The sequence below is a fragment of the Variovorax sp. 01N425 genome, assembly GCF_056399465.1.
In genome coordinates, this window is record NZ_JBFTRJ010000007.1 from 1 (window position 1) to 55813 (window position 55813).

Here is a 55813-nt window from a genome sequence, read left to right on the forward strand (position 1 = left end):
CGTTTCGCGGATCAGGGCTCGCCCTTGTTTGAGCGAAGCGAGTTTGGGCGAGACCCCGCGAAACGCGAGCACCGCAGGTTGCCCGCAGCGAAGCGGAGGGTCGCAGACAGTGGGGTCGCCTTTTCTTTGGCTACTTTCTTTTGGCGAAGCAAAAGAAAGTAGCTCGCCCGCCGGGGCGAGACCCGGCCCCGGAAAACAAGAAAACTCAATGCGCCCTCACCTCCCCCCGAGCCAACGCCAACTCCCCAACAGCCATCCCCAAAGCCCGAATCCCCAAAGGAATCTGCGAGGCAGCAATAGACGACAACCTCAACCGAAAAAACGGACACGGATAAGGCGGCTTCGCAAAGAACACATCCCCCGCCTCGATCAGCACCCCATGGCTGCGCGCCATCAGCGACAGCTCGCCCGCGTCAACCCACGCCGGCGCCCGCACCCAGATCGACGCCCCGCCCTGCGGCAGCGTGAACTCGAACTCGGGCAGGTGCTCGCGCAGCGCCTTGGCCGCAAGCGCGAGCCGCTCCTGCATTGCATGGTTCACGCGCCGCGCATGCGACTCGTGGTGCCCGAGCGACAGGAACAGCGCGTACGCATGCTGCAAAAAGGCGCTCGGATGCCGGACCATCGCATGCCGTATGCCGCGCAGTTCCTTGATCAGCGCGCGCGGCGCCACGATGAAGCCGAGCCGCAGCGCGGGCGAAAGGCTCTTGGACACCGAGCCCACGTAGATCACGCGCCCGGTCTTGTCCAGGCTCTTGAGTGCCGGCATCGGCGTGCCTTCGTACAGGTTCTCGGCCTCGTAGTCGTCCTCGATGATCACGAAGTCCTGCAGCTCGGCCTTGCGCAGCAGCCACTGCCTGCGCTCCAGGCTCAGCGTGGCGGTGGTCGGGCTCTGGTGCGAAGGGGTCACGAAGAGATAGTCGGCCGCGGGCAGCGCATCGACCACCAGGCCCTCCTCGTCCACCGCCACCTCGACCCACTTGGGGTTGCGCATCGAGAAGCTGTTGCGCGCATGCGGATGGCCGGGCTCTTCCAGGCCGACGCGGGTGTGCTCGTCGAACAGCGCATCGGCCAAGAGGTAGTACGCATGCTGCGCGCCGAGCGTCACCAGGATTTCTTCCTTCAGCGCGAACACGCCGCGCTTGGGCAGCAAGCGCGTGCGGATCTGCTCGATCAGGTCGGGCACGTCGTCGGTCTCGAAGTCGGGCGTCCAGTGCGGCAGCTGCGAGCGCGCCAGGCTGCGCGCGCAGCACTCGCGGAAGTCTTCGGTGGGAAACAGCTGCGGGTCGTAGTTGCCGTAGACAAACGGGAACGGATAGTCGCGCCAGCGGTCGGGCTTGGCGAGCGTGGGCTTGCCCTCCAGCGAGCGCAGCACGCGCCCCGACCAGTCGGGCGGCTGGCTGGCCTGGCCGCTGCGGCCCACCAGCGGCTCGGCATGCGCAGCGGACAGCGGCCGCGCGTTGTGCGCCACGAACACGCCGCTGCGCGGACGCGCTTCCAGGAAGCCTTCGTCGATCAATTGCAGGTAGGCCGAAGTGACGGTGTTGCGGCTCAGCCCGAGCAGAGCGGCAAGCTCGCGCGACGAGGGCATCGAGGCACCGGGGCTCAGGTGGTCCTCGAGGATGGCCTGCACCACGGCGGCGCGCAGACGGGCCTGCAGCGGCAAGGCGGGCTGGTCGGGCAGCGCGAAGAGCTGCGCCCATTGAGTGGCTCTGGGGTTGGCCATGGTGCGCCGCAGTTTAGGGCAAGCGCGGCGTTCTGGCTCGGTCGAATCCCCGCATCTGGCCCTATCGCGCGGGCGGCCGGCTGCCTACGCTTGCGCCATTCAATCCCGGAGCCCCGCGTGACCGCACAGCCTTCTTCTTCCTCTTCTTCTACTTCTTCCGTCAGCACCGAAACCCTGGCCGCGTTCAGCGATGCATGGAACCGCCACGACATCGACGCGCTGATGGGCTTCATGACCGAGGACTGCATCTTCCAGACCGCCGCCGGCCCCGACGCCTGCGGCACCCGCCACGTGGGCACCGAGGCGGTGCGAAAGGCCTTCGCGGCGGCATGGCAGGCGGTGCCCGATGCGCAGTGGATCAATGGCCGGCATTTCGTGCACGGCGATTTCGGCACCTCGCAGTGGACCTTTACGGGCACCGCTTCCGACGGCAGCCGCATCGAGGCCGATGGCATCGACGTCTTCACCTTCAGGGGCGGAAAGATCCACCTGAAGAACGTGTTCCGCAAGGCCCGCCCCAACCTGCCGGCGGCCCGCTAGGCCCGCCGTTCCGGGAGCTCCCGCATCATGACCCTGTCCGGCACTGCCTCCTTCTCCGCCCCGCAACCGCAGCCGCAACCCCCGAGCCGGCCCTACGACCCGCGCTACGACCCGCTGGTCGCGCCCGATCCCGGCGCCGGCCGCGCCTATGCGCCCACCTGGTGGGTGGCCAGCGCCGGCACGCCGCCCGAGGACGACGGGCCGCTCGTGCGCGACATCGATGTCGACGTGGCCATCATCGGCTCGGGTGCCACCGGCATGTCGACCGCGCTCTACCTGGCGCAGGAGCACGGCATCCAGGCGACGGTGCTCGAGGCCAACCAGGCGTCGTGGGGCTGCTCCAGCCGCAGCGGCGGCCAGGGGCAGAACGCGAGCGGCCGGCTCAAGCGCTCGCAGTGGATCCAGCGCTGGGGCCTGGACACCGCCCGGCGGCTCGACGCCGAGATCCGCGGCGGCTTCGAGAATTTCAAGCACCTGACCACGCAGATCGACTGCGACGCCTTCGATGGCGGCCATCTCTACCTGGCGCACCGGCCCGAAAAGCTCGCGGTGCTCGACGCTGAGGCCCGCGTGATGCGCGAGCAGTTCGGCTACGCCACGCGCATGCTGACGGCCGAAGAAGTGCGGCGCGACTACTGCGACGAGCGCGAGGCGGCCGGCGCCATGTTCGAGCCCGAAGGCGTGGGCATCCACCCGCTGAAGTTCACCTTCGGCCTGATGCGCAAGGCCCGCGCGCTGGGCGTGAAGGTGCACACCTCGAGCCCCGTGCAGGGCTGGCAGACCATCGACGGCGTGCACCACCTGCAGACGCCCGGCGGCGTGGTGCGCGCGCGCCGCGTGGCGGTGTGCACCGGCGGCTACACCGGGCAGGCGCTGAGCCCGCTCCTGAAGAACCGCATCATGCCGATCCTCTCCAACTCGGTGGTCACGCGCCCGCTCACCGAGGCCGAGCTGCAGGCCACCAACTTCAGGTCGCTGACCTTCCTGACCGACACGCGCACGCTGCGCTTCTACTACCGGCTGCTCAAGGGCAACCGGCTGCAGATCGGCAGCCGCAGTTCGGTGAGCGGCGCCGACGCCGAGCACCCGGTGCACCTGAAGCTGCTCACCGATGCCATCGCGCGCAAGTTCCCGCCGCTCGCGGGCATCCGCATCGACTACTCGTGGTGGGGCTGGGTCGACATGAGCCACGACATGATGCCGCGCATCACGCAGCCCGAGGCGGACCGGAAGATCTGGTATGCGGTGGGCTACGGCGGCAACGGCGTGTCCTTCTCGACCTGGGCCGGCAAGCGGCTGGCCGAGCGCGTGGCCGGCAAGGACACGGGCAAGGAGGTGTTCGAGCTTCCGATCTACAAGTCCGCGCTGCCCTTTCCCAATGTGCTGGGGCTGGTGGAATCGCCCGCCTTCGCGCCGTTTCGCCGCATCGGCCAGCGCATGCTCTACAAGTGGTACTGGCTGCGCGACGAGAAGTAGCGGCACGGCGAGCAGGGCCTCGGGCCTTTTCTTCGCGCGCTGAGCCGCGCCGTGTTGGAATTGCATGTTTTCAACGTGCAAGCTACCGACGCATGACGACCTCTTCGCTCCTGATCCGCCCTCCGGCGCCCGACGACTACGCGGCATGGAAGCCACTGTGGGACGGCTACAACGCCTTCTACAAGCGCGAGGGCCCCACGGCCCTGCCCGACGAGATCACGCAGGTGACGTGGCAGCGCTTCTTCGATGCCTACGAGCCGGTGCACGCGCTGGTGGCCGAGCGCGACGGCCAGCTGGTGGGCCTCACCCACTATCTGTTTCACCGCAGCACCACGCGCATCGAGCCGAACTGCTACCTGCAGGACCTGTTCACGCTGCCCTCGGAGCGCGGCCGCGGCGTGGGGCGGCAGCTGATCGAAGGCGTGTACGCGCATGTGAAGCGCGTGGGCGCGCACCGCGTCTACTGGCAGACGCACACCACCAACATCGCCGGGCGCGCGCTCTACGACAAGGTGGCCACGCACGACGGCTTCATCGTGTACGGCAGCTTCGTCTGAACATCGCCCGGTAAAGCTCAGTACTTGATGGTCACACCGGCCTTCACGCCGTTGTTGGCCTTGCCATCCGTCAGCACGCCGCCCGTGAGCGACACATTGCCGCCCGTGCTCGCGCCCAGCGAATAGGTGGGCCGCGGCGTGGAGGTATCGGTGCCGATATAGCTGCCGCTGCCGTCGGGCCGCTGCACGCCAACGGTCGCGCCCTTGGTGTAGGCCGAGGTTTCGGTGGAATTGATGTTGGGCGCCACGTAGACGGTGCCCTTGTCGTCGCTGTCCAGGGGCAGTTTCACCGGCTCCGCCATTGCGGCGGTGGCGATGGCGCAGCAGCACGCGGCCGCACTCGCCCACGCAAAGATCGATTTGCTCATGCCCTCGATCCTCGCGGCTGGGCCGCATCTTTCCTGTAGGACAAGAGGCAGCCCGGCCGGCAGGCGCTTTGTCATGGTTGGGGCGCGCGCGGTCGGGACGCTTGTCTCCCCGCAGAAGGGACGCACCGCTCATGTGCGCGGGCGCCGCAATTCCTACAGTGATTTCACGGGAAAACGCCTGGGTCCGCCATGGACCGCAGGCGTCGCCAGTTGGCAGATCACTTAGGGGAAACAAGCCGTGAAAAAGGTAAATCCATGAACAAGACCTTCCGAACCCTCTGGAATCCGGCGCTCGGCGCATGGGTGGCCGCGCCGGAAATCGCACGCGGCCATGTGCGCACGACCGGCCTGCATGCCGTTGCCATGGCGGTGCTGTGCCTGGGTGCCGGCCCGACCCTGGCCCAGGGCGGCGCAGGCGGCCAGCCGGTGGACAGCGCGCTGCACGCCGGCACCGGCGGCAGCAACGGCAGCGGCGGCGCGGGCGGACTCAATGACACCTCCGTTGCAGCGCATGGCGGCGACGGCGGATCGTCGACCGACGCCGCGGTCACGGCGGGCTCCGCCGCCGATGTCGGGAGTTTCAGCGGCGCCACCGCGGGCGCGGGCGGTGCGGCGGGCAGCTCCAGCACCGTCGTCTCCCCCGGCGTGCTGCAGGGAGCCAGCGGCGGCGCGGGCCAATCGCAGACCGGCGATTTCAGCAACGGCAATGGATACGGCGGCGGCGGTGGCGGCGGCTACTACGGCCTTTTGCTGGGCTCCAGCACCTTCGCGTCCTCTGGCAGCTACACCGGCGGCAGCGGAGGCGCGGGCGGCAACGGCTACTGGGCGGCCGGCGGCGGCGGTGCCGGCGGTTACGGCTCCGTGCTGATCGGCCCGCTCAGCAATTACAACGCCTTCGGCTCTTCCGTGGGCGGCGCCGGCGGCAACGGTGGCAATGCCTATTCGCAGGGCGGCGGCGGCGGCAGTGGCGGCGGAGGATTCTTCATCAGCGCGGCAACGCCGGGCCTCGGCTTCGGCAACAGCGGCACGCTCGCGGGCGGTGCCGGCGGCGCGGGCGGGTCCGAACTGCTGCCGGCCCGAAGCAATGCCGCGGGCGGCGGCGGCGGCGCGGGCGGCGCCGGTGCCACGCTGGCCGGCAGCACCCTCGACGTGACCAACACCGGCCAGATCACCGGCGGCGCCGGCGGCGCTGGCGGTGCGGGCGGCGGCGGCGCGGGCGGCACCGGTGCGCCCGGCGGCGGCGGCGACGGCGGCGTGGGCCTTCTCTCCACCGGCAGCGGCGCGGCGATTGCCAACAGCGGCACCATCGCCGGCGGCGCGGGCGGCATCGGCGGGGCCAACAGCAACGGCGGCGCAAGCGGCGCGCCTGGCGCCGGCGGCGCCGGCATCGCGGGCGCCAACCTGAACATCAGCAACAGCGGCAGCATTTCAGGCGGCCTTGGCGGCGACGGCGCCACGCGCGCACCGGCCGTGGCGTTCACCGGCGGCAGCAACAGCCTGACCGTGAACACCGGCTCGTCGATGCTGGGCGCCATTGCCATCGGAAGCGGTGCCAGCGCCAGCGTGATCGCCGGCGCCGACGGCCTGAGCCTGGACAACGCACTGCTGCTGGGCGGCACGGGCACCATCGACACCAACGGCCACGGCCTGGGCTGGTCGGGCCCGATCTCGGGCGCCGGCGACCTGGTGAAGGTCGGCGCGGGCACGCTCACCCTGAGCGGCACCAACACGAACACCGGCGCCACCAACGTCGCGGCCGGCACCCTGCGCGCCGGCGCGGCCGACACGCTCAGCAGCGCGAGCGCCTTCACCGTCAACGCGGGCGCCACGCTCGACCTGGCGGGCCATAGCCAGACGATCGCATCGATGGCCAACAGCGGCATCGTCTCGCTGCTGAGCGGCACGCCCGGTGCCACCCTCACGGTGCACGGCCCCTGGGTGGGCAACGACGGCACGCTGCGCCTGGGCACGGCGCTGGGCAACAGCGCCAGCCTGAGCGACCGGCTGATCCTCTGCGGCACCACCGCCATTGCCAGCGGCACCACCAACATACAGATCACCAACCTGGGCGGACTGGGCGCGCTGACCATCGGCAACGGCATCGAAGTGGTGACCGCGATGAACGGCGCCACCACCACGGCGCAGACCACCCGCGATGCCTTCCGCCTGGCAGGCGGCCACGTCGACGCCGGCGCCTACGAGTACCGGCTGCACGCCGCCGACGCGACCGGCGCGGGCGAGAACTGGTACCTGCGCTCCGGCGTCATCGTCGTGCCGCCGCCTCCTCCCCCACCGCCTCCGCCGCCTCCGCCACCTGCACCACCGGCGCCGCCCGCGCCACCGGCACCGCCTGCACCGCCGGCACCACCAGCACCCCCTGCGCCTGCGCCTGCGCCGGGCGACGGCGGCACCCCGCGAAGCAGCGACGGCGGCTTCCCGCCTGGGGGCGTGACGGTGCCCACCTACCGTGCCGAAGTCCCGCTGTATGCGGCGCTGCCCGAGCAGTTCCGCCAGTCCAACCTGGCCATGGTGGGCAACCTCCACCAGCGCGTGGGCGACGACGGCACGGCCGGCCTTGCCACGGCCACGCCCGAGCAGGGCTACCGCCAGGGCTGGGCCCGCATCATCAGCATGGACCGCACCATCGGCCAGGCCGGCACCGTGAGCCCCACCAGCAAGGGGCGCCTCACAGGCTTCCAGGCCGGCAACGACCTGTGGGCCGATCCCAACTGGCGCGTCGGCATCTATGTCGGCCAGCTCGAGGGCGACATGCGCGTGAACGGCTTTGCCCGCGGCGTGCAGGGCTATGGGGTCGGCTCGAGCGACCTGCGCAGCCAGTACCTGGGCGCCTACGCCACCTGGAAGAACGACAGCGGCCTGTACGTGGACGGCGTGCTGCAGGCCGGGCGCCACCGCTACACCGCGGCCACCACGCTGGGTTCGGCCGGCTCGGGCAAGGGCCACAGCCTGCTGGCCTCCATCGAGGTGGGCCAGGGCTTCCACATCTCGCCGGAGTGGATCGTCGAGCCGCAATTGCAGCTGGTGCACCAGCACGTGAGCCTGGACGACGCCGGCATCATCGGCGCGGTGGTGCAGCAGCACAGCCACAGCGGCTGGCTGGTGCGCGCCGGCGTGCGGGTCAAGGGCGAGATGACCACCAGCGCCGGCCCGCTGCAGCCCTATGCGCGGCTGAACCTCTACCGCAGCAGCAGCGGCACGGACGTCACGCGCTTCATCGGCCCCGCGGCCTATACCGACATTGCCACCCGCACCGGCGGCACGAGCACCGAACTGGCGGCCGGCGCCACGCTGCAGCTCACGCAGAGCATGAGCCTGTATGGCGAGGTCGGCAAGTTCTGGGCCTCGGGCGGCGACGCGCGCATGAAGAGCGGCGTGAATGCCAGCGTGGGCCTGAAGATCCGCTGGTGAATGCGAGGCGCCCGGCGGGCGCCTGCGCCGCTACTTTGGCCGCACCGCCACGGCGGCCGGCGCGTCGGGCATCGCGAGCGGATTGCGCCCCGGCCCCTCGACGCGCGTCAGCGTGTTGCGGTCGGTGTGGTGGAAGGGCTCGGCCTGGCCCTGGATCTGCATCACCGTGTCCTGGTCGTAGGACCAGGTGCCGTCGGCGTTGATGGTCACCGTGATGTTCCACGCCAGCGTGGTGAACGCGTGCTCGATGAAGGGGTTGGACACGATGCCGTTCACCAGGCTGCCGCGCTCGGCGCTGAGCGTGAAGCGCGTGTCGTCCGCCTTGGCATGGCCGCTGGCCATGGCCACCTGTCCGCGCGGAATGGCCAGCGTGTGCAGCACCGTGCCGGTGGCCGGCTCCCAGAGCCAGTAGCCCACCTGGTCGTGGTACATCTTGGTGAGGCCGGGCTTGTGGATGTAGGTGTGGTAGCGCAGGCCGTACAGCAACTGGGGGCCGTTGGTCTGCGGATCGATGGGCTGCAGCTCGTAGCGCTCGACATAGACCTGCGTCTTGGGGCCTTCGCGCTTGGGCTTGACGTCCACGCCGCGGCTGCCCTCCCAGATGCCGGCCATGGCGCGCAGCGGCCCGAGGTTGGCGAGCGTGTCGGGGTCGGCGTTGGGCTCGGTGTAGATGTCTTCGGTGGGGTTCATGGTGTGCGGACTTCTTCTGATTTCTGGTGGGGTGAACGGGCTCGGGCCCTAGTCGTCCATCGTCGATGCCGACTTGTCGGCCGTGGCCAGCACCCGGTCGATGCGGCGCCCCTCGAGCGCGGCAATCTCGAAATGCCAGCCCGCGCAGTCGATGACTTCGCCGGTCTTGGGCAGGTGGCCGGAAACGGCCATCAGCAGGCCGGCCACGGTGTTGTAGCGCCCGCGCTCTTCTTCCGGCAGCTCGCGGATACCGAGCCTCGCGCGCAGCTCCGACACCGGCATCAGCCCGTCGAGCTCCCATACGCCGTCGGGCCGCTCGCGCGCCCAGGCGTCGGTCAGCGTGCCGGGCTGCAGTTCGCCGGTGATGGCCTCGAGCATGTCGCGCGGCGTCATGAGGCCCTGCACCACGCCGTATTCGTCGACCACGAACACCAGCCGGCCGCCGCGTTCGCGGAATTGCTCGAGCAGCTCCATGCCGGTGAGCGTCTCGGGCACGAACACGGCCGGCGCCGCTTCCTGGCCCAGCACGCCGACATGGCCGGTGCCAAGGCGCAGCAGGTGCGCCACGCTGATCACGCCGACCACGTCGTCGAGCGAGTTGCGGCACACCGGGTACCAGGAATGCACCAGGTTGAGCGCGCCGGCGTCGGCCACCTTCTGCAGCGCCTCGGCCACCGTGTCGGAGGCGTCGAGCCATTCGATGTCGGCGCGCGGGATCATCAGCGACGACAGCCGGCGGTCGTCCAGGTGGAACACGTTGCGCACCATCTGGTGCTCGTGCTGCTCGATCACGCCGGCGTCCACGCCCTCTTCCAGGCTGGCCGAGATTTCTTCCTCGGTCATGGAGCGCGCGGCATTGGCGTCGATGCGCAGCAGCTTCAGCACGGCGGCCGTGGCGCTCGCGAGCAGCCACACGAACGGCTTGGCGCCCTTGGCAAGACTGCGCATCGGGCGCGACACCCAGCGCGCCACGGGTTCCGGGTAGAGCTGGCCGATCCGCTTGGGCACCAGCTCGCCGAAGATGATGGTGAAGAAGGTGATGCCGGTCACCACCACCGCAGTGGACACCACGCTGGCCGTGCCGCGGCCCATCCCCAGGTTCTCCATCCAGACCGCGAGCGGCGCCGCGAAGGCGGCCTCGCCCACGATACCGCTGAGCATGCCGATGGAAGTGATGCCGATCTGCACGGTCGACAGGAAGTGGGTCGGCTCCTCCATCAGCCGGAGCGCGGCCTCCGCCCCGGTATCGCCCGTCTCGGCCAGTGCTGCCAGACGCGCGCGCCGGCTGGTTGAAAGGGCCATTTCGGACATCGCAAACAACGCATTCAGCGTGGTCAGCAAGGCCAGCAGGAGAACATCCATGAACGGGGGGTGAAAATGAGGACATGGCACTTTACTTGATCGGCGATATCCAGGGCTGCGACGCCGCCCTCCAGAAACTGCTCGACAAGATCGGTTTTTCACCCAGCCGCGACACCATCGTGCTGCTGGGCGACCTGGTCAACCGGGGTCCCGATTCGGCCGCCGTGCTGCGGCGCGTGCAGGGCTACGGCGCCTCGGCGCTGAGTCTGCTGGGCAACCACGACCTGCACCTGCTGGGCGTGGCGCACGGCGCGCGCAAGTCCAGCCGCAAGGACACGCTGGCCGGCCTGCTCGAAGCGCCCGACAGCGAAGCCATGCTCGAATGGGTGCGCCAGCAGCACATGGCGCTGCACATGCAGATCGATGGCGGCGACCTGCTCATGGTGCATGCCGGCGTGCTGCCGCAGTGGACGGTCGGCGACACGCTCGCACTGGCGTCGGAGGTCGAATCGGTGCTGCGTGGCCCGGCGCTGGGCGAATTCCTGCTTGGCATGTACGGCAACGAGCCCGCGCAGTGGAGCGACGCGCTCACAGGCAGCGCACGGCTGCGCGCCATCGTGAACGCGCTCACGCGGCTGCGCTTTTGCACCGCCGAGGGCGTGATGGAATTCGAGAGCAAGGACGGCATGCTGCCCGGCCCCGAAGGCTTCGTGCCCTGGTTCGACGTGCCCGGCCGCAAGACCGCCAATGCCACCATCGCCTTCGGCCACTGGTCCACGCTGGGCTGGCTCTCGCGGCCCGACCTGCTCTCCACCGACACCGGCTGCGTCTGGGGCGGGTGCCTGAGCGCGGTGCGCATCGGCGCTACCCTGGACGAGCGCGAGCTGATCCAGGTGAAGTGCGAGCAGTCGCAAAAGCCCGGCAAGCCGGACTGAGCGGCCTCACTCAGCCGCGCGGCAGCCTGAAGCGGTCGAGCGCCATGCGCTGCCGGCCCTCGGCATCGAAGTTCGCGGGCGCGAGCCAGCGCTCGAAGGCCGTGCGCAGCATGGGCCACTCGCCGTCGGTGATCGAGAACCACGCGGTGTCGCGGCTGCGGCCCTTGTAGACCACCGCCTGCCGAAAGACACCTTCGAACTGGAATCCCAGGCGCGCGGCTGCGCGCTTGGACGGCTCGTTGAAGTTGTCGCACTTCCATTCGTAGCGCCGGTAGCCGAGTTCGTCGAACGCGAGCTTCATCAGCAGGTACTGGGCTTCGGTCGACATCGGCGTGTGCTTGAGCAGCGGCGAGAAGTTGACGCTGCCGACCTCGATCGCGCCGTTCGCGGGGTCGATGCGCATCAGCGCGAGCGTACCTATGGCGCGGCCGCTCTGCGGGTCGACGACCGCGAAGTGCATCGGATCGGCGCTTTGCGCAGCGCGCTCGATGTGGGCACGGGTGCCCGCGAGATCCGCGGGCCGTTCGACGCCCAGGTAGGTCCAGTCGCGGCCGTCGGGTGCCTGCGCGTAGGCGGCATGGAGGTCGTCGGCATGCCTTGCGGCGTCGAGCGGTTCGAGCACGCAGTACCGGCCTTCGATGGCGCGGCGCGGCGGCAGCGGGCGCGCGGTCCAACCGGGCAGCAGCGGGCCGACCGGCTGGCCGTATGCGTTGTGGCGATCTGGCATGGAGAAAAGCTTTCAGCGGAGGAGATGGATGAAGCGGCACGGCCGAGGGAACCGCTAAAGTACCTTTTGCGTGGCGCCACAGGAAGTGCCACCATCCATTCATTTCATGGTGCCACGTGCCCTCTTCGCTCATGAGCCCGCCACCCCGCAATGCCACCGCCACCGCATGGCTCGAATCCCCGCTCGCCAGAGAGCGCGAGGCCGGCCCGATGCAGCGCCAGCTGCACGAGCGCCTGAAGCGCGCCATTCTCGATGGCGGCCTGGCGCCGGGCAGCCGGCTGCCCGGTTCGCGCGCGCTGGCCGAAGCGCTCTCGATTTCCCGCAACACCGTCACCGCCGCCTTCGAGCATCTGGCGGCCGAAGGCTATGTGCAGCCCGACCGGCAAGGCACGCGCGTGACCGAGCTGGCGCCCGCAAAGGTCATGCGTGCCGCCAGATCCGGCGCTGCACCGGCCACGGCACGGCGGCTCGCACGCATCCAGCCCGGCGCGCCGCGCGCCGAGATGGACGCCGCCCTGCGGCCTGGCATGCCCGCGCTCTCGCACTTTCCCGCGGCCGCATGGCGGCGCGCCATCGACCGCGCGATCCGCGGCGCCAGCCCCGCCACGCTCGGCTATGGCGATCCGCTCGGCGAACCGCCGCTGCGCGCAGCCATCGCGCGGCACCTGGCCATTGCGCGCGGCGTGCGCTGCGAGCCGCACCAGGTCGTGATCGCCGAGGGCGCGCAGGAAGCTATTGCGCTGTGCGTGCGGCTGCTGTCGAACCCCGGCGACACCGGCTGGGTCGAAGACCCCGGCTACCGCGGCGCGAAGGCGGCCATGCATGCCGGCGACATGCGCATCGTGCCGATGCGCGTCGATGCCGAAGGCCTGTGCACGAGCGAACGCGACTGGCACAGGCACCCGCCCCGGCTGGTCTACGCCACGCCTTCGCACCAGTACCCGGCCGGTGCGGTGCTGAGCATCGCGCGCCGCCTGGCGCTGATCGCACAGGCGCGCCGCCACGGCGCCTGGATCATCGAGGACGACTACGACAGCGAGTTCCGCCACACCGGCGAACCCATCGGCGCGATGCAGGGGCTGGTGGACGATGCGCCGGTGCTCTATGTGGGCACCTTCAGCAAGACGATGTTTCCATCGCTGCGCCTGGGCTTCGTGGTGCTGCCTGCGCCGCTCATGGCCGCGGTGCAGAAGCCGCTCGAGGAAATGCTGCGCGGCGGGCACCGCCACGAGCAGCTGGCGATGGCCGACTTCATCGAGAGCGGCCAGTTCAGCCGGCACCTGGGCCGCATGCGGCGCCTCTACCGCGAGCGGCAACAGGCGCTGCGGCTGGCGCTCGCACGGCACTTCAAGGTGCCGCACGAGATCGACGGCGGCCACTGCGGACTGCACCTCACGGTGCGGCTGCCGCCGAGCTTCGACGACCGACGCATTGCGGCCGATGCGCTGCGCCACCGGCTCGCGCCCACCGCGCTGTCGAGCTTTGCGATGCGGCCGCGGCCTTCGGACAACGGATTGGTGCTGGGCTATGGCAACACATCGGCGGAGCTCTTCGAGCCGCTGGTCAAAAGACTGTCGCAGCTGGCGCGTGCGGCGGAACGCAATTAAGAGTTCTTTTGTTTGAATAAAAACCGGATCGCGAATTCATTGACTACATACGTCGTATGAGTGCGTTTTTCCGGCAATTCAAATCGCTGCTGCAACTGCAACAAAATCCCCCAAATCGAAAGAGAACTTGCGCCTCGCCGCGCATTGAAATCGCATAATCGCGATCGCTTGAAACGTCTTGTCGCAGCGTACGACAACGACGCATCCAGAGCGGCCACGTCGCTCTCTTAAGCAAAAAGTAATCAACAAAAGCGACTGCAGGGAGTCCGCGTGAAACACGCCATTGCGACATCATCCGTCGCGTCCCCGGCGATCTTGCCGATCGCGTGGAGGCGCCATCCATGAAGCGCCGCGTCACCATCCAGACGCCGCTGGGCGAGGCACTGCAATTCCATCGGCTGGCGGGGCGCGAGGCGCTCAGCCAGGCCTACGCCTTCGACCTGGAATTGCTGGGTAGCAGCAATGCGCTGGACCCCAAGTCCATCCTGGGCAAGCCCGCCACCGTCGTGATGGAGACCGAGAGCGGCGCCCCGCGCCACCTGGCTGGCCTCGTCACCCGCTTCGGCCTGTCGCACGAAGACGACCGCCAAGCCTTCTACAGGATGCGGCTGCGCCCGTGGCTGTGGCTCGCCACGCGCCGAAGCGACTTCCGCATCTTCCAGGACCAGACCGTGCCCGAGATCGTCGCGGCCGTGCTGGGCCGCTACGGCCATCCGATGGAGCAGAAGCTCAGCCGCAGCTACCGCCCGTGGACCTACTGCGTGCAGTACCACGAGGACGACTTTTCCTTCGTGTCCCGCCTATGCGAGCACGAAGGCATCTATTACTACTTCCGCCACGAAGCCGAGCAGCACGTGCTGGTCTTCGCCGATGACATCGCCAGTTCGCACGCCCCGCTGCCCGACGGGGAGACCGTGCGCTACCACCCGCACGAGAAGGCTGGCATGACCGGCGGTATGGAGGCCAGCGAGCGCATCTACGAATGGGCGTCGTCGGATGAAGTGCGCCCTGGCCATTACCTCAACGACGACTACGACTTCGAGAAGCCAAGGGCCGACCTCACGAGCCTGCGGCAGATGCCGCCCGGGCACGACCACGACGACTTCGAAGGCTACGAATGGCCGGGCGGCTTCACCCAGCATGACGATGGCGAGACCTACGCGCGCATCCGCACCGAGGAACAGCTGAGTGAACGCAGCCGGGTCACAGGCCGCGCCAACCGGCGCGATCTGGCCCCGGGCTGCACCTTCACCCTCACCCACCATCCGCGCGAGGACCAGAACAGGGAACACTTGCTGCTCAGCGTGGCGTACGAACTGCAGGAGAACCTGCAGGCCAGCGAAGGCGCGGATGCTTCCGAAGGCTCCGTGCAGCGCTTCGCCTTCGAGGCCCAGCCCACCAGCTACGCCTGGCGTCCTCCGCGCACCACAGCCAAGCCGTGGACCGAGGGTCCGCAGACCGCATTGGTGGTCGGCCCGGCCGGCGAAGAAATCTGGGCAGACCAATATGGCCGCATCAAAGTGCAGTTCTTCTGGGATCGCATTGGCGAGCGCAACGAGAACTCGAGCTGCTGGGTGCGTGTGTCCACCGCCTGGGCCGGCGCCACCTTCGGCGCGGCCGCACTGCCGCGCATCGGCCAGGAAGTCATTGTCGACTTCCTCAACGGCGACCCCGACCACCCGATCGTCACCGGCCGGGTGCACAACGCCGACGAAATGCCCGCGTGGGAACTGCCGCATCAGAAGCACCTGTCAGGCCTGCGCAGCCGCGAGCTCGGTGGTGGCAAAAGCAACCACCTGGCTCTCGATGATTCGAGCGGCAAGGTGCAGGCCCAGCTCAAGAGCGACCACCAGAGCACCAGCCTGAGCCTGGGCCACGTCGGACGCATCGACGATGTCTCCGGCCGCCGGGACGACCGGGGCCAGGGCGCCGAACTGCGCACCGATGGCCACGGCGCCCTGCGGGCCGGCCAGGGCCTGCTGCTGAGCACCGAGGCGCGCCCCAACGCCCAGGCCCACATCACCGACATGCCCGAGACGGTCGCCCGGCTCACAGAGGGGCGCGATCTGCACGAAAGCCTGAGCCAGGCCGCGCAGGCGGCCAAGGCCCACGAGCCCGGCGACCAGGACGAAGTGACCAAGGCGCTGAAGGCGCAGAACGACGCCATCAAGGGCAGCGGCGGAGACAAGGCGCATGGCCTCTTCCCCGAATTCCAGGAGCCGCACCTCACGCTGGCCAGCCCCGTGGGCATCCAGACGACCGCGCAGGGCTCGACCCACATCGTGAGCGGCGAGCACACCGCCATCACCAGCGGCGCGCACACCAGCGTGGCCACCGGCAACAGCTTCCTGGTCAGCGCCAAAAATGCAGTGCGCCTGTCCGCGGCCAACGCCGGCATCCGCGTGACCGCCGCGAAGGACGACATCGACATCACGGCCATGAAAGCCAGCATCAACGCGCTGGCCAAGCTCAACATCAAGCTGGAGGCCAACCGCATCACCATCACGGCCAGGGACGAGGTGCTGATCAACGGCGGCTCCAGCTACACCCGGTGGAATGCGAATGGCATCGAGAGCGGCACCAATGGGCAGTGGCGCGCGCATGCGGCTTCGCATTCGATGGTGGGACCGAAGAGCCTGCCGACCTCCAAGGGCTACGAGGCCAAGTGCGACCTGCAGGACAGCGGCGCCGCGGGCGGCGCATCGGCCTCCCGTTAATGAACAGCGCGCTGCCCGTGCACCCGGATGCCTCGCTTCTGCTGCGCAGTCTGCAAAAGGGCTTTGCCAGGGCGCGGACGCAGGCGTCGCCTGCGCATACCTCCGTCGCCCGACCGTTGTCGGCCTTCCTGGTGCTCGAACGCTGGCGAGACAACCCGCTCGCCGAGCACCTGCAGGAGCACCATCCGCTGCTGGCCGACGAACGTGTCGACGTGCCCGACGAGATCTACCGCGGACGCCCCGAAGCAGCGCCCACCCTCGTGCCGCTGCCCGAAGACTGGGCGGTCGATGCGCCCGGTGCCAGCACCCAGGCTGTCCTGCACACGATGGCGCTCGCGCTGGCCGCGGCACGGCTGCAGAGCGAGCGCCGCCTGGTAGACCAGATGTTTTGCGCCGTCGTCTTCAGTCCGGCAACGCCTGCGAGCATTGCAGCCCACTGGACCCGCCTCGGCTTTCAGACCTCGCCCGCTGATGGGAAAGACAAACTGTTCCGCTACCAGGATGCACGCGTCATGCAGCGCGTGTGGCCACTGCTCGACGACGCGCAGCGTTTGCAGTGGCTCGGGCCGGTGACGGAATGGTGGGCGTTGAGCCAACCCTGGCAGCCTTGGCCATACGCTGAAGCATTCGCCACGGGTGGAGAAGCACCTGCCGGCAGTGGCGAAGATGCGCCCGAATGGTTCATTGCCACCCGGCCGGTCTTGTCCCAGGCTGCGGCTCCAGAACCACGGCACGAAACCATGCGCCATCTTCTGCGCCTCGATCAATGGCATGCGGCACACGGCGCAACGACGGGTACACGGCTGTGGCTGAGCATGGCTTCGCGACGAATCCCCGTTCAACGCCAACCCGATGGAGAGACGATGACCCGGCTCCTTCGCCAAGGGGTTGAATTGGGATTGAGCCAGGAATCGGATCTGTCCGAATTCGTGGACGCGTCATGGCGGGCGCATCACTACGATGACCGACTCATCGTGCGCGACTGGTCGACACCCCGGGACGCGGCCGTGTTGCGGCAGACGCTCGCCCTGATGCATCCGACGCGCGATCGCATGGGCCAGCCGGGCAACAGCCACGTTGCTTCACCTGGCTTTGCCAGCGCGCTGCATGAAGCCGAGCAAGCCCTCTCGATCTCGACCAAACCAAACACTCCGCGGAGAGACTGAAGCCCATGCCTTGCGCCACCCCCTGCCGAAACTGCGATCGCAAGGGCCTGCCGATCCTGTTCACCCGCTATGCCGCCGCCTTCAGCGCGCAGGAGCAGGGGCTCGCTGCGCTCAAGCAGTTGCAGCCCACGGGGAATTTCCAGGCCCAGCCCGGCGGCGTGGCCATGCGCACGGCCCTCTACGGCGTGCGCATGCTGCGGCCAGGCTATCTGTATGTGCGGATTCAGAACGTGTGCAAGGCCCACCCCGAGTGGCTTGCCTACATCGTGCACCCCCACGGCTACCTGGCGCAGTTCGACGTCGGGTTTCCGGAGGCCGCCAAGTCGAACCCCGCCTGTGAAATGGAAGTGCGCGGCGCCAATGCCTCCATGGTGTGGGTGGCGGACGCCAAGAACGTCACCGAGCTGCACTACATGTTCCACCCGGACCCCATCGTGCCCAAGCACCTGTTCGAGCACATCGAGCCCCAGCGCGACACCTACATGCAGAAGTTCGATGTCGCAGGATGGCTGGGCGGCAACACGAGCCAGAAAGACACCTGCCAACCCGGACAGCTCAACAGCCAGGTGATGGAATTTTCGGCACTGAAGGACACCGCCGTACAGACCGTGGGCAGCGAACAGCACTACGGCCTCATGGGCGTACACGGCGCTGAGCGCGAGTGGGGCACCTACGAGGAGGCGCGCACCGGCCGGCATTTCGAAAAGGTGCGCAACGAGACGCGCCGCGCCGACGGCAGCGTGGCCGTCACCGACACGAGCCCTGTCACCGGCATGGCGATTGGCCCCTACATCGCACGCATCACCGGCCCGCTCTACAAGGACGCGCATGGCCCCCGGCTGCGGAAGATGGCCGAGTTCCTGACGCAGCACAATGGTGCCGTCGTTGCATGCGACGACCCCATCGGCATTGCCCAGGAACTCAGCCTGCACCATCTCACCGCGGCCATGCCGTATGTGCAGTGGCTCAAGGAGGTCGATGCCTCGGACCCCGGCAACGCGACCGTGACGAATGCATGGAAGCACGCCGCCAGCGAGAGCATCAAGACCGTGCGCGGAGCCCTCTACAAGAAGGCCATGGGCTTGTACGACGCCGAAACGGACCGCCTGAAGAGCGTGCACGACGTCCTGGGCCAGCGGCGCGCCTACCCCGTGAGCACGACGATGGTTCGGCAAAAAGACGGGACCTATGCCGAGATGTCCGTCGAGGCGATGCGGGCGCAGCGCCGGGAAGCGCTGGAGGGAGAAATTGCCGCGCGTGAATCGGACCGGCGGCTCATCAGCGATGCGGAGTCCAAGGCCGCCCTCGAGACGACGCTTGCGCATGTCGATGAAGCCCGGCTCAACAAGTTCGACGCCGATCACATGGCGCAGATCGAGAAACGCGACAAGTGCATGGACAAGATCAGCGAAGACCTGATCGCCTGGCTCCAATGCGATGCCCTCCTGGTCAAGACACTCGGGCGATACGACCGCAAGCCGAGCGGCATCGAAACCCGCGATGGTGCGCGCTGCGCGGGCCAGTTGTGCGCCATTCTGGAAACCATGGACAGCAGCCCACGCGGGCGCAAGTGGTATGCCGATCTCCAGTTGTTCAAGGACGACCCGAAGAACCTCGTGTGGCGCATGGCGACGCTGAACAACGAGGCGATCTCGCAGGAGTTGACGCGCGTGCTGGACACACTGAAGGACACGCTGCCGCCGGCCACTGAGGTGACGGATGCTGAAACGGCCGAAGAGAGCGCGCGGCAGCAGCGCGCCTGGGCCGCGATGGCGGCAGCGCTGGAGAAGATCCCGAAGACGCTTGAGGGCAGCCAGACGCTGATCAAGGAGGCCAAGAAGCTCGGCGACCGCGGATCGAGCACGCTGGCAAGAGTTCAGTCGCTGCAGAAGATCGCCGAAACGGCGATGAAGAATGTTCACTCGGTATGGGGTATCGCAGTGGTGCAGGCAGCCCGGAATCTGGGGGCCTCGGCGTTGGAGTTGAACTTGGCAAAAGCGCAGATTGTGTTGCTGTCACACGGCCTGGGTGACAACGCCATCGAGTTCGTACGCCAGGAGAAACGTCTGCTGAACGAGAAGTTGGAGGCCGATGGAAAACGCGTCGCGTACAGCAACAAGCACAACCCCCAGCCAGGTGGTCGAACATGGAATCGGCGCTACGACCACAAGGCCGAGAAGCTACAGGCGCGTGTGGATCGGGCGCTGACCCTGGGCACGGAGAAAGCGGTGCAGAACATGCGCATTCCCTCGGTGATCGGTGGTCTCGAAATCTTCGGCCTGATTCCAACTCTGGGGCGAGCGAGCGAACGCAGCGATGATCCGAGGGCGGGCAGCCAGGGGGCTGGGGCAATCGTCAGTGCGATGGGAACCTGGAGTAGCTGGCGCTCCGATTACTACGAAAAGAACGTCTACGAAGCGATCAAGGCCGATATGCCACTGAAGGCACGCGAGAACCTGATGAAGGCGCTTGACCACGAATTGCGCATGCTGAAAATTGGCGCGGCCCATTGGGTGGCATCCGCAGCCGTGGTGGGGGTGATCTGGGATGTGATCGATGGCGTAACCGCGCATCGCGAGGAGAATCGCCTCTTGATGGCGGCCTATGTCGGACGCGCTTTCGCAGGTGGTGTCACTATCGGCACGGCGCTCACAGGCGCTTATTTCCACGATGTGGTCAAGATCGTCCGTATTTGCACGCGAATCAACCTTCTTGCGGGCGCCCTCACACTGGTTGCCAGCTATGCGATTGAAAAGCTCAAGGAAAAGGAATGGATCGACTGGCTCCAGGCCGAACCATTCCGAAAGTTGGACAGCAAGAAAACCCCGCACACCAGCGAGCGGCTCATGCTCAGTCAGCTGGCAAATGCGATTGCGGATATGGAGTGAGTTGAAGCATGTTTATCTCGGAGAATAGCTACAACAACGAGCGTCGCAGCGAGGGTGCTTCCAGGGCGGTGGCGTACTACGCCGACATCAACCAGCATACGCGGCTGTACAGTATCGACGAAGGCGCGCGCCCTCGCCAGGAGCAAGAGCCCAAGCCTTCGAGAAAGGAAAGGCTCAAGCAACAGGAAATCGCCCAGCCCCGGCTGTCTGGCATGCGGACCTTGTTGGACTTCAACGAACATTTCGTTGAATTGAGTAATGCGGGAGAGGAGAAGCGCTCACTCGGATTCATGCTTTTCGTGCTGTTCGGCTTGATCGCCCTGATGCCGGCCTACTTCATTGGCCTTCTGTTGACCGATCAGAAGCCGTATCCGCAGGATTGGTACATCGCCATGGGCATCTTGCTGGCCATTGGCTTTCTGGCCTTTCTTCTGATCTATTTCCTGATCTACCCGCACGTGCTCGCGCCGGCCTTTTTCACCAGCCTACGCGCGCGTTACCGCTTCAACCGGACGACCCGGAAGGTCTATGTGCTGCGTCCGAGGAAGTACGGCGGCAACGTAGTGCTCGACTGGGACCGTGTGCAAGCGCATGTAAGGTGGGCACCGCCCAAATCCTGGACGGCCGAGCAATTGGCATCGGATGCAACGGCACGCGAAGCACGTTTGCGCTCAACGGGGCGGGACAGTAATTTGCTGCTCTATTGGGCCCCGCTGGATGCCAACGATCCCGAGCGCAAGGGAGAAGACCTACTCTGGGTCGGGCCCACCGGCAGCGGCGAATCGTTGTGGCAGTACATCCGGACCTTCATGGAAGATGGAATGGACGCTGTGCCGAGGCCCTCCGAGCACGAGTGGCTGCGCAAAGGCTTCAGCGGCCCTGGCGAGCACTTGGAAGAAACCGTCATGCATGGCTCGCACATGCGTGATGACATCATCGGCAAAGGCACCTCGGGTGCGACCTTCACCAACTACGCGACGAACTTCCTCTGGGCGCCGCTGCACAGCCTGGCCGAGCGGCTGTGCTACTGGCCCACGTTCCCCGAAGAATGGAACAGCGACTGTGGCCAGAAGCGTCGCGAGAACGGCATCGGCCCCGAGGAGCCCATGCGATGGACCTGCAAACCTTGATGCCTAGAGCCACGCCAATCCACGGAAGGTTGCTTGGTGGACGCAATGGCGAACTCAAAGCGAGTTGATTGTGTTCCTCTCGGAGAGCGGTTATCAGAATGAGCGTCGCAGCCTGGGTGCCTCAAGGGCGTTGGCGTATTACGCAGACATCAACCAGCACACGCGGTTGTACGGAATCCATGAAGGGGAGACGTCTCGTCGAGAGGGTGGGCCCAAACCTACGAGAAAGGAAAAGCTCAAGCAGCAAAATCCCGCAAAGCCTCAACTTTACGAAATGCGCACGTTGTTCGACTTCAACGAGCACTTCATTGAGTTGAGCAATGCGGAAGAAGAAAAGCGTTCCCTTGGTTTCATGCTGCTGCTTCTGGGTGCGCTGATTCTGTCAGTACCGATATTCGGCGTCGCCACCCATTTCCTGCGACATGGAGTGCTGGATTGGGTTCTGTGCCTCATGGTCATAGGCGTTTTTGCCTTGGAGTATTTTTTCTTGTGGCCTCATTTTCTCGCCCCGGCTTTCTTCACCGGCTTACGCGCGCGCTACCGCTTCAACCGAACAACCCGCAAGGTCTACACACTGCGCCCAAAGAAGTACGGCGGCAATGTGGTGCTCGACTGGGATCGCGTGCAAGCGCATGTTCGATGGGCACCACCCAAGGCGTGGACGGCCGAGCAACTGGCAACGAGCGAGGCTGCGCGCGAAGAGCGTCTGCGCTCGGCCGGGCTGGACAGCAACCTGCTGTTGTACTGGCCCCCGCTGCACGGCAACGATCCCGAGCGCAAAGGAGAAGACGTACTCTGGGTTGGACCCACCGGCAGCGGTGAATCACTGTGGCAGTACATCCGCACCTTCATGGAGGACGGCATGCATGTCGTGCCCCCTCCTTCGAAGCATGAGTGGCTGCGCAAGGGCTTTAGTGGACCGAGCGAGCACCTGGAGGAAACCGTCATGCACGGCTCGCACATGCGCGACGACATCGTCGGCAAGGGAACCTCGGGGGCAACCTATGGGAACTACGCAGCGAATTTCCTCTGGGCGCCGCTGCACAGCCTGGCCGAGCGGCTGTGCTACTGGCCAACGTTCCCCGAAGGATGGAACAGCGACTGTGGCCAGAAGCGTCGAGAAAGCGGCATCGGCCCCGAAGAACCTATGCAATGGAACTGCAAGCCTTGATGCCCGGAAACACGCCAATGGATGCCCTTCCCCGGCTATGCGAGCAGCACCCGGACATCCATTCGGCGCAGATCGAAAGGGCCTGGTGGAGAGAGATCAACCAACACTGTTTTGCCGAGGATCCGCTGGCCAATGTGGGCCATGCAGGAACCAGATGTGAGGAATCGTCATGCGTTTGTCTACCGTCGGGATCGTTCTCGCTGTCATTGGCGCCATCCTGGCGAAAATCGGCTTTGTCGTCTTTCTAGGGGCTGCCGCTTCGATCTCTGGTGGAGGCGGAGGGCATGACCTGCTCCCGGAGCCAATGATGATGGGTTTCCTGCTCGGTGGACCCATCCTCTTCTTGCTGGGAGTGGCGATATGGCTCGGCGTGAAGATCAAGGCGGCCCTCGTGAAGGCAAAGGCACGCCGCGACGCCGCGACCATTGGCTGCAGCGACCCCGAATCACCTGCCTCGTGAGCCATAGCCGATAGCGGGCGTCGGTCGATAGCCGCGCTCCCACTCAACCCGCCACACCAAACCCTGTGTCGAAAGTCCCCTTCACATCCAGCGGCTGCCTGATGAGCCCCACCTGCCGATAGAAATCCGCCGTGCCCTGCTGGTCGGCGATGACCTGCGCATCGATGGGTATCCACTTCTGCTGGCGGCGCTCGAACTGCAGCTTGGCCGCCTCGGGTGGAATGCCGATGATGCGGGCCAGTGCAGCCGAGTAGGCATCGACGTTGCGGTACGACCAGAGTTGGGCCTTTACTACGCGCTGCAGAAAGTCCTGCAGCACCGGCCGCTTGGCGGCAATGGCGGCATCGGTGGCCGCGAGGTAGCTGAGGCCGGGCAGCAGCCCGCGTCCGCTCACGAGCACGCGCGCGTGGCGGCTGACCTCGGCCAGCGCGGTGTAGGGCTCCCAGGTGGCCCAGGCATCGACCGAGCCCTGCGTGAGCGCGAGCTTGGCATCGGCCGGGGCAAGGAAGCGGATGTTGGCCTCCTCGGGCTTGAGGCCGGCCGCGGTGATGGCCTTGAGCGTCACGTAGTGCCCGATGGAGCCGCGGTTGGTCGCGATGCTCTTGCCCTTGAGATCGGCCGCGGTCTTGAGCGGCGAATCGGGCCGCACCAGCACAGCCGTGCCGTACGAATCCGAACGGTTCGCGCCGATGGCCTTGACGCGCGTGCCGGCCGCAAGCGCAAAGATGAGCGGCGCATCGCCGATGGGTCCGGAATCGACCGCCGCGGCGTTCAGCGCTTCGGCCAGCGGCGCAGCGGCGGGGAATTCCGACCACTGGATGTCATAGCCAAGGCCTTCGAGCCCGCCGGCCGCTTCGAGCAGCGCGCGCAGCCCGCCCTTCTGGTCGCCGGCCTTGAGAACGGGGCGGCCCTGTGCGCGGGCCTGCAATGAGAAAACAGGCAAGGCCACGGCGGCGGCAAGGCCGCTTGCGAGGAGCTGTCGGCGCGATCGGTTGAGATGTGGGTTCATGGGTTCTCCGTGTTCAGTTAAAAAATCGATCAATGGATGAAGCCGCCCTTGACGACGCGCACCGGCTGCGCGTCCATGCGGGCGATCAGCGCGCCCAGGCCATCGGCAGGCAGTGCAGCAGCGCCCTGCCCCGCCGCCGTCGCAGCGGGAGCACGTTCGCTGCGGCACAGCAGGTCGTCGTCCGACCAGCCTGCCTTGCCGGGCGCACCGCGTGCGCGCAGCCAGCCGTCGCGATCGGCAATGAGCTGGGTGCCGGCGAGTTGATCGGTGCCGGCGATGAGCGCCAGCGCCTCCCATGCGGCGGCGGAGTCGGCCACGCAATCGTCGGCCGCTGCAACCGCGCTCGAAGGCGGCCGCAGCAGCACGGTGACGAGGCGCGGATCTTCGGTGGGCGCTGCATCGCCCGCCACGATGCGCACGCGCTGCCCGCGCCAGCTCGCGAGCAGGCGCGGCGGCTGCGAACCGCAGCGCACCGCCATGTCGGGCAGGCCGATGGGCTGCGGCCAGTTGCCGAGCGCGCGCAGGCTCTGCCCCGCGCCCTGCGCCTTCATGTAGTCCACCAGCGCCCAGGCCTCGGCCTCGCCGAGCTTTCCGGCGAAGCCGGGCATGGTGGGTTGGCCACCCCGCTGCGCATCGCGCGTGCCGTGGAGAATGCGCCAGAGCAGGTCGCCATCGGCGCGCCGCCACAGCAGCGGGCCGCTCAGGTCCGGCGGCCACACCGCCAGCGAGGCGGCGAGCGGGCCTTCGCCCTTGCCGTCTGCGCCGTGGCAGGCCACGCAGTTCTGCTGGTAGAGCACGCGGCCTTGCGCGATGGAAGCGGCCGTGAAGCCGGTCGGCGATGCGTGGAAGCTCGCGGGCGTCGCGGGCACCAGCACCACGTGCGACTCGGGCCAGGGCGCGGCGATCAGCAGCATCGGCACCAGCGCCAGCAGGTAGTAGCGCGGCCGCCGCCACAAGAAGGCCAGCAGCAACGCGAGCACCGCCACGGCGACGAACACCAGTGTCCACGCCAAGCTGCGCGCCTGCCCCAGGTCGATCAGCAGGTTCTCGCCCGACAGCCGCCGTGCCCATGGCCACGCCGGCTGGCCGTGCACATGCTGCGTGAGGCCGAGCGCATCGAGCACGCGCAGCAGTTGCAGCTGCGCGCCTTGCAGCAGGCCGATCAGCAGGTTGAGCCAATCGGCCTCGGGCGTGCTGCTCATCTCACCAGGTGGCGTCGAGCCCCAGATGCCGCAACGCTTCGTGCCGCAATTGCGCCAAACGCGCATGGCCGCGATGCCGCGGATACGGCAGGTCGACCACGATCTCCGCCGCAATGCGCGCCGGCCGGTCGCTCAGCACGATCACGCGGTTGGCGAGGAACAGCGCCTCTTCCACATCGTGCGTCACCAGCAGCGCCGAGAAACCCGCGCGCTGCCACAGGTTGACCAGCTCGCTCTGCATCGCAATGCGCGTGAGCGAATCGAGCTTGCCGAGCGGCTCGTCGAGCACCAGCAGCTGCGGATCGTTGACCAGCGCACGCGCCAGCGCCACACGCTGCGCCATGCCGCCCGAGAGCTGGTGCGGAAAGGCCTTGGCAAAGTCGCTGAGGCCGACAAGCTTCAGCGCCTCGTCGACGCGCCCGCGCTGCGCCTTGAGCACGCCGCGCGCCTGCAGGCCCAGCGCCACGTTGTCCCACACGCTGCGCCAGGGGTAGAGCGTCGGGTCCTGGAACACGACGATGCGCGACGGGTCGGGCCGCGTGATGGGTGCATCGTCCTGCGTGATGCGGCCGGCGGTGGCGGGCTCGAGCCCGGCCACGAGGCGCAGCAGCGTCGACTTGCCGCAGCCGCTCGGCCCCAGCAGCGCGACGAACTCGCCGGGCTTCACCGCAAGGTCGATGTCGTCGAGCACCTGCAGCGGCCCCGCGGGCACGTCGAACCAGTGGCTCACGCCGCGGATGTCGATGTGCGCGCCGGCCCGGCGCACGCCCGCTTCTGCAATGGCGGTGGCTACCATTTGACGGTCCCCTTCTGCCATGACAGCACGCGGTCGCGCACCTTGAAGAGCAGCGTGATCAGGCCCGAGCACAGCACCGCCATCACGATCAGCGCGGCATACATGTTCGAGTACGAGGCCCAGCCCTGCGCCCACGAAAGATAGAAGCCCAGCCCCGCCTTCACGCCCATCATCTCGGCCGTCACGAGCACCGAGAACGCCGCGCCCAACCCCATGAAAAGGCCCACGAAAACCTGCGGCAACGCAGCCGGAATGGCCACGCGCAGCACCAGGAAGCGCTCGCTCGCACCCATGGTGCGCGCCACGTCGTAGTAGTTGCGGTTGACGCCCGCCACGCCCGACCAGGTGAGCACCGCCACCGGAAATCCGGTCGCCAGCGCGATCAAAAACACCGCGGCCGCATAGCTCGACGGAAAGAAGAAGAACGCCAGCGGCAGCAGCGCCGAAGCCGGCACCGGCCCCACGAAGCGCAGCACCGGATGCACCCAGTAGCCTGCGATGCGCGACCAGCCGATGGTCACGCCCGTGAGAAAGCCCGCGAGCGCGCCCAGCACGAAGCCATGCGCGAGCAGCCGGGTCGAATGCAGCAGGCTTTCTCCGAGGCGGCGCCAGTCGTCGATGTAGGTCTCGACCAGGCTTTGCGGCGGCGCAAAGAACGGCGTGGGCAGCAGCGCGAGCTTGGCGGTCGCGATCTCCCAGATCGCGAACAGCACGGACAGCGCGACGAGCCATGGGCCCGCTGGCCGCAGTGCAATCGCGACGCGGCCGGCGCGCGGCCCGAGCGATGCGGCGGCCAGCAGCAGCGCGCCCACGGCGAGGGCGGCGATGCCGAACTCGTCGGTGTAGGCCCAGTCGCTGAAGCCGACGGCCTTGTTCGGCCAGTAGAGCGTGAGCAGGCCGAGGGCGAACCATGCGGCTGCGGCGGCGAAGCCGATGCGCCATGGGGGCAGGGCCGCTTGGATACGGGGCGATGTCGAAATGGGAGCCGGCGTGCGCTCGGGCGCCGCGGCCCCCACCCTGGCCCTCCCCCGGAAGGGGAGGGAATCGAAGCCCAATGCGGGGTCGGGGGTGCTCATGCGAGTGGATCGAAAGAGACGTGTTCGGCAAAGCGCACCGGATCGGTGGTCTTCTTGAGCACGCCGACGCCGCGGAAATCGCGCGCATAGAACTCCACCTCGTCGCGCAGGTTCTTGCCGAGCGGATGGTGGTTGTGCGTGAGCGTGCCAAGCAGCGCGCGCAGGTCCTCGATCGGCACCTTGGGCGAATACTTCGCAAACAGCTTGGCGGATTCGTTCGGGTTCTCGGCCACGTAGTCGGAAGCTTGCGCAATGGCGCGCACCAGCGCAGCCACGGCCGGCTTGTCCTTGCGCACGAGTTCGCCGCGCGCGCCGACGATGCAGCAGACCTTGTCTTTGTATTCGCCCGAGAGGTTGCTCGCAATCTCCACGAAGGCGCCCTTGTTGCGCTTCTCGATCAGGTAGACGTTCGGGTCGCCATCTGCAATCGCATGGATCTCGCCCTTCTGCACGGCAATGTCGAGCAGGTCGGCCGGATACTGGCGCCAGGTCACGTCCTTGTCGGCATCGATGCCGTTCTTCGCGAGCAGGATCGAGAAGAAGTTCTTGCCCGGGCTCGCGATGTCCGACACGCCGATGATCTTGCCCTTGAGGTTTGCGATGCTGGTCGCACCTGCGCTCCTGGCGCCCACCAGCCGCACGCAGCCGCCGTGCGAGCTGCCGACGATCTTCACGTCGAAGCCCGACTCCAGCGGCTTGAGCCAGCGGTGGATCATGCCCACCGCCGCATCGGCCTTGGCCGTGGCCAGCGACTCCAGCAGCTGGTCGGTGGAACCGGTGTAGTTGATCAGGTCCACCTGCAGGCCGTTGCGCTCGAAGTAGCCGCGCTCCTGCGCGACGACGACGGGCGAGAGGCAGAACGCGGCGGCGTTCCATGCAAAGGTGAGCTTGCGCGCCTGCTGCGAGAAGGCCTGCGAGGCGATCAGGCCGCCAGAGGCGACCACGGCAGCGGCGGCGCCTCCGCGCAGGACACCCCGGCGCGATACGGGGCGTGAGAAAGAAGCGGTCATCGAGAACTCCAGTGGTTTTTCTTCAGAGCAGCAGTTCGGGCTCCGCCTCGACCAGGCCTTGATAAAGGCTGTCGAAGGAATGGATGGCCCCCTCCGGCCCTCCGATCTGGCTGTGCGTGTGGCGCGCGGTTTCCTCGTCGATGGGCTGCGGCTTGCCGGCGGCCTCGGCGAGAAGTTGCGTGTGGCAGGCGTTGTCGAGCGCGATGTACCACCACGCGGCGGCCTCCACCGTCGGGCCCGCAGTCAGGATGCCGTGGTTCTTGAGAATCGCGCCCTTCTTGTCGCCCAGCGCCCGCGCGATGCGCTCGCCCTCGCTGGTGTCGACCACCATGCCGGTGAAGTCGTCGAACAGCGCCACGTCGCCGTGGAACACGCAGCTGTCCTGCGTGATCGTGTCGAGCTTGCGGCCGAGCGTCGACCAGGCCTTGCCGTAGGTCGAATGCGTGTGGGCGGCGGCAACGATCTTCGGGTTGTGCTCGTGGATCGCGGCATGGATGGCGAAGGCGGCCTTGTTGAGCGGCCGGTCGCCGATCACCGTCTCGCCCTTCGAATTGACGAGCAGCAGGTCCGAGACCTTGATGCGCGAGAAGTGGATGCCCAGCGGGTTGACCCAGAAGTGATCGCTGAGCTCCGGGTCGCGCGCGGTGATGTGGCCCGCGAGGCCTTGGGCGAAGCCAAAGCGCGCGAACAGGCGGAACGCGCCTGCCAAGCGCTCCTGCCGGTGGCGGCGCTCAGCCTGCACGCTGGTGCGCGGGGGGATGGGGTCGAACCAGTACTTCTGCTGCGGGTAGGGGTTGAGCTCGAGCGGCTGGGGGGCGTTGCGGTCGATGGAAAGAACGGCATTCATCGGAGATCTCTTGGGGTATTGGGTGTTGCTCCTTCCCCTTCCGGGGGAAGGCTGGGATGGGGGCACGACGGCTTCAAACGCCATGGCGGTGGTCGAGGCCGCTTGCCCCCACCCCTGCCCTCCCCCGCAAGGGGAGGGAGAAAGTCAGGTCACGCCGCTTTGCGAGCCGAAGCCGCACGCTGCGCCACCAGCTCGCGCACACGCGGAATCAGCTCGCGTCCATAGTCGACCGCGTCTTCCAGCGGATCGAAGCCGCGGATCAGGAAGGTGGTCACGCCCAGGTCGTAGTAGTCGAGCAGCGCATCGGCCACCTGCTCGGGCGTGCCGACCAGCGCCGTGCTGTTGGAGCGGCCGCCGATCTCCTGCGCCACCGCCGTCCACAGCCGCTTGTCGAGCCGCGTGCCCTTCTCGGCCGCGGCGAGCAGGCGCTTCGCACCTTCGCTCTGCTGCGGCCCGCCGCGGTTGTAGCCCTGCACCACGCGCAGGCGCTTCGTCTCGGCCAGGATGTTCTCGGCGCGCGCCCATGCGGCCTCTTCGGTCTGCGCCAGGATCGGGCGGAACGACACCGAGAAGCGCACGCTGCGCCCGTGCTTCGCGGCCTCTGCACGCACGCGCGCCGTGAGTTCGCGCGCCTGGTCGAGCGACTCGCCCCACAGCGCATACACGTCGGCGTACTTGCCGGCCACCGGAATCGCCGCCTCCGAGGCACCGCCAAAGTACACCGGCACATGCGGCTTGCCGTTGCGCGTCTGCAGCGGCTTCACTTCGGAGAAAGCGTTCTGGAAGCGGTAGTGCGCGCCTTCATGGTCGAAGGGCTTGTCGGCGGTCCACACCTTGTGCAGCACGTCGAGGTATTCGTCGGTGCGCGCATAGCGCTGGTCATGGCCGAGCCAGTCGCCGTCGCGGCGCTGTTCCTCGTCGGAGCCGCCCGAGATGTAGTGCACCGCGAGCCGGCCGCCGCTGAACTGGTCGAGCGAGGCGAACTGGCGCGCCGCGAGCGTGGGCGCCACGAAGCCCGGGCGGTGCGCAAGCATGAAGTGGATGCGCTCGGTGACCGATGCGGCATGGGCCACGGTCAGCGTGGCGTCGGGGCCGGTGGAATGGTGCGGCACCAGCACGCGGTCGAAGCCCGCGTTCTCGTGCGCCTGGGCAAAGGCGCGCACGTAGTCGCGGTCGATGGCCGGGCCCTTGGCCGCGTGGATCTCCGAGACCTTCTGGCCCTGGATCATGCCGATGAATTCAACGTCGTTCTGGCTCATGGTGTCCTCGTGTTTTCAGGGTGATATGTGTGTTGTTCAGGCGGCGGGCAGGCGCAGCAGGCTCTCGAAGCGGCGGTCCCACAGGGGCTTCACGTCGGCGGGCCCATCGAGCACGCCGATCTTCAGGAAGGTGTCGGCCACCTCCTGGTGGCTGCGCACCACCGCATCGGTAACCGGGCCCAGGCTGTAGTCGCCGCTGCGGCCGTTGAAGAGTTCGACCAGGTCGCCGACCGGCACGCGCGTCTCGGCCGACTGCGCACGCGCATAGGCCAGGAAGTTGCCGTTGATCCATGCGAAGGCGCGCTGCAGGCGCTGCAGCAGGTCGCCCAGCGCCGCGCGGCGCAGTTCGTCGTCGAGCGCACGCGGGTTGGCGTAGATCGGGAAGTTGCCCGAGAGGTAGCCCACCCCGGTCTTGATGGTGCGCGCGCCGTACTGCGTGCGCGCCAGCTGGCCGTTGTAGCCGTAGATGGCCCAGGCATCGAGGTCGCCGCGCGCGAAGGCCGAGAGGCCGTCCGAAGGCGTGAGGCTCACGGCCTGGATGTCGCTGAACGAAAGCCCCGCCTCGGCCAGCTGCCTGGCCAGGTAGTAGTGCGAGGTGGTGGCGCGCACGTAGCCCACGCGCTTGCCCTTGAAGTCGGCGATGCGGCGGATCGGCGAATCCTTGCGCGCCAGCGTGGCCTGGTTGTTGAGGTCTTCATGCGTCACGGCCACCAGCCGCACGCTGGATTTCTGGCGCGCCGCGAACACCGGCGGGATCTCGCTGCCCGAGCCCAGGTCGAGCGCATCGCCGTTGATGGCCTCGATGTGCAGCACGCCGTTGTTGAGCTCGCGCCAGTCGATCTTGTAGGGCGTATTGGCTTGGCCGGAGGCCTGCAGCAGCGGCCGCCAGAGCCCCTTGTAGGTGCCCACGCGCAGTGTCACGCCAGAAAGGTCGCGCGCCGGTGCCGCGCCCACCGCGCCCAGGGCGCTCCAGCCCGCGGCGGCCTGGAGCAGGCGTCGCCTGTCGATGGGGAAGTCAGATGTCATGCACCGGACCGTACCGAGGCAGCCGGCAAAAGCGAACGCAGAAAAACGAGTTTGCATATGCGGGATGCGTCGTTTCCGGTGCGGCGCGGCCCCGGTACCGTGCGCAGCCATGAGTGCACTCCCCTTGCGCCGCCCGCCGGCCACGAATGAAGACCATCCCACGCCTGCCACCGTCGATGCCGCATTGCTCGCGCATCTGTCGGCGCAGTTCGCCGCCACCGCGGCCGACCACGACCGCAGCGGCGCCTTTCCGCATCCGAACTTCGCGGCCTTGCAGTCGCACGGCCTCGTCGGCCTGGTGGCGCCCGCGGCGCATGGCGGCGGCGGCGCCACGCTGGCCACGGCACGGCGCGTGATCGCGGCCGTGGCGCGCGGCGAGCCGGCCACCGCGCTGATCCTGACGATGACCTACCTGCAGCACCACGCACTCGCGCGCAGCGACAGCCGCTGGCCGCCGCACTTGCGCGAACGCGTGCTGCGCAGCGCAGTGGAACGCGGCGCGCTCATCAATGCGCTGCGCGTCGAGCCCGCGCTCGGCTCGCCCGCACGCGGCGGGCTGCCCGCGACGGTCGCGCGCCGCGAAGGCGGCGGCTGGAGGATCGATGGCCACAAGCTCTACACGACCGGCATCGAAGGCTTGTCGTGGCTCGCCGTGTGGGCCCGCACCGACGAGGCCGTGCCGCGCACCGGCGTGTTCCTGGTGCCGCGCCATGCACCCGGTGTGCGCGTGATCGCGAGCTGGGACCATCTGGGCCTGCGCGCCTCGGGCAGCCACGAGGTGGTGTTCGAGAACGTGGCGATCGAGCTCGACCACGCGGTCGACCTTCGCGCCCCGGCCGACTGGGCACCCGATGCCGGCAGCCAGACCGACATCGACGCCCACGCCGCGCAGCAGGCCTGGATGACGGTGCTGCTCGGCAGCCTCTACGACGCGGTGGCGCAGGCCGCGCGCGGCTGGCTGGTGAGCTTCCTGAACCATCGTGCGCCCGGCAGCCTGGGTGCGCCGCTCGCGAGCCTTGCGCGCGTGCAGGAGCATGTGGGAGAGATCGAGGCGCTGCTTCGCACCAACCGCGTGCTGCTCGACGATGCGACGCGCGCCGTCGACGAAGGCCGCGCGCAGCCGGCCGCCGACAGCGGCCTGCTCAAGTACACCGTGACGGGCAACGCCATCCGTGCGGTCGAACTCGCGCTGCAACTCAGCGGCAACCACGGCCTCGCGCGGCAGAACCCCCTCGAGCGGCACTACCGCGACGTGCTGTGCAGCCGCATCCACACGCCGCAGAACGACGCGGTCCTGGTTGCGGCGGGCAAGCGCGCATTGCTTTCCGAGGGGGCCGCCGCATGACCGACCTGCTGTTCTCCAAGGCCTCGCGCCGCCATTGGCTCAAGCAGGGCGCGGCGCTCTCGTTCGCAGCCACCGCGCCGCTGGGCGCATGGGCGCAAGCGCAAACCACGCTGGTGCTCGGCGACCAGGCCGGCGGCCTGCGCGCGCTGTTCGAGGCCTCGAAGGCGCTCGAGGGCGTGCCCTTCGCCTACCGCTGGGCCAACTTCCAGGGCGCGGCGCCGCTGTTCGAGGCGCAGCGCAGCGCGGCCGTCGACACCGCGGTGGCCGGCGACCTGCCGGTGCTGGCGGCGGCGGTCGGCCGGACGCCGCTGAAGATCGTCGCCACGCGCGTCGGCAAGGCCGATGCGCTGGGCATCGTGGTGCAGCCCGATTCGCCGTTGCGCCAGGTGGCCGACCTGCGCGGCAAGACGGTGATCGTGTCGTCCGCGCGCGGCAGCATCTCGCAATACCAGCTCTACGGCGCGCTCGAGGAAGCCGGCGTGCGGCGCGACGAGGTCACGGTGAAGTTCGTGCTGCCGACCGATGCGGCCGCGGCCTTTGCCTCGAAGCAGATCGATGCCTGGGCTGTGTTCGATCCCTACTACACGATCGCGCTGCAGCAGGGCGGGCGCATCCTGCGCGATGGGCGCGGCATCAACACGGCGCTGGGCTTCATCACCGCGAGCGAGCCGTCGCTCGCCGACCCCGCCAAGCGCGCCGCCATCGTGCAGTTTCTGGACCGGCTGGCGCGCGCGGGCGAATGGGCGCTGGCCACCCCCGAGGCCTATGCGCAGGCCTACAGCCAGCTCACGCGCCTGCCGATCGAATCGGCCCGCATCATCACGGCGCGCGCCTCGGTCACGGGCCGGCCAGTGTCCGAAGCCGACATTGCCGCGCTGCAGACGGTGGCCGACCGCTCGGCGCGCGACGGCATCCTGCCGCTGCGCGTTGACGTGCGCGCCATCACCGATGCGCAGCTGTGGAAGCGTCCCGCGTGAGCCGCGCGTCTGGCGCCATCGCGCCGCTGCGTGAATTCATCGTCGCATTCGGCCGCCTGCTCGACAGCGGCCCCAACGAGCCGCGCATTCTTTCCGAAGGCGGCGCCCTGCTCCGCCGGCTGGTGGCGCAGGACGACTGGCTGCCCGATGCCTTTGCCCAGCCCGACCCGGCGCGCTACCAGCAGTTCTTGCTGCACGCCGACAGCACCGAGCGCTTCTCGGTCGTGAGCTTTGTCTGGGGACCGGGGCAGGCGACGCCGGTGCACGACCACACGGTGTGGGGCCTGATCGGCATGCTGCGCGGCGCCGAATACAGCCAGGCCTATGCCGTCGGCAGCGACCGCCAGGCTCGGCCGCAAGGCGAAGCGGTGCGGCTGGACGCCGGCAACGTGGAGGCCGTGTCGCCCGCCATCGGCGACCTGCATCGCGTGCACAACGCGCATGCAGACCGCGTATCCATCAGCATCCACGTGTACGGCGCCAACATCGGCGCCGTCCAGCGGCATACTTACCCGGCCGAGGGCGCACGCAAGCCCTTTGTCTCGGGCTACTCCAACACGCTGCTTCCCAACCTGTGGGACCGCTCATCCGGACCCAGATCGACGACGACATCCGCATGACGACCACCGCCTTCCCCCTGCTGCCCTTCGCCGCCGTGCGCGCGCGCCTGCTCGCACGCGACGAAACCGCGCTGCTCGACGTGCGCGAGGAAGACCCCTTCGCGCAGGAGCATCCGCTGTGGGCCGCCAACCTGCCGCTCTCGCGCATCGAGATCGAGGCCTGGCGGCGCATTCCGCGGCGGGACACCTTCATCGTGCTGTACGGCGCGCACAACGGCACCGAACTGGCGCCGCTCGCCGCGCGCACGCTGGCTGCAATCGGCTACACCAACCTGCACCTGCTCGAAGGCGGCCTCGAAGGCTGGCGCGCGGCCGGCGGCGAGCTGTTCCGCGACGTGAACGTGCCGAGCAAGTCCTTCGGCGAACTGGTCGAGCACGAGCGGCACACGCCCTCGCTCTCCGCGCCCGAGGTGAAGGCGCTGGTCGAGGGCCAGGCCGACGTGGTGGTGCTCGACGCGCGCCGCTTCGACGAATACCGCACGATGAGCATCCCCTCGGCCACCAGCGTGCCCGGCGCCGAGCTGGTGCTGCGCGTGCGCGAGCTGGCACCCGACCCGGCGACGCAGGTGATCGTCAATTGCGCGGGCCGCACGCGCAGCATCATCGGCACGCAGTCGCTGGTGAATGCGGGCATTCCGAATCCGGTGGCGGCGCTGCGCAACGGCACCATCGGCTGGAAGCTCGCGGGGCAGGTGCTCGACCATGGCGCGGACCGCAAGGCGCCGGCCGTGGTGTCCGATGCGCACCGCGTGCAGGCACAGGCCGATGCGCGGCGCGTGGCCGAGAGGGCCGGCGTGCGCCGCATCGGGCTCGATGCGCTGCACGCGCTGGAGGCCCCGGGGCGCACCGTGTACCGCTTCGACGTACGCACGCCCGAGGAATACGAGGCCGGCCACCTGCCCGGCTTTGCGAGCGCACCCGGCGGCCAGCTGGTGCAGGAAACCGATCACCAGGTGCCGGTGCGCGGCGCACGCATCGTGCTGGCCGACGACGACGGCGTGCGGGCATCGATGAGCGCGTCCTGGCTCGCGCAGATGGGCTGGGAGGTCTACGTGCCCGACGCGGTGCCGCCCGCCTCGGCCTTCACCGAGACGGCTGCGCCGCCGCCCGCCTACCCACCCGCCGCGGCCGCCGTGGCGGAGATCTCGCCCGTGGAGCTGGCGGCCTTGCTGAAGCAGCAGATCGGCACGGCGGTGATCGATGTGACCACCAGCGCCAACTACGTGAAGCGCCACATCCCGGGTGCCTGGTACGCCATCCGCGCGCAGCTCGCGGGTGCGATCGACGCGGCCATTCCCGCATCGCAACGCTATGTGCTGACCTGCGGCAGCAGCCTGCTCGCACGTTACGCCGCGGCCGACCTGCGCCTGCTGCTCGATGCGCGCGGCCAGCGCGACGTGGAAGTGCTGTCGCTGGCCGGCGGTAACGCGGCATGGTTTGCGGCAGGCCTGGAGGCGGAAACCGGCGAGACGCGGCTTGCGACGCCGCGCACCGACCGCTACCGCAGGCCCTACGAAGGCACCGATGCACCGGCGGAGGCCATGCAGGCCTACCTGGACTGGGAATACGGCTTGGTCGCGCAGCTGGCGCGCGACGGCACGCACCATTTCCACGTGATCTGAGGCGCGGTGCGACGGCCGGCTTGCAACCGGCCGGTCACATTATTTCGCGGGGGTAAAGGAGGTCATCCGCCGTTCGCGCGGGGCGTTTTCTGGGAATACCCATCACAACTCGTCCCAGGAGCATCGCCATGAGACTGCCTGTTCTCGCCCTCTCGGCCGCCGCGCTGGCGGCCACCCTGACCGGCTGCGTGGTCGCGCCGGCGCAACCTGTCTACACGGCGCCACCGGGCGTTGCCTACGTGGCCCCGACCTATGTGTCGCCGGGCGTGGGTTTCGTCTGGAGCTACCACCCGCGCTACGGCTATGGCTGGCACCACCCGCGCTACGGCTGGCACCGCGGATGGAGGTGAGCCCCGGGCGGGGCCTCAGCTGGTTTCGGCGCTCTTGAAGAGGGCCGCGACCTTGCGCTTGGTCTTGATGTTGCTCGAGATGCCGCGTGAAGGTGCTGCCTTGGCGGCGGCTTCCCAGGCCGGCGTGGCGTCGGCCTGGCCCGGTTCGTAGGGCTTGTCGAAGAACGGATCGCGCGGCGCGGAAGGTGCGCGGTGCGGGCGTCCGCCGCCGCGCCGGGCTTCGGTCTCGCGGCGCTCGCGCGGCTGGTCGAGCACGTCGCGCGCATCGCCGGCTTCGCCTTCTTCGCGCCAGTGGCGGCGTCCGTCGTTGATGCGGCCGCGCGGGCGGTCTTCCTCGAACTCGACGGGTTCGAGCTCGATCTTCTTCTTGATCAGCTTCTCGATGTCGGCCACCAGGCGCGCGTCGTTGCCGCCGCTCGCAAAGCTCACGGCCAGGCCCGAGGCGCCGGCGCGGCCCGTGCGGCCGATGCGGTGCACGTAGTCTTCGGCGTTGAACGGAATGTCGAAGTTGAAGACCGCGGGCACGTCCTTGATGTCGAGGCCGCGGGCCGCGACGTCGGTGCACACCAGCAGGTCGACCTCGCCGGCCTTGAACGAGGCGAGCGCCTTCAGGCGTTCGTCCTGGCTCTTGTCGCCGTGCAGCGCGGTGGTGCGAAGGCCGTCGCGCTCGAGCGAACGCGCCAGGCGCGCACAGCCGAGCTTGCTGTTGACGAACACGAAGGCCTGCGTGATGCCGCGCTGCTTCACGATCTGCTTGAGCGCGCGGCGCTTGTCGTCGTCGGTCACGCTGTAGAAGTGCTGCTCGACGGTGGAGGCCGTTTCGTTCGGCCGCGCCACCTCGATGGTGACCGGGTTCTGCAGGTAGCTGCCCGCAAGCCGCTTGATCTCGGGCGAGAAGGTGGCCGAGAACAGGAGCGTGGTGCGCTGCTTGGGCAGGTAGCTCAGGATGCGCTGCAGGTCGGGCAGGAAGCCGATGTCCAGCATGCGGTCGGCCTCGTCGAGCACCACGTACTCCACCTGGTTGAGCACCGCGTTCTTGGCCTCGATGTGATCGAGCAGCCGGCCCGGCGTGGCCACCAGCACTTCGACGCCCTTCTTGAGCTCGAGCGTCTGCGGCTTCATGTCGATGCCGCCGAACACCACCGTGCTGCGCAGGTTGGTGTACTTGGCGTACAGCTTGACCTGCTGGGCCACCTGGTCGGCCAGTTCGCGCGTGGGCAACAGCACCAGCGCACGCACCGGATGCCGCGCGGGCGAGGTGGAGGCGTTCTCGTGCTTGAGCATGCGCTGCAGCAGCGGCAGCGAGAACGCCGCGGTCTTGCCGGTGCCGGTCTGCGCGGCCCCCATCACGTCCTGCCCCGAAAGCACGACCGGAATGGCCTGTTCCTGGATGGGAGTCATGGTCTCGTAGCCCATTTCGGCTACGGCGCGCGCCAGCGGTTCCGCCAGCGATAGATTGGAGAAGGAGCTTGTCATTAAGCCTTCTATTGTCGCACTGCCGCAAAAAATGGCAGTGACAGCGGCGCGACAAACTCCGCGCCAGCTGTATTGCTACTTATTTCATAGCAACTTGTTCAACAACCACGGGCATTTGACGCCCTCGATGCTCAAAGATTGCGTGCATTGAAGGTGTCGCAGGACTTGACATCGCCGCTTTGATAGCCCGCGCCGAACCAGCGCTGGCGCTGCGCGCTCGATCCGTGGGTGAAGCTGTCGGGCACCACGGCGCGGCCCGCGGAACGCTGCAGCGCGTCGTCGCCGATCTTCTGCGCGGCATTCATCGCGGCCTCGATGTCGCCCGGGTCGAGCCACTTCTTCGACTCCTGCGAATGGTGCGCCCAGATGCCGGCAAAGCAGTCGGCCTGCAGCTCGACGCGAACGCTCAGCGCGTTGTTCTGCGACTGGCTCAGGCGCCCGCGCATGCCGTCGACCTTGGCGGTCACGCCGAGCTCGTCCTGCACGTGGTGGCCGACCTCGTGCGCAATGACGTAGGCCTGCGCGAATTCGCCGGGCGCGCCGAGCTGGTTCTTGAGCGTGTCGTAGAAGGCGAGGTCGATGTAGACCTTCTTGTCGCCGGGGCAGTAGAACGGCCCCATCGCCGCCTGGCCGGTGCCGCATGCCGTGGGCGTGGCGCCGCGGAACAGCACGAGCCGCGGCGGCTGGTAGCTGCCGCCGTTCTGCCGGAAGATGCCGCTCCACACCACCTCGGTGTTGCGCAGCACGGTCGAGACGAAGGCCGCTTCGCGGTCGTTCGAGGGCGGCTTGGGCGCAGGGCCTTGCTGCTGCTGCACCTGCACCTGTTCGCCACCGCCGCCGCTCAGCAGGCTCAGCACGGTCAGCGGATTGATGCCGAAGATCCAGCCTGCGATCAGCGCCACGGCAATGGTGCCGATGCCGATGCTGCGCCCGCCGATGAAGCCGCCGCCACCGCCGCCGCCGTCTTCACCGCGGCGGTCTTCCACGTTCTCGGATTGTTCGTTGCCTTCCCATCTCATCGCAGTCTCCTTGCCGGCCTTGCAGGGTTTTGCCGGATCGCCTCTGGATGGTACTTGGCCCGGCCGCCGGCTGCGTAACCGGCGGTCAGATTGCGCGGCTCAGGTCTTGGGCAGCGTGACGCCGCGCTGTCCCTGGTATTTGCCGCCGCGGTCCTTGTAGCTGGTTTCGCAGACTTCGTCGCTCTCGAAGAACAGCACCTGCGCGCAGCCCTCGCCCGCATAGATCTTGGCGGGCAGCGGCGTGGTGTTGCTGAATTCGAGCGTCACGTAGCCTTCCCATTCGGGCTCGAAGGGCGTCACGTTGACGATGATGCCGCAGCGCGCATAGGTGCTCTTGCCCAGGCAGATGGTGAGCACGTTGCGCGGGATGCGGAAGTACTCGACCGTGCGCGCCAGCGCGAAGCTGTTGGGCGGGATGATGCAGTAGTCGCCGTGCATGTCGACGAAGCTCTTCTCGTCGAAGTTCTTCGGGTCGACCACGGTGCTGTGGATGTTGGTGAAAACCTTGAATTCAGGCGCGCACCGGATGTCGTAGCCGTAGCTCGAGGTGCCGTAGCTGATGATCTTGTGGCCGGCGGCCTCGCGCACCTGGCCGGGCTCGAAGGGCTCGATCATGCCGTTCTGCTCGGCCATGCGCCGGATCCATTTGTCGCTCTTGATGCTCATATGCGGTCGCTGATGCTGCTGCGGGGAGGAATGGCGCGAATTGTGGCACGCGCCATGCCCCGGCCCTGCGGCGAGCTTGCGGCTATCCCGCCTGCGAGATCACCGTGCGCTCGACCAGCCGGTCGTCGCCCAGCACGATCATCGCGAACAGCAGCTCCTCGAGGCTGTTCGCGCGCGCGGCCTTGCGGGCCAGCAGCGGCGTGGCCTGGGGGTCGAGCACGAGGAAGTCGGCCTCGCAGCCGGGCTGCAGGTTGCCGACCGCGCCATCCAGCCCGAGCGCGCGCGCCGCGCCGCCGGTGTGGCGCCACCAGAGCTCGGAAGGCGCGATGCTCAGGCCGGCCTTGGTCTGGCCCTCGCGGCCCACGTAGTAGGCGGCCAGCATCGTGTGGAAGGGGCTGAAGCTGGTGCCGCCGCCCACGTCGCTGGCCAGGCCGTAGGGGTAGCCCACGCGGTCGGCCGCACCAAAGTCGAAGAAGCCGCTGCCCAAAAACAGGTTGCTGGTCGGGCTCACGGCCGCGGCCGTCTTGGTGTCGCGCAGCAGCGCGCGGTCGGTGTCGTCCAGGTAGATGCAGTGCGCATACACGGCGCGCTCGCGCATCAGCCCGAAGCCGGCGTACACGTCGAGGTAGGAGCGCGCCTGGGGATAGAGCTCGCGCACCCACGCCACCTCGTCGCGGTTCTCGGCCACGTGCGACTGGATCCAGGTGTCGGGGTACTTCGCGGCCAGCTCGCCCGCGCCGCGCATCTGGGCGTCGGTGCTCGCGGGCGCGAAGCGCGGGGTGATGGCGTAGCCCAGCCGGCCGGTGTTGTGCCACTTGCGGATCAGCGCCTCGGTGTCGATGAGGCTCTGCTCGGTTTCGTCGCGCACGCCGTCGGGCGAATGCCGGTCCTGCAGCACCTTGCCGCTGATCATGCGCAGGCCGCGGCGCTGGGCGCCCTCGAAGAACGCATCGACCGAGGCCACGTGCGAAGTCGCAAAGGCCAGCGCGGTCGTGACGCCGTTGCGCAGCAGTTCGCCGAAGAACACGTCGGCCACCTCGTTCGAATGCGCAGGGTCGGCAAACCTGGCTTCCGCCGGGAAGGTGTAGTTCTCGAGCCAGGGCAAGAGCCCCGGCGAGGGCGAACCGATGATGTCGGTCTGCGGAAAGTGGATGTGCATGTCCACGAAGCCCGGCGCGAGGATGCGGCCCGGCAGGTGGGTCAGCTCGGCATCGGGGTGGCGCGGCGACACGGCGGCATGGCTGCCGGCATCGAGCACGCGCTGGCGGCCGGCGCTGTCGGGCGCGACGACCAGCAGGCCGTCTTCATCGAAAACGGGCAGGCCGGCATCGTCGAATCGCAGGAGGGAGGCGCGGTAGGCTTTTTTCATCGTGGCTGCCGAGGGTAATCCAGGCCCGGGCCGCTGCAATTTCCATGCGCGTATGAGTGCTATATGCCAAAGCCACTCGGCAAGCGCCCGGCCGGGTCAACGCCCCACGCGCCCCTGCACGCCTTCCACGAGCCAGTTCATCTTCAGGATCTGCTCGTCGTTCAGTTGCGCACCCTTGGCGATGACGGTGCGGCCTTCGTTGTCGCGCACATCGGCCGCCACCGCGCGGAAGGGCTGCAGCCTGCCCGCCGCAATGTCCTTCTGCCGCGCCAGCACTTCCTGCTGCACCGCCTTGGGCACCTTGCGGCCGAAGTCGCCGACGCGGATCATTCCTTCCTTCACGCCGCCCCACACATTGCCGCTCTTCCAGCTGCCGTCGAGCACCGCGCGCGCACGCTCGGTGTAGTAGCCGCCCCACTGGTGCGTGACGGCGACGATCTGCGCGTCGGGCGCGATCTTGCGCATGTCGGAGTGGTAGGCCACGGCCAGCTTGCCGCGTTCCTGCGCCGCGGCCATCACCGCCGTGGAGCCGGTGTGGAAGGCGATGACGTCGGCGTTCTGGTTGAACAGCGCCATGGCCGCGTCGCGCTCCTTCGGCGGATCGAACCATTCGTTGAGCCACACCACGACGACCTTGGCATTCGGGTTCACCGAGCGCATGCCGAGCGTGAAGGCGTTGATGCCCTGCAGCACCTCCGGAATGGGAAAGCCCGCCACGTAGCCGGCCACGTTCGTCTTGGTCATGCGGCCAGCCGCGATGCCCGCGAGGTAGCGGCCTTCGTAGTAGCGCGCATTGGCGGTGGCAACGTTGGGCGCGGTCTTGTAGCCGGTGATCGACTCGAACTTCACGCCGGGAAAATCGCGCGCCACCTTGAGCGTCGGCTCCATGTAGCCGAAGCTGGGCGTGAAGATCAGCCGGTGGCCCTGCTGCGCGAGGTCGCGGATCACGCGCTCGGCGTCGGCGCCTTCGGGCACGTTCTCGACGAAGGTGGTGCTGACCTTGCCGCCGAGCGCCGCATCGACGGCCTTGCGGCCCTCTTCATGCTGGCGCACCCAGCCGGCATCGGTGACCGGCGTGACGTAGACGAAGCCGATCTTCAGCGGCTCCTTGGAAGACTGCGGCTGCGAAAAGGCGGGAGTTAAAAAACAAGCGGCTGCCCACGCCAGAATGGCGCGGCCCGCGAGGTTTTTGTACATGGTGTTCCTCTACATGGCCCCGGAAACGACAAACCCCGCAACGGGCCGGGGCGCCTGATGCGGGGTGGGGATTTTAGTGCGGTGCCGCCGGCGCGCCGCGCGCAAGGCCTATTCGCTCACCACCGCGCTGCGGTAGGCCGCGTCGGCCTTGATCTCGGCTTCGGAGAACGGCACCCTCTGCCACTGCCCCGCGCTGTAGGCGCGCGTGTAGTCGGCGTTGTGGGCCGAGGCCGGGTCGTCCGACAGAGAGAACGTGAGGAAGGTATGCGCCTCCACGCCGCCTTCGGGGAAGCGCACGACCTGCATGTAGCTGTTGCCGTTCGGGTTGCCGTCCATCGTGTAGCCGCCCTTGTCGAGCCGGTTCTCCGAGCAGGCGATGGTGAAGTAGCCCGGGCCGTGGCAGCCGCCGTACAGCGGTATCTTCTGGCCGCCGCGCGTGGCGAACAGGTAGTCGCCGCGCTGCGCATCGAGTGCGAAGCCGCTGGCTTCCACGCGCGCGATGGCTGCGCCGAAGGCCTGCTGCAGCGCGGCCTGCGCACCGGGCTTCAGGTCGCGCGGCGTGTGGATCGGATCGCTCGCGCTGAAGGGCACGTTGTAGAGCGTGGCCGATGGCTGCAGTGCGGCGCGGCTCCAGAACTCGTCCCAGACGTGGGCGCCGCGCGCACCGGTCACGCCGGTGTTGTTCCAGGCCTGGAGCGCCGCGCAGGCGGGGCCGGTGTCCACGTCGCGCCCGATGGCGGCGCCGCCTTGCGGATCGGTTGCCACGTTGATCGTTGGCGTGGCGCACACCATGGCCAGCGCCTGGTCCTTGAACAGCTCGGCCGTCAGCACGCGGCTGTTGAGCACCATCTGCTTGACGGTGTCGGCGGTGGCCGCCTTGCCGGCGTAGTTGTCGGTGCCGTCGATGCGACCCTGCGCCAGCAGGTTGCCCAGGCGCGTGCGGAAGCTCACGGCCTCCGTGCCGGCCGGACCCATGATGTCCGGGTAGCCGGTCATCGGCGCCTTCGGGTTCGCGAGCCAGTAGCTGTCGTTCGAATTCTCGACGTAGTCCTCGCGCATCAGGCTCGGCATGCGGGAGGCGCCGAGCGCGCCCTTCTGGGCGGAATCGGCATCGGTCTGCCAGTCGCAGGCACTCCTGGAGCCATCGAAGACCGGCACGCGCGGCAGCGAAGCGCCGATCGCCGCACCCAGCGGCGTCGTGCAGCTCGCCACCTGGGCGGGCGACACATTGGGGACCGCGCCGATGTCGGCATACCAGGCCTTGGGCGCGCCGCGGCCCACGGCCACGGTGTTGACCCACGGAATGGCCGACTCCTCGCGCTGGATGGCGATGAACTCGTCGAGCGACTTCGCCTGGTTCCAGCGCAGCCAGTTGCGGAAGGTGCGGTAGTTCTCGCCGTTGATGTCGCGGATCGCAAAGGCCGTGGTCTGGCTCCAGGCCAGCGCGGCGTTCAGCGGCGCCAGGTTGACCATCGGCCCGTACTCCGACTTGTAGAGCGTGCGCGTCACCGGCGCCATGCTGCCGTCGGCCTGCTTCACGTCGACCGTGATGTTCAGCGCCTGCATCTTCACGGCGCTGCCGTCGCGCATGTAGCGGGTCGGGTCGCCCGCCGCCAGCTTGAGTTCGAAGAAGCCGAAGCGGCGCGCGGTCGACACCGTGTGGCTCCATGCGATGTTGTCGTTGAAGCCGATCAGGATCACCGGAACGCCCAGGAAGGAGGTGCCGCTGATGTTGAGCTGGCCCGGGATCGTGAGCTGCGCCTGGTAGAAGCGGTCGGGCCCGCGCCAGTACCAGTGCGGGTTGCCGAAGAGCAGCGGGCTCGCGTCGCCGGTGGCCGCGGTGCCGAAGCCGATCATGTTGCTGCCGACGCCTTCGTGCCCGCCCACCTGCAGCTCGGGCATGCGCATGCCGGCTGCCGCGAGTTGCAGCCCCGCCTTGCCGAGCCTGCCGCGCGCGGCGGTCTTGGCGGGCGCAGCCGGTGCCGGAGCGATCGCGTTGGCGATGTTCGGCAGGAAGTTGCTGTAGCCGCCCGCGAGATTGGCCGCGTACATGCGGCGGTAGATGTCCTCGGCCGCGATCGGCTTCACCCAGGCTTCGCTCCGGCAGGCCTCGTGCGCCGCGCCGCCGGCCTTCAGGTCGCGCAGATAGCGGTTGTAGCCCGCGGCAAAGCCCTCGACCAGTTGCCGGAGGTTGTCGGGCTGCGCGGCAATCATCTTCTCGAGCACGTCGGCCGAGATCACGTGCCGGTGGAAGAAGTCGGAATCGATGTTCTTCGGCCGCCCGATGGTGCTGCCGGCCACCAGTTGCGCGTCGCCGCCAAGGTACTGCGAACGCTCGCCGCGGTAGGTGAGGAACGAGTCGGCCATGGTGCAGAGGTTGTCCTCGGCCTGCGCGTAGCCGTAGCCGTAGCCCGCGCCGGACCAGGTGTCGGCCTTGATGTGCGGCACGCCCATCGCGGTACGGCGGATCTCGGCCTTGTAGGCGCTGTCGGCCGGCGGGTTGCCGGGCGGCTGGCCGGTGACGGGGAGGAACGAGAACCCGTTGCCTCCACCGCCGCCGCAGGCAGTGAGCACGGCCGCGGTGGCCAACGCGAGCAGGGACAGCGGCATGGCGCCGCGCGAGGATGTCTGTCTCATGGATGTCTCCGGTTGATGCTCTCTTGATGGAGCACCTGCAGCCTACGCAGGGAGACAGGCCGCGGCTTGAACGCAGCCGCTGTCATGCGCGCCGCTCAGTGGACGGTCGCGTGGCCCCAGGCGTGCGAGGCCTGCGCGTCCGCCGTCACATGCACCCGGCTCGCGAGAAACGACGGCGGCAGCCCGAAGTAGCGCTGGAAGGTGCGGCTCATGTGCGCCGCATCGGTGAAGCCGCTGACCAACGCCACGTCGGTGAGCGGCCGATGCCCGGTGAACTGCTGCACCGTGCGCCGCACCTTGGTCCACAGCGCATAGCGCTTGACCGACACGCCCACCTGCTCGGCAAAGAGATGCGTCAGCCGGTCGGGCGAGAGGCAGGCCACGGCCGAGAGCTTCTTCAGCGGGATCTGGCCGGCGTGTTCGCGGATGGCCTGCAGCACGCGCTCGATGCGCCGGTCGATCGGCGCCACGAGCTCCGGGCATCCGGTGATCGCCTCGACCATCCTGGCGCTGAGCGACTGCAGCCGGGCGTCGCCAAGCAGCCCGCGCTGCGCGGGTTCGAAGTCGTCGCGCAGCTTGCCGAAGCAGCGCGCATCGATCGGCTCGATGCCGTGCCCGCCCATGCAGCGCGCGAGCATGCGGTAGGCGCTCGATGCCGGATCGAGGTTGAGCGACAGCAGCCCGCAACCATCGACGTCGAGCCGGCGCGACACATGCGGGGCCACCAGCGCGGCGGTGCAGTGCACGCGCGTGCCGTCGAGCGCCTCGAGCATGAACGGATGGCCGCTGACCGACGCCAGCAGCGTCGCCGACGAGCGCGCCGTGAGCCCCGACTGGATCGCCGGCGTGATGTAGAGAAACCTGTCGTCCCAGAGGTGCAGGAAGTTTTGCTGCGTGGTCATGCCGTGTCTCTTTTTTGTCTTGTCTCCGGCGACGAATTCTCATGCATCGGCACGGCGCGAGGGCTACGGGATTGTGCCCGGTGCGGCTCAATGAAGCTGCGCCGGCTCCGCCTGCACATGCTCGCGCACGGCCTCCAGCAGCAGCGCATCGAGCCGGGCGACCGGCGCCTCGGCCGCGGCCTGCGCGCGATAGAGCATCAGCGACATCTGCGGCAGCGCCGGCAGGCCGATGGCCGCGCGGTCGATGGCACGCACATGCGCGGGCAGGCCGAAGGGTGTGCGCACCGACAGGCCCAGCCCGGCCGAGGTGGCGGCCCACAGCGCGGCCAGGCTGGCGCTCGTGAACGCATGGCGCCACGGCGTGCCGGCGCGGTCGAGCGCGGCCACCACGATCTCGCGCAGCGGGCATGGCGCATCGAGCAGCACCAGCGGCAGCGGCTCCTTCGACTTGCGCACGCTGCTGCCGCGGCGCTCGCGCTCCTTCCACCAGGCCGCGTCGAGCGCATCGGGCGACCTCGGGCCGATCCATTGCAGCGGCAGCCGCGCCACGCGCTCGCCGTGCGGCGTCATCTGCTCGCCGGTGTCCCACATCAGCGCCAGGTCGAGCTGCCGAAGTTCGAGCCGTTCGCGCAGTTCGGCGCTGCGCGCCACGCAGGCCTCGATGCGCACCTTGGGATGCGCGCGCGCAAAGCGGCCGAGCACCGCGGGCAGCAGCGTTTCGCCGAAGTCTTCCTGCAGGCCGAGCCGCACCCAGCCCTGCAGGTCTGCACCGCGCATGGCGGCACCCGCTTCTTCGTTGAGTTCGAGCATGCGGTGGGCATAGGCCAGCAGCGTTTCGCCCGCGTCGGTGAGCTCCAGCCCGCGGCCGGCCTTGCGGAACAGCGCGGTGCCGGCCTGCGCCTCCAGTTTCTTGAGCTGCGCGCTCACGGCCGATGTGGAGCGGCCCAGCCGGTCGGCCGCGCGCGCATAACTGCCCAGCGCGATGCCAGTGGAAAAACTGCGCAGCACATCGAGATCGAACATCACCTGGGACATGGATCCACCCTTCGTTGATCGTCCTGTTTTTTGGGACGATTGGCTCATTATTTTCTGATTTTCAGGATCTTTGCAACGGCGGACACTGCACCGCAACATGATCCATTCGCCCTCCTCCCCTTCCTGTTCCCCGCGCCACCGCTGGAAGGTGCTGGCCGCCGGCGTGGCTGCCAACGCGGCGTTCTCCGTGGCCTTCAGCGGCATCCCGATGACCGCGGTGCTGATGCGCACCGGCTACCAGCTCGACAACGCCACGCTCGGCCTCGTGCTCGGCCTCATGGGCCTGGGCATCGCGGTCAGTGAGCTGCCGTGGGGACTGCTGACCGACCGCTGGGGCGACCGGCCGGTGCTGCTCACGGGTCTTGGCAGCACCGCCATCGCACTCGTGGCGATGGCGCTCTGGGCCGCGCCCAGCGCGCAGCACATCCCGGGCCTCGGCTGGCTCGGCGCCGGCCTGCTGCTGGTGGGCCTGCTGGGCGGCAGCGTCAACGGCGCGAGCGGCCGCGCGGTGATGACGTGGTTCGACGCCGGCGAGCGCGGGCTTGCGATGAGCATCCGCCAGACCGCGGTGCCGCTGGGCGGCGGCATCGGCGCGCTGGTGCTGCCGTTCGTCGCATTGCACTTCGGCTTTGCCGCGCTCTACGGCCTGCTGGCGGTGCTGTGCGCGCTGAGCGCAGCCATGAGCTGGGCCTGGGTGCATGAGCCCCCTGTTGCGCCGGACGCGCCGCGCACCAGGGCCGATGTTGCCGAAGCCGCGGCCATGCCGAAGAAGAGCGGCCCGCTGCGCGATGCCCGCGTCTGGTGCATCGTGCTGGGCATCGGCATCCTGTGCGCGCCGCAGTTCGCGGTGCTGTCCTTCGGCACGGTGTTCCTGCACGACTTCGGCCATGCGGGCCTTGCAACCATCACGGCCACCATGGTCTTCGTGCAGGTCGGCGCGATGGCGATGCGCGTATGGAGCGGCCGCTGGACCGACCGCCGCCGCAACCGCCCCGCCTATCTGCGCGCCTGCAGCGCCCTCAGCGTGCTGCTGTTCGCAGGGCTCGCGATGCTGGTGATGGCGGCGGGCACGCACGCGGCCGATTCAGCGGCGCTGCGCATGGCACTGGTGGGGCTGCTCGCGGCCAGCGGCGTCTGCGTATCGGCCTGGCACGGCGTGGCCTACACGGAACTGGCCACGCTGGCCGGCGCGGCCCGCGCGGGCACCGCCCTCGGCATGGCGAACACCAGCGTGTTCCTGGTGTGCTTCATCACGCCCTTCTCCATCCCGCACCTGCTCGCGCTGCAGGGCTGGCCGCTGGTGTGGCTTGCGGCCAGCGCCTGCGCGCTGGTGGCGATGCCGCTGCTGGTGCCGCGGGCCGCCGCGGCCGGTCAGAAGCTCGCGAAGACGGCGTTGAGCCGGTCGACGTAGGCGCGCTTGGCGGCGGCGTCGATGAAGCTGCCTTCGAAGCTGTTGGCCGCGAGCTGCCAGGCCTGCTGCACGCCGAGCCCGGTGGCAGCGAAGGTCTGGGTGAAGTTCTGGTTCATGTAGCCGCCGAAGTAGGCCGGGTCGTCCGAATTGACGGTGGCCACCAGCCCCGCGTCGAGCAGCGCGCCCAGGTTGTGCTGCGCCAGGTCGGGGAACACGCAGAGCTTGAGGTTGGAGAGCGGACACACGGTGAGCGGAATGCGGTCCTGCGCGAGCCGCTTCATCAGCGCCGGGTCCTTTGCGCTCTGCACGCCGTGGTCGACGCGCTCGACCTTGAGCACGTCGAGCGCGCTCCACACGTAGGCCGGCGGGCCTTCCTCGCCCGCGTGTGCGACAAGATGGAAGCCCAGCTCGCGGCAGCGCGCGAACACGCGCGCGAACTTCTCGGGCGGATGGCCGACCTCGCTCGAATCGAGGCCCACGCCGATGAACTTGTCGCGGAACGGCAGCGCCTGCTCCAGCGTTTCGAAGGCCTCTTCCTCGCTCAGGTGGCGCAGGAAGCACAGGATCAGCGCCGCGCTCACGCCGAGCTTCGCCTCTGCATCCGCGCATGCGCGGTGCAGGCCGTGGACGACCGTCTCCATCGGCACGCCGCGCGCGGTGTGCGTCTGCGGGTCGAAGAACATTTCGGTGCGCACCACGTTGTCGGCCGCGGCGCGCTCCAGGTAGGCCCAGGCCATGTCGTAGAAGTCCTGCTCCTTCAGCAGCACGCTGGCGCCGGCGTAGTAGATGTCGAGAAAGCTCTGCAGGTTGGTGAAGGCGTAGGCGCGGCGCAGCGCTTCGACGCTGGCGTACGGCAGGGCCACGCCGTTGCGCTGCGCGAGCGCGAAGATCAGCTCGGGTTCGAGCGAGCCTTCGATGTGCATGTGCAGCTCGGCCTTGGGCATGGCGCGCAGCAGTTCGGGCAGGCGCTCGGCGGCGATCTTGCCGAAGCTCTGGTCGAAGACGGGGCGGTAGTCGGTCATGGTGGGAAAATCGGCGTTGTGATTTCCGCACAGCATAAGCGCAGCCGCCCCGAGGGAGATGCGCCAGAACGTATAGGGCCCATGCCTCTCATTTCAAAACGTCCATCGCGCAACAGGCGGAAACTTCTGTCGCTCGCGCTGCGGGTTTCGCTGCTGATGTCCGCGCCGGCATTCGCCGGCACTGTCGACGGGGCGCAGGCACTGGCCCGCGACCACGGCTGCCTCGCCTGCCACGGCATGCTCCGAAAGCAGGTCGGCCCCGGCTTCGCGCAGATCGCCGAGCGCTACCGCGGCGACGCGGCGGCGCCCTCGCGGCTGGCCGCAAAGATTCAGGGCGGCAGCGTGGGCACCTGGGGGCGCGTCATCATGCCCCGCCAGCCGCAGCTGAGCGATGAAGAGGCGAAGGCGCTGGCCGGGTGGGTTCTTTCGCAGCCGCCGCCATGAAGCGCGGCCGCGGTCAGCGCGTCAGTCGTTGAACGCCCGCAGCATCGCCCTGCGCAGCCATGTCTCCGCCGCGTCCTTGTCGGTCACGGCGCGCCAGGCCAGCTTGATCTGGTAGCTCGGACTCTCGAACGGCAGCGCCTCGCAGCGAAGCCCGCCCTGCGCCGACAGCGCCAGCGCCACATGCTCCGGCACCGTGGCCAGGAGCTCGGTGCCCGCGAGCACGGCCGGCAGGCTGCCGAACTGCGGCACCGAGAAGGCCACCTCGCGCTGCCGGCCGAGTTCGTTCAGTGTCTCGTCGACGGTGCCGCACAGGTCGCCCGCGTAGGTCACGAGCACGTGCCGCCGCCGGCAATAGTCGTCGAGCGTCAGTCTTGCGGCCGCGGTGTCGGCGCGCAGCAGCGCAAAGCGTGCCGTGCGGACCTTGCGTATCTTGGCACCCGCCGGCAGATCCTTCAGGAAGGTCATGACCGCGCTGACCTGCCCTTCGTCGAGATAGCGCGCGGCGTTGCGGTAGCAGACCGTCAGGGTCACCAGCCTGGCGCGGGGTGCTTCCACGCTGAGCGCGCGAAGCAGCCGCGGCAGCATCGCGATCTGCAGGTCGTCGGTGAGCCCGATGCGAAACACCGGCGCGGCGCGCGCGGGCTCGAAATCCGCCTGCGCGCGGAACGTGGCCTCGATCTGCTCGAGCGCCGGACCCAGTCCCTGCATCAGCGCCAGTGCCCGTTCGGTCGGCTCCATCACCCGCCCCTGGCGCACCAGCAGCGGATCGCCCGTGAGCTCGCGCAGCCGCGCCAGCGCGTGGCTCACGGCCGGCTGTCCCAGGTGCAGCCGCTGCGCAGCCCGGCTGACGTGCCGCTCGCGCATGAGGGCCGCCAGCACGGTGAGCAGGTTGAGGTCAATCCGGCTGAGTTCGATCGGTTTCATCCAGGCGCCTTGAAGTCATCGATTCCATGCATAGCGAATATCCTATGAATCGATTTCCTTGATGGCGCTGCGGCTTCTAGATTGATGCCTTCGGCCGCTTCATTCGGGGCTGCCGGCTTTTTTCAAGGAGATTCTTGTATGGGCAGGATGGTTCGCTTTCACCGCTTCGGCGGCGCCGATGTTCTGAAGGTCGAACAGGTTGCGACGCCAGAGCCTGGCGCCGGCGAAGTGCGCATCGCGGTGCAGGCGATCGGCCTGAATTGGGCCGACGCGCTGTGGCGCCAGAACCAGTACATCGAGGACCCGATCCTGCCGGCCGGTCTCGGCAATGAGGCCGCCGGCCTCATCGAAGCAGTGGGCGCGGGTGTCGATGGCCTGAGCGTGGGCGACCGCGTCGCGCTGCTGCCCGGAGCCAACCAGGGCTTGTATCCCACCTATGGCGAGCGCATTCTTTTTCCGGCCTCGCATGTGGTGCGCTACCCCGGCAAGCTCTCGGCCGAGCAGGCCGCCGGTGCCTACATGGCCTACCTGACGGGCTATTTCCCGATGTTCGAGATGGCCCGCCTGCAGCGCGGCCAGACGGTGCTGGTGACGGGTGCGTCATCCAGCACGGGCATTGCGGCGCTGCAGATGGCGCGCGCGGCGGGCCTCCTCGCCATCGCGACCACGCGCACGGCGGCCAAGCGCCAGGCATTGCGGGATGCTGGCGCGGCCCACGTGGTGGTGACGCAAGACGAAGACGTGGTGGAGCGCGTCCTGGCGCTGACCGGTGGCCGCGGGGCCGACCTGGTGTACGACGGCGTGGGCGGTCCGCAGCTGGAACGGCTCGGCGGCGCCGTCGCACAGCGCGGCTGGTACGTGCTGTACGGGCTCTCCGGCGGCGCGGAGTTCAGCTACCCCGTGCTTGCGCAGTTCCGCAAGAGCTGGCGCTTCCATGTCTACACGGTGCTGGAATTCACCGGCTCGGCCACCATGGGCTTGCCGCGCGACGAAGCTGCGCTAGGCCGTGCGCTGGCCTTCGTCGATGAAGGCCTGACCAGCGGTGCCCTGCAGATGCGCATCGACCGCCGCTTTGCGCTCGACGAGGTGGTGCAAGCCCATGAGTATCTCGAACGCGCCGGTCACATCGGCAAGATCGTGCTCACGGTCTGATCGATCGGACCAGAGCGCAAGCCGTCACCAGGCCGCCCCGCTGCCCTCCAGCGCACGCCGGGCGAGCAGAAAGGCCGCGGCGTTCCAGCTCTGGCCGGCCATGCCCATCGGCACCAGCGTGCGGCCGTGGAACCACTCGGTAAATCGCCAGCCGCCGAGCTGGTTCACATGCGCAAGGCGCGCGAGCTCGGGCCAGGCCATGTCGTGCAGCCCGAGGCGAGCCAGCGCCATCACCCAGAAGCCGCCCACGAATGGCCAGATGCCGCCGTTGTGGTACTGGTGCACCACGTTCTGCTGGTGGCGCGCCATGTAGGGCCGCCACAGCGCATGCTCGCGCGTCAGCGGATGCAGCACCACGCGCACCGGGTACGGGTCGCAGGCGCGCGCCGCGGCAATGGTGCGGACGATGCGGTTCGCCATCTCCGAATCGGCCAGCCCGCCCTGGATGGCCAGCACGTTGCCGAACACGTCGCCCTCGTTGCCGACGAAGGACAGGTTGACGAAGCTCAGGTACAGGCCCGGGTCGGTCCGGCCGCGGCGCGCGTAGTGCCGCAGCAGCCGGGCGCGGTGGTATTCGGGCAGATCCTGCTGGAATGGATTGAACAGGTGGTTGAAGTGGTGCTGCGTCGCCTCGGCATCGTCCAGCGCGAAGCGGCGCTTCACCTCGTACCAGAGCGCGTTGGTGTAGAGCACATAGCCCGAGCGCGGCATGATGTCGGCCCAGTCGCTGGCCTCGTTCTGCTGCAGCAGCCGGAAGTGCTGGTGCTCCTGCGCCAGCAGCCAGCCGATCGCGCGCTGCACCTCGGCGTGCCAGTGCGTGGCGCCGACCTGGCCGTGGCGGCGCACGTGGTCCACCGCGATCAGCCACCACAGCGTGGCGTCGATGCAGCCCAGGTACCAGAAGTCGGCATCCTGGCCATCGGGGTCGACGTACTTGGGAATCTGGCCGTTGGCCGCCTGCTGCGCGGCCAGCGCGTCGAGGCTGGCGACGGCGCCCTGCTCCAGCGCGGGCACGGCGCTGCCGCACATGGCCATCACGCAGATGGCCGCGTCGCGCCCGAAGATGCGCGTGTAGCGCCGCGCCACGGCGGCCTCGGTGCGGGTGGCGGCCAGGATGCCGTGCGGCGTGAGGTTGCGTTCCAGCAGTTGCAGCGAAGCTTGGGAACAGTCGTCGATCAGTGCAAGGGAAGTGGCGTCAGGTGTCGTCATGGGTTCGATAGGCTTGCGGCGTCAGGCCGTGCTGCCGCGCGAAGGCGCGCTGCAGCGCGTCCACCGAGCGGAAGCCGCTGCGGCTCGCGATGCGGTCCTGCGGCCACCGCGTCTGGCGCAGCAGCTGCGCGGCGGCGGCCACGCGGACCTGTTCGACAAAGCGCGCCGGCGTGCAGCCGGTCTCGGCCGCGAAGGCGCGCGCGAAGTTTCTCGGGCTCATCTGCACGCGCTCGGCCAGGGCCTCGACCGACAGGTCGTCCTGCGGATGCGTGCCGATCCACGCCACCAGTTCGCGCAGGCGGTGGCTGGCCGAGGCCTGCGCCTGGAGCGCCTGCGTCAGCTGCGGCTGCGCCCCGCCGCGCAGCATCGGCAGCGCCAGCGTGCGGGCGATTTCCATCGACACGGCATGGCCGAGGTCGTCCTCGACCAGCGCAAGCGCAAGCTCGATGCCGGTGGTGACGCCGGCCGAGGTCCACACCGGCCCGTCGTGCACGTAGATGCGCTCGCGCTGCACCCGCACCTGCGGCCGCAGCGCCTGCAGCTGGTCGCACACGCGCCAGTGCGTGGTGGCCTCGCGGCCGTCGAGCAGGCCCGCCGCGGCCAGCGCGAAGGCGCCGCTGCACACGCTCGCCATGCGGCGCGTGCGCGGCGCCACTTGGCGTAGCCAGGCACCGATGCGCTGCTCGAGGATGGCCGCGCGCACCGCCGGCTCGTCGCCGCCGGCGACGATCAGCGTGTCGATCGACGCGGGCAGCTGCTGCAGGCTGCTGGTGCCCGAAAAGCTCAGGCCGCCGTTCGTCGACACGGTGCCGCCGGCCGGCGATGCGATGTGCAGGCGGTAGCTGCCGGGATGCATCTGCTCGGCCTTGCTGAACACGCTGGCCGGGCCGGCGACGTCGATCACCTCAACGCCGTCGAACACCACCAGCACCACGTCGCTGGCAGAAACCGCGGTTTCTTCGTCCTTGCGGGTCAGGGTGGGCATTCGTAATCTCTGGGCATCGTCATCATCAAGTCGACAGGGGAATGGCCATGTGGAGATCGATAGGAGCGCTGATCGGTGCAAGTATTGCAGCCTTTGCGCTGGCGGGCTGCACGGGGGGCGCGCCGCCGCTGCCGCCCGCGCCGGCCGATGCGGCGCGCAGCGAGCGCGAGAAGCAGGCCTTCGTCGAGGCGCTGAAGCCGCTTCGCGCCGGCCGGCCCGTGGTGGCCGTGCTCGCGCTGAACGAAGGCACCGAGATGACCGACCTGCTGCTGCCGCATGCGGTGCTCCGGCGCGCCGATGTGGCCGAGGTGCGGATCGTGGCGCCGCGCGCGGGGCGCGTGAGCCTGTATCCCGCACTCGAGGTCGATGGCGCGCAGGACTTTGCCGCATTCGACCGGCTTCATCCCGCAGGGCCCGACTACGTGATCGTGCCGGCGATGATCGCCGACGACAACCCTGAGGTGGCGGCCTGGCTCCAGCAGCAGGCGGCGCGCGGTGCACGGGTGATCGGCGTCTGCTCGGGCGCGCGCGTGGTCGGCCGCGCCGGCCTGCTCGACGGCCGGCGCTTCGCGGGCCACTGGTACGACCGCAGCACGCTGCTCGAACGCCACCCCGGCGCCAGCTACGTGCCGCACCAGCGCTACGTGGTGGACCGCGGGGTTGCCACCACCACCGGCATCACCGCCTCGGTGCCGGCCATGCTGGCGCTGGTGGAGGCGATCGGCGGGCCAGAGAAAGCCAGGGCCCTTGCAACGGAACTCGGCGTGGCTTCATGGACGCCGGTGCACGACAGTTCGCCGTTCTACCTGGACACCGGCCGCAGGGTGGATTTCCTGCTCAACAAGGCCGCGTTCTGGCGCGGCGAGCATTGGCGCGTGGATGTGCAGGACGGCGCCGACGACATCGCCCTGGCGCTGGCCGTCGATGCGTGGACGCGCACCGGGCACATCGGCGTCGATGCCGCATCGGCCGCGGGCCCGGTCAGGCTGCGCAGCGGGCTGGTGCTGCTGGCGCAGCCGCCCCGCGAAGGAACGGAGCGCCTGCCGCTCTCTTCGTCGCTGAAGCCGGTGCCGCAGCTGGACCGCACGCTGTGCGAGATCGGCGAGCGCTATGGCGCGGCGCGGCGCGACTGGGTCATGCTGGAGATGGAATACCCGGCGGCCTCGGTTGCAGCAGCCTGCGGGGGTGGGCGGCCGGCTGCATGAAGAGAAGAAGGGAAGAAGGCCGGATTCAATCGACCCGGATGTTGCGCGCCTTCACCAGCGCGCCCACGCGCCCCGTCTCGTTCTGCACGAACTTCGCAAAGGCCTCCGGCGTGGTGCCGGCGGGTTCCAGGCCAAGCTGCAGCAGCTTCTGCTTGACCTGCGGCTCGTTGACGGCAGCCTGCACCGCCTTGCCGAGCCGCTGCACGACGTCGGGCGGCGTGCCCTTGGGAAGAAACACGCCGTTCCACTCGACCACGTTGTAGCCCGGCAGGCCCGACTCGGCGAGCGTCGGCGTGTCGGGCAGGCCAGGCACGCGCTTGGCAGAACTCACGGCCAGCGCGCGCAGCTTGCCCGACTGCACGTAGCCGAGCGCCGACGCCACGTTGCCGAAGTAGGCCGACACCTGCTCGCCCATCACGTCGGTCAGCGCGGGTGCGCCGCCCTTGTAGGGCACGTGCATGAGGCTGAGCCTGGCCTGCTCGTTCAGCGCCTCGCCCGCCAGGTGCGAGCCGGTGCCGCCACCCGCCGAGGCAAAGCTCAGCTTGCCGGGGTTCTTGCGCGCGAAGTCGAGGAACTGCGCCACCGTCTGGTACGGCGCCGTGGCAGGCACGACGAGGATCTGCGGCGCGGTGGCCACCAGCGACACCGGGATGAAGTCTTTCGCGGCATCGAAAGGCAGCTTGCGCAGCGACGGGTTCACCGAGAACGCCGAGGCGTCGTAGAGCACGGTGTAGCCGTCGGCGGGCGCCTTGGCCACGTTGTCCTCGCCGATCACGCCGCCTGCGCCCGGCCGGTTGTCGATGACGATCTGCTGGCCGAGCGCGATGCTCAACTGCTGCGCGACGACGCGCGCGGTGTTGTCGGCGCCGCCGCCCGCGGCGTACGGCACCACCATGCGGATCGGCTTCTCGGGCCACGCGGCCCAGCCCAGCAGCGGCACGCAGGCAGCCAGTGCGGCCAGTGCGGCCAGCGATTTCAGGATGCGCTTCTTCTTCGTCATTCGGTCGTCTCGGTCTTCGTCGTTTCAGGAAAGTCGTACAGCAGCGCGGGGTTGTCGACGAGCACGCGGCGGCGCTGGGCCTCGTCCGGAACCCATTGGCCCAGCAGGTCGAACAGCAGCGCGTCGTCGGGC

General features: G+C 68.5%; 48 protein-coding genes (1 of these 48 cut by a window edge). 21 read left to right on the forward strand and 27 right to left on the reverse strand.

What is annotated here, in order from left to right:
• Positions 1–205: 205 nt before the first annotated feature.
• Positions 206–1726 carry a MocR-like pyridoxine biosynthesis transcription factor PdxR gene (gene pdxR / locus AC1DSC_RS13785; protein ID WP_369663266.1) on the reverse strand — a complete coding sequence of 507 codons (1521 nt, stop codon included), beginning with the start codon at positions 1724–1726 and terminating at the stop codon, positions 206–208.
• A 117-nt stretch (positions 1727–1843) separates the two neighbouring features.
• Between pdxR (AC1DSC_RS13785) and AC1DSC_RS13790 the strand changes: the two genes are divergently transcribed.
• The 3 genes from AC1DSC_RS13790 to AC1DSC_RS13800 all read left to right on the forward strand — a co-directional run bounded on the left by AC1DSC_RS13790 (position 1844) and on the right by AC1DSC_RS13800 (position 4299).
• Positions 1844–2266, forward strand: a complete 423-nt coding sequence (locus AC1DSC_RS13790) for a nuclear transport factor 2 family protein (protein WP_018907431.1) — start codon at positions 1844–1846, stop codon at positions 2264–2266.
• Between the two features lie 27 nt (positions 2267–2293).
• On the forward strand, positions 2294–3742 hold the full coding sequence (locus AC1DSC_RS13795) for an NAD(P)/FAD-dependent oxidoreductase (RefSeq protein ID WP_369663267.1): 1449 nt from the start codon (positions 2294–2296) through the stop codon (positions 3740–3742).
• 92 nt (positions 3743–3834) lie between these two features.
• A complete protein-coding gene (locus AC1DSC_RS13800; RefSeq protein ID WP_369663268.1) occupies positions 3835–4299 on the forward strand; it encodes a GNAT family N-acetyltransferase in 465 nt (154 codons plus the stop codon).
• 17 nt (positions 4300–4316) lie between these two features.
• Here AC1DSC_RS13800 and AC1DSC_RS13805 read toward each other — a convergent pair whose 3' ends face one another.
• Positions 4317–4667 (reverse strand): hypothetical protein, encoded by a 351-nt coding sequence (locus tag AC1DSC_RS13805; RefSeq protein WP_015866628.1) that lies wholly within the window; start codon positions 4665–4667, stop codon positions 4317–4319.
• Between the two features lie 255 nt (positions 4668–4922).
• On the opposite strand from AC1DSC_RS13805, the gene AC1DSC_RS13810 reads away from it, so the two are divergent.
• Positions 4923–8096 (forward strand): autotransporter outer membrane beta-barrel domain-containing protein, encoded by a 3174-nt coding sequence (locus AC1DSC_RS13810; RefSeq protein WP_436287892.1) that lies wholly within the window; start codon positions 4923–4925, stop codon positions 8094–8096.
• Positions 8097–8126: 30 nt separating this feature from the next.
• Here the strand turns inward: AC1DSC_RS13810 and AC1DSC_RS13815 are convergent, their stop codons facing one another.
• Together AC1DSC_RS13815 and AC1DSC_RS13820 are read right to left on the reverse strand one after the other, a co-directional pair.
• Positions 8127–8786 carry an FABP family protein gene (locus AC1DSC_RS13815; protein ID WP_018907427.1) on the reverse strand — a complete coding sequence of 220 codons (660 nt, stop codon included), beginning with the start codon at positions 8784–8786 and terminating at the stop codon, positions 8127–8129.
• Positions 8787–8834: 48 nt separating this feature from the next.
• Positions 8835–10148: a hemolysin family protein gene (locus tag AC1DSC_RS13820; protein WP_015866631.1), complete on the reverse strand. Its 1314-nt coding sequence runs from the start codon at positions 10146–10148 to the stop codon at positions 8835–8837.
• A 23-nt stretch (positions 10149–10171) separates the two neighbouring features.
• On the opposite strand from AC1DSC_RS13820, the gene AC1DSC_RS13825 reads away from it, so the two are divergent.
• Positions 10172–11023 (forward strand): symmetrical bis(5'-nucleosyl)-tetraphosphatase, encoded by an 852-nt coding sequence (locus AC1DSC_RS13825; protein WP_436287893.1) that lies wholly within the window; start codon positions 10172–10174, stop codon positions 11021–11023.
• A gap of 10 nt (positions 11024–11033) precedes the next feature.
• Here the strand turns inward: AC1DSC_RS13825 and AC1DSC_RS13830 are convergent, their stop codons facing one another.
• Positions 11034–11750, reverse strand: coding sequence for a GNAT family N-acetyltransferase (locus AC1DSC_RS13830; RefSeq protein ID WP_369663286.1), 717 nt, complete (start codon positions 11748–11750; stop codon positions 11034–11036).
• Between the two features lie 131 nt (positions 11751–11881).
• On the opposite strand from AC1DSC_RS13830, the gene pdxR (AC1DSC_RS13835) reads away from it, so the two are divergent.
• The 7 genes from pdxR (AC1DSC_RS13835) to AC1DSC_RS13865 all read left to right on the forward strand — a co-directional run bounded on the left by pdxR (AC1DSC_RS13835) (position 11882) and on the right by AC1DSC_RS13865 (position 22889).
• On the forward strand, positions 11882–13357 hold the full coding sequence (gene pdxR, locus AC1DSC_RS13835) for a MocR-like pyridoxine biosynthesis transcription factor PdxR (protein WP_369663287.1): 1476 nt from the start codon (positions 11882–11884) through the stop codon (positions 13355–13357).
• A gap of 341 nt (positions 13358–13698) precedes the next feature.
• The gene (locus AC1DSC_RS13840; RefSeq protein ID WP_369663288.1) at positions 13699–16074 is read left to right on the forward strand and encodes a type VI secretion system Vgr family protein; all 2376 of its coding nucleotides are present in this window, start codon (positions 13699–13701) and stop codon (positions 16072–16074) included.
• Positions 16074–17240 carry a DUF4123 domain-containing protein gene (locus tag AC1DSC_RS13845; protein WP_418145845.1) on the forward strand — a complete coding sequence of 389 codons (1167 nt, stop codon included), beginning with the start codon at positions 16074–16076 and terminating at the stop codon, positions 17238–17240. The genes AC1DSC_RS13840 and AC1DSC_RS13845 overlap by 1 nt, the downstream gene beginning before the upstream one ends.
• A 5-nt stretch (positions 17241–17245) precedes the next feature.
• Positions 17246–20128 carry a T6SS effector BTH_I2691 family protein gene (locus AC1DSC_RS13850; RefSeq protein ID WP_369663290.1) on the forward strand — a complete coding sequence of 961 codons (2883 nt, stop codon included), beginning with the start codon at positions 17246–17248 and terminating at the stop codon, positions 20126–20128.
• 8 nt (positions 20129–20136) lie between these two features.
• Positions 20137–21258, forward strand: coding sequence for a M48 family metalloprotease (locus tag AC1DSC_RS13855; RefSeq protein WP_018907421.1), 1122 nt, complete (start codon positions 20137–20139; stop codon positions 21256–21258).
• Between the two features lie 274 nt (positions 21259–21532).
• Positions 21533–22429 (forward strand): MFS transporter, encoded by an 897-nt coding sequence (locus AC1DSC_RS13860; protein WP_369664501.1) that lies wholly within the window; start codon positions 21533–21535, stop codon positions 22427–22429.
• A 169-nt stretch (positions 22430–22598) separates the two neighbouring features.
• Positions 22599–22889: a hypothetical protein gene (locus tag AC1DSC_RS13865; protein ID WP_062365968.1), complete on the forward strand. Its 291-nt coding sequence runs from the start codon at positions 22599–22601 to the stop codon at positions 22887–22889.
• A gap of 43 nt (positions 22890–22932) precedes the next feature.
• Here AC1DSC_RS13865 and AC1DSC_RS13870 read toward each other — a convergent pair whose 3' ends face one another.
• The 8 genes from AC1DSC_RS13870 to AC1DSC_RS13905 form a co-directional block, all read right to left on the reverse strand.
• Complete coding sequence (locus tag AC1DSC_RS13870; RefSeq protein ID WP_369663291.1) at positions 22933–23898, reverse strand: ABC transporter substrate-binding protein; 966 nt, start codon at positions 23896–23898, stop codon at positions 22933–22935.
• 29 nt (positions 23899–23927) lie between these two features.
• Positions 23928–25100: a c-type cytochrome gene (locus AC1DSC_RS13875; RefSeq protein ID WP_369663292.1), complete on the reverse strand. Its 1173-nt coding sequence runs from the start codon at positions 25098–25100 to the stop codon at positions 23928–23930.
• Between the two features lies 1 nt (position 25101).
• Positions 25102–25896 (reverse strand): ABC transporter ATP-binding protein, encoded by a 795-nt coding sequence (locus AC1DSC_RS13880; protein ID WP_369663293.1) that lies wholly within the window; start codon positions 25894–25896, stop codon positions 25102–25104.
• Positions 25890–26972: an ABC transporter permease gene (locus AC1DSC_RS13885; RefSeq protein WP_369663294.1), complete on the reverse strand. Its 1083-nt coding sequence runs from the start codon at positions 26970–26972 to the stop codon at positions 25890–25892. The genes AC1DSC_RS13880 and AC1DSC_RS13885 overlap by 7 nt, the downstream gene beginning before the upstream one ends.
• Positions 26969–27982, reverse strand: a complete 1014-nt coding sequence (locus AC1DSC_RS13890) for an ABC transporter substrate-binding protein (RefSeq protein WP_369663295.1) — start codon at positions 27980–27982, stop codon at positions 26969–26971. The genes AC1DSC_RS13885 and AC1DSC_RS13890 overlap by 4 nt, the downstream gene beginning before the upstream one ends.
• A 22-nt stretch (positions 27983–28004) precedes the next feature.
• Complete coding sequence (locus tag AC1DSC_RS13895; RefSeq protein ID WP_015866646.1) at positions 28005–28829, reverse strand: class II aldolase/adducin family protein; 825 nt, start codon at positions 28827–28829, stop codon at positions 28005–28007.
• A 149-nt stretch (positions 28830–28978) separates the two neighbouring features.
• Positions 28979–30088: an LLM class flavin-dependent oxidoreductase gene (locus AC1DSC_RS13900; RefSeq protein ID WP_015866647.1), complete on the reverse strand. Its 1110-nt coding sequence runs from the start codon at positions 30086–30088 to the stop codon at positions 28979–28981.
• 36 nt (positions 30089–30124) lie between these two features.
• Entirely contained in the window at positions 30125–31114 is a 990-nt protein-coding gene (locus AC1DSC_RS13905; RefSeq protein ID WP_015866648.1) for an ABC transporter substrate-binding protein, read from the reverse strand.
• Positions 31115–31223: 109 nt separating this feature from the next.
• On the opposite strand from AC1DSC_RS13905, the gene AC1DSC_RS13910 reads away from it, so the two are divergent.
• The 5 genes from AC1DSC_RS13910 (at position 31224) to AC1DSC_RS13930 (ending at position 36028) form a co-directional block, all read left to right on the forward strand.
• Positions 31224–32459: an acyl-CoA dehydrogenase family protein gene (locus tag AC1DSC_RS13910; protein WP_015866649.1), complete on the forward strand. Its 1236-nt coding sequence runs from the start codon at positions 31224–31226 to the stop codon at positions 32457–32459.
• A complete protein-coding gene (locus tag AC1DSC_RS13915) occupies positions 32456–33436 on the forward strand; it encodes an ABC transporter substrate-binding protein (protein ID WP_015866650.1) in 981 nt (326 codons plus the stop codon). The genes AC1DSC_RS13910 and AC1DSC_RS13915 overlap by 4 nt, the downstream gene beginning before the upstream one ends.
• Positions 33433–34056 (forward strand): cysteine dioxygenase family protein, encoded by a 624-nt coding sequence (locus tag AC1DSC_RS13920; RefSeq protein ID WP_478131822.1) that lies wholly within the window; start codon positions 33433–33435, stop codon positions 34054–34056. Before AC1DSC_RS13915 ends, AC1DSC_RS13920 begins: the two co-directional genes overlap by 4 nt.
• Positions 34053–35678, forward strand: coding sequence for a rhodanese-related sulfurtransferase (locus AC1DSC_RS13925; RefSeq protein ID WP_015866652.1), 1626 nt, complete (start codon positions 34053–34055; stop codon positions 35676–35678). Before AC1DSC_RS13920 ends, AC1DSC_RS13925 begins: the two co-directional genes overlap by 4 nt.
• Positions 35679–35806: 128 nt before the next feature.
• A complete protein-coding gene (locus tag AC1DSC_RS13930) occupies positions 35807–36028 on the forward strand; it encodes a hypothetical protein (RefSeq protein WP_015866653.1) in 222 nt (73 codons plus the stop codon).
• A 15-nt stretch (positions 36029–36043) separates the two neighbouring features.
• On the opposite strand, the gene AC1DSC_RS13935 is transcribed toward AC1DSC_RS13930, so the two are convergent.
• The 8 genes from AC1DSC_RS13935 to AC1DSC_RS13970 all read right to left on the reverse strand — a co-directional run bounded on the left by AC1DSC_RS13935 (position 36044) and on the right by AC1DSC_RS13970 (position 46329).
• The gene (locus AC1DSC_RS13935) at positions 36044–37504 is read right to left on the reverse strand and encodes a DEAD/DEAH box helicase (protein ID WP_015866654.1); all 1461 of its coding nucleotides are present in this window, start codon (positions 37502–37504) and stop codon (positions 36044–36046) included.
• A 131-nt stretch (positions 37505–37635) separates the two neighbouring features.
• Positions 37636–38523: a KPN_02809 family neutral zinc metallopeptidase gene (gene ypfJ / locus AC1DSC_RS13940; RefSeq protein ID WP_015866655.1), complete on the reverse strand. Its 888-nt coding sequence runs from the start codon at positions 38521–38523 to the stop codon at positions 37636–37638.
• Positions 38524–38622: 99 nt separating this feature from the next.
• Positions 38623–39189 carry a dCTP deaminase gene (gene dcd / locus AC1DSC_RS13945; protein WP_015866656.1) on the reverse strand — a complete coding sequence of 189 codons (567 nt, stop codon included), beginning with the start codon at positions 39187–39189 and terminating at the stop codon, positions 38623–38625.
• An 82-nt stretch (positions 39190–39271) separates the two neighbouring features.
• Positions 39272–40558, reverse strand: coding sequence for a guanine deaminase (guaD, locus tag AC1DSC_RS13950; RefSeq protein WP_015866657.1), 1287 nt, complete (start codon positions 40556–40558; stop codon positions 39272–39274).
• Positions 40559–40654: 96 nt separating this feature from the next.
• Positions 40655–41755 (reverse strand): BMP family ABC transporter substrate-binding protein, encoded by a 1101-nt coding sequence (locus AC1DSC_RS13955; RefSeq protein WP_015866658.1) that lies wholly within the window; start codon positions 41753–41755, stop codon positions 40655–40657.
• 108 nt (positions 41756–41863) lie between these two features.
• Positions 41864–44392 (reverse strand): penicillin acylase family protein, encoded by a 2529-nt coding sequence (locus AC1DSC_RS13960; RefSeq protein WP_369663296.1) that lies wholly within the window; start codon positions 44390–44392, stop codon positions 41864–41866.
• A 95-nt stretch (positions 44393–44487) separates the two neighbouring features.
• Entirely contained in the window at positions 44488–45294 is an 807-nt protein-coding gene (locus AC1DSC_RS13965; protein ID WP_015866660.1) for a helix-turn-helix domain-containing protein, read from the reverse strand.
• Positions 45295–45381: 87 nt separating this feature from the next.
• Complete coding sequence (locus tag AC1DSC_RS13970) at positions 45382–46329, reverse strand: LysR substrate-binding domain-containing protein (protein WP_015866661.1); 948 nt, start codon at positions 46327–46329, stop codon at positions 45382–45384.
• Positions 46330–46426: 97 nt separating this feature from the next.
• On the opposite strand from AC1DSC_RS13970, the gene AC1DSC_RS13975 reads away from it, so the two are divergent.
• Complete coding sequence (locus AC1DSC_RS13975) at positions 46427–47740, forward strand: MFS transporter (RefSeq protein WP_015866662.1); 1314 nt, start codon at positions 46427–46429, stop codon at positions 47738–47740.
• On the opposite strand, the gene AC1DSC_RS13980 is transcribed toward AC1DSC_RS13975, so the two are convergent.
• A complete protein-coding gene (locus AC1DSC_RS13980) occupies positions 47701–48762 on the reverse strand; it encodes an adenosine deaminase (RefSeq protein ID WP_174545091.1) in 1062 nt (353 codons plus the stop codon). The genes AC1DSC_RS13975 and AC1DSC_RS13980 overlap by 40 nt on opposite strands.
• Before the next feature lie 81 nt (positions 48763–48843).
• Between AC1DSC_RS13980 and AC1DSC_RS13985 the strand changes: the two genes are divergently transcribed.
• The gene (locus AC1DSC_RS13985; RefSeq protein ID WP_041945544.1) at positions 48844–49206 is read left to right on the forward strand and encodes a c-type cytochrome; all 363 of its coding nucleotides are present in this window, start codon (positions 48844–48846) and stop codon (positions 49204–49206) included.
• Between the two features lie 21 nt (positions 49207–49227).
• Here the strand turns inward: AC1DSC_RS13985 and AC1DSC_RS13990 are convergent, their stop codons facing one another.
• Complete coding sequence (locus AC1DSC_RS13990; RefSeq protein ID WP_015866665.1) at positions 49228–50130, reverse strand: LysR family transcriptional regulator; 903 nt, start codon at positions 50128–50130, stop codon at positions 49228–49230.
• A 138-nt stretch (positions 50131–50268) separates the two neighbouring features.
• Here AC1DSC_RS13990 and AC1DSC_RS13995 point away from each other — a divergent pair, with 138 nt between their 5' ends.
• On the forward strand, positions 50269–51282 hold the full coding sequence (locus AC1DSC_RS13995; protein WP_015866666.1) for a zinc-dependent alcohol dehydrogenase family protein: 1014 nt from the start codon (positions 50269–50271) through the stop codon (positions 51280–51282).
• 24 nt (positions 51283–51306) lie between these two features.
• Here the strand turns inward: AC1DSC_RS13995 and AC1DSC_RS14000 are convergent, their stop codons facing one another.
• Both AC1DSC_RS14000 and AC1DSC_RS14005 read right to left on the reverse strand, forming a co-directional pair.
• Entirely contained in the window at positions 51307–52491 is a 1185-nt protein-coding gene (locus tag AC1DSC_RS14000; RefSeq protein WP_015866667.1) for a glycoside hydrolase 100 family protein, read from the reverse strand.
• Positions 52478–53476, reverse strand: a complete 999-nt coding sequence (locus AC1DSC_RS14005) for a GlxA family transcriptional regulator (protein ID WP_015866668.1) — start codon at positions 53474–53476, stop codon at positions 52478–52480. The genes AC1DSC_RS14000 and AC1DSC_RS14005 overlap by 14 nt, the downstream gene beginning before the upstream one ends.
• 47 nt (positions 53477–53523) lie before the next feature.
• Between AC1DSC_RS14005 and AC1DSC_RS14010 the strand changes: the two genes are divergently transcribed.
• Positions 53524–54681 carry a DJ-1/PfpI family protein gene (locus tag AC1DSC_RS14010; RefSeq protein ID WP_015866669.1) on the forward strand — a complete coding sequence of 386 codons (1158 nt, stop codon included), beginning with the start codon at positions 53524–53526 and terminating at the stop codon, positions 54679–54681.
• Positions 54682–54706: 25 nt separating this feature from the next.
• Here AC1DSC_RS14010 and AC1DSC_RS14015 read toward each other — a convergent pair whose 3' ends face one another.
• Positions 54707–55681, reverse strand: coding sequence for a Bug family tripartite tricarboxylate transporter substrate binding protein (locus tag AC1DSC_RS14015; RefSeq protein WP_369663297.1), 975 nt, complete (start codon positions 55679–55681; stop codon positions 54707–54709).
• A protein-coding gene (locus tag AC1DSC_RS14020) for an amidohydrolase family protein (RefSeq protein ID WP_369663298.1) crosses the window boundary here: on the reverse strand, positions 55678–55813 show its final stretch. The gene runs 758 nt beyond the window's last position; the window shows 136 of its 894 coding nt (coding positions 759–894); its start codon lies off the right edge, out of view — the gene reads right to left on this strand; the stop codon is at positions 55678–55680. Before AC1DSC_RS14020 ends, AC1DSC_RS14015 begins: the two co-directional genes overlap by 4 nt.

What these genes read in the sequence shown, in the direction of transcription:
- AC1DSC_RS13795 (WP_369663267.1), top strand. Translation starts at nt 2,294, where the DNA reads ATGACCCTGTCCGGCACTGCCTCCTTCTCCGCCCCGCAACCGCAGCCG.
- pdxR (WP_369663266.1), bottom strand. Translation starts at nt 1,726, where the DNA reads ATGGCCAACCCCAGAGCCACTCAATGGGCGCAGCTCTTCGCGCTGCCC.
- AC1DSC_RS13845 (WP_418145845.1), top strand. Translation starts at nt 16,074, where the DNA reads ATGAACAGCGCGCTGCCCGTGCACCCGGATGCCTCGCTTCTGCTGCGC.
- AC1DSC_RS13865 (WP_062365968.1), top strand. Translation starts at nt 22,599, where the DNA reads ATGCGTTTGTCTACCGTCGGGATCGTTCTCGCTGTCATTGGCGCCATC.
- AC1DSC_RS13990 (WP_015866665.1), bottom strand. Translation starts at nt 50,130, where the DNA reads ATGAAACCGATCGAACTCAGCCGGATTGACCTCAACCTGCTCACCGTG.
- AC1DSC_RS14005 (WP_015866668.1), bottom strand. Translation starts at nt 53,476, where the DNA reads ATGCCCACCCTGACCCGCAAGGACGAAGAAACCGCGGTTTCTGCCAGC.
- AC1DSC_RS14000 (WP_015866667.1), bottom strand. Translation starts at nt 52,491, where the DNA reads ATGACGACACCTGACGCCACTTCCCTTGCACTGATCGACGACTGTTCC.
- AC1DSC_RS13820 (WP_015866631.1), bottom strand. Translation starts at nt 10,148, where the DNA reads ATGGATGTTCTCCTGCTGGCCTTGCTGACCACGCTGAATGCGTTGTTT.
- AC1DSC_RS13975 (WP_015866662.1), top strand. Translation starts at nt 46,427, where the DNA reads ATGATCCATTCGCCCTCCTCCCCTTCCTGTTCCCCGCGCCACCGCTGG.
- AC1DSC_RS14010 (WP_015866669.1), top strand. Translation starts at nt 53,524, where the DNA reads ATGTGGAGATCGATAGGAGCGCTGATCGGTGCAAGTATTGCAGCCTTT.
- AC1DSC_RS13885 (WP_369663294.1), bottom strand. Translation starts at nt 26,972, where the DNA reads ATGAGCACCCCCGACCCCGCATTGGGCTTCGATTCCCTCCCCTTCCGG.
- AC1DSC_RS13840 (WP_369663288.1), top strand. Translation starts at nt 13,699, where the DNA reads ATGAAGCGCCGCGTCACCATCCAGACGCCGCTGGGCGAGGCACTGCAA.
- AC1DSC_RS13855 (WP_018907421.1), top strand. Translation starts at nt 20,137, where the DNA reads ATGTTTATCTCGGAGAATAGCTACAACAACGAGCGTCGCAGCGAGGGT.
- AC1DSC_RS13930 (WP_015866653.1), top strand. Translation starts at nt 35,807, where the DNA reads ATGAGACTGCCTGTTCTCGCCCTCTCGGCCGCCGCGCTGGCGGCCACC.
- AC1DSC_RS13910 (WP_015866649.1), top strand. Translation starts at nt 31,224, where the DNA reads ATGAGTGCACTCCCCTTGCGCCGCCCGCCGGCCACGAATGAAGACCAT.
- AC1DSC_RS13870 (WP_369663291.1), bottom strand. Translation starts at nt 23,898, where the DNA reads ATGAACCCACATCTCAACCGATCGCGCCGACAGCTCCTCGCAAGCGGC.
- pdxR (WP_369663287.1), top strand. Translation starts at nt 11,882, where the DNA reads ATGAGCCCGCCACCCCGCAATGCCACCGCCACCGCATGGCTCGAATCC.
- ypfJ (WP_015866655.1), bottom strand. Translation starts at nt 38,523, where the DNA reads ATGAGATGGGAAGGCAACGAACAATCCGAGAACGTGGAAGACCGCCGC.
- AC1DSC_RS13955 (WP_015866658.1), bottom strand. Translation starts at nt 41,755, where the DNA reads ATGTACAAAAACCTCGCGGGCCGCGCCATTCTGGCGTGGGCAGCCGCT.
- AC1DSC_RS13850 (WP_369663290.1), top strand. Translation starts at nt 17,246, where the DNA reads ATGCCTTGCGCCACCCCCTGCCGAAACTGCGATCGCAAGGGCCTGCCG.
- dcd (WP_015866656.1), bottom strand. Translation starts at nt 39,189, where the DNA reads ATGAGCATCAAGAGCGACAAATGGATCCGGCGCATGGCCGAGCAGAAC.
- AC1DSC_RS13925 (WP_015866652.1), top strand. Translation starts at nt 34,053, where the DNA reads ATGACGACCACCGCCTTCCCCCTGCTGCCCTTCGCCGCCGTGCGCGCG.
- AC1DSC_RS13830 (WP_369663286.1), bottom strand. Translation starts at nt 11,750, where the DNA reads ATGCCAGATCGCCACAACGCATACGGCCAGCCGGTCGGCCCGCTGCTG.
- AC1DSC_RS13875 (WP_369663292.1), bottom strand. Translation starts at nt 25,100, where the DNA reads ATGAGCAGCACGCCCGAGGCCGATTGGCTCAACCTGCTGATCGGCCTG.
- AC1DSC_RS13935 (WP_015866654.1), bottom strand. Translation starts at nt 37,504, where the DNA reads ATGACAAGCTCCTTCTCCAATCTATCGCTGGCGGAACCGCTGGCGCGC.
- AC1DSC_RS13965 (WP_015866660.1), bottom strand. Translation starts at nt 45,294, where the DNA reads ATGACCACGCAGCAAAACTTCCTGCACCTCTGGGACGACAGGTTTCTC.
- AC1DSC_RS13905 (WP_015866648.1), bottom strand. Translation starts at nt 31,114, where the DNA reads ATGACATCTGACTTCCCCATCGACAGGCGACGCCTGCTCCAGGCCGCC.
- AC1DSC_RS13985 (WP_041945544.1), top strand. Translation starts at nt 48,844, where the DNA reads ATGCCTCTCATTTCAAAACGTCCATCGCGCAACAGGCGGAAACTTCTG.
- AC1DSC_RS13995 (WP_015866666.1), top strand. Translation starts at nt 50,269, where the DNA reads ATGGGCAGGATGGTTCGCTTTCACCGCTTCGGCGGCGCCGATGTTCTG.
- AC1DSC_RS13860 (WP_369664501.1), top strand. Translation starts at nt 21,533, where the DNA reads ATGCGCACGTTGTTCGACTTCAACGAGCACTTCATTGAGTTGAGCAAT.
- AC1DSC_RS13915 (WP_015866650.1), top strand. Translation starts at nt 32,456, where the DNA reads ATGACCGACCTGCTGTTCTCCAAGGCCTCGCGCCGCCATTGGCTCAAG.
- AC1DSC_RS13900 (WP_015866647.1), bottom strand. Translation starts at nt 30,088, where the DNA reads ATGAGCCAGAACGACGTTGAATTCATCGGCATGATCCAGGGCCAGAAG.
- AC1DSC_RS13805 (WP_015866628.1), bottom strand. Translation starts at nt 4,667, where the DNA reads ATGAGCAAATCGATCTTTGCGTGGGCGAGTGCGGCCGCGTGCTGCTGC.
- guaD (WP_015866657.1), bottom strand. Translation starts at nt 40,558, where the DNA reads ATGAAAAAAGCCTACCGCGCCTCCCTCCTGCGATTCGACGATGCCGGC.
- AC1DSC_RS13815 (WP_018907427.1), bottom strand. Translation starts at nt 8,786, where the DNA reads ATGAACCCCACCGAAGACATCTACACCGAGCCCAACGCCGACCCCGAC.
- AC1DSC_RS13810 (WP_436287892.1), top strand. Translation starts at nt 4,923, where the DNA reads ATGAACAAGACCTTCCGAACCCTCTGGAATCCGGCGCTCGGCGCATGG.
- AC1DSC_RS13970 (WP_015866661.1), bottom strand. Translation starts at nt 46,329, where the DNA reads ATGTCCCAGGTGATGTTCGATCTCGATGTGCTGCGCAGTTTTTCCACT.
- AC1DSC_RS13880 (WP_369663293.1), bottom strand. Translation starts at nt 25,896, where the DNA reads ATGGTAGCCACCGCCATTGCAGAAGCGGGCGTGCGCCGGGCCGGCGCG.
- AC1DSC_RS13800 (WP_369663268.1), top strand. Translation starts at nt 3,835, where the DNA reads ATGACGACCTCTTCGCTCCTGATCCGCCCTCCGGCGCCCGACGACTAC.
- AC1DSC_RS13825 (WP_436287893.1), top strand. Translation starts at nt 10,172, where the DNA reads ATGGCACTTTACTTGATCGGCGATATCCAGGGCTGCGACGCCGCCCTC.
- AC1DSC_RS13960 (WP_369663296.1), bottom strand. Translation starts at nt 44,392, where the DNA reads ATGAGACAGACATCCTCGCGCGGCGCCATGCCGCTGTCCCTGCTCGCG.
- AC1DSC_RS13890 (WP_369663295.1), bottom strand. Translation starts at nt 27,982, where the DNA reads ATGACCGCTTCTTTCTCACGCCCCGTATCGCGCCGGGGTGTCCTGCGC.
- AC1DSC_RS13895 (WP_015866646.1), bottom strand. Translation starts at nt 28,829, where the DNA reads ATGAATGCCGTTCTTTCCATCGACCGCAACGCCCCCCAGCCGCTCGAG.
- AC1DSC_RS14015 (WP_369663297.1), bottom strand. Translation starts at nt 55,681, where the DNA reads ATGACGAAGAAGAAGCGCATCCTGAAATCGCTGGCCGCACTGGCCGCA.
- AC1DSC_RS13980 (WP_174545091.1), bottom strand. Translation starts at nt 48,762, where the DNA reads ATGACCGACTACCGCCCCGTCTTCGACCAGAGCTTCGGCAAGATCGCC.